The sequence below is a fragment of the Porphyromonas uenonis 60-3 genome (genome assembly GCF_000174775.1).
GTDB lineage: Bacteria > Bacteroidota > Bacteroidia > Bacteroidales > Porphyromonadaceae > Porphyromonas > Porphyromonas uenonis_A.
The window spans coordinates 1-57,671 of sequence record NZ_ACLR01000124.1; the positions used below are offsets into that span (position 1 = coordinate 1).

At 53.9% G+C, this 57,671-nt stretch carries 40 protein-coding genes and 2 tRNA genes; 19 read left to right on the forward strand and 23 right to left on the reverse strand.

All coding sequences use genetic code 11. The annotated features are described in order from the left end of the window. The 13 genes from PORUE0001_RS04665 to PORUE0001_RS04725 form a co-directional block, all read right to left on the reverse strand. Nucleotides 1–1,153: tetratricopeptide repeat protein (locus PORUE0001_RS04665; RefSeq protein ID WP_007365345.1), on the reverse strand; the 1,153-nt coding region annotated here is incomplete at its 3' end. 776 nt (nucleotides 1,154–1,929) lie between these two features. Then, on the reverse strand, nucleotides 1,930–3,618 hold the full coding sequence (locus tag PORUE0001_RS04670) for a tetratricopeptide repeat protein (RefSeq protein ID WP_007365349.1): 1,689 nt from the start codon (nucleotides 3,616–3,618) through the stop codon (nucleotides 1,930–1,932). Between the two features lie 24 nt (nucleotides 3,619–3,642). Then, nucleotides 3,643–6,135, reverse strand: coding sequence for a YfhO family protein (locus PORUE0001_RS04675; RefSeq protein ID WP_007365326.1), 2,493 nt, complete (start codon nucleotides 6,133–6,135; stop codon nucleotides 3,643–3,645). Nucleotides 6,136–6,163: 28 nt separating this feature from the next. Continuing rightward, entirely contained in the window at nucleotides 6,164–7,129 is a 966-nt protein-coding gene (locus PORUE0001_RS04680) for a glycosyltransferase (RefSeq protein ID WP_007365318.1), read from the reverse strand. Between the two features lie 26 nt (nucleotides 7,130–7,155). Further along, nucleotides 7,156–8,634 (reverse strand): cysteine--tRNA ligase, encoded by a 1,479-nt coding sequence (cysS, locus tag PORUE0001_RS04685; protein ID WP_007365342.1) that lies wholly within the window; start codon nucleotides 8,632–8,634, stop codon nucleotides 7,156–7,158. A 22-nt stretch (nucleotides 8,635–8,656) separates the two neighbouring features. Next, nucleotides 8,657–9,382, reverse strand: a complete 726-nt coding sequence (locus tag PORUE0001_RS04690; protein ID WP_007365351.1) for a 4'-phosphopantetheinyl transferase family protein — start codon at nucleotides 9,380–9,382, stop codon at nucleotides 8,657–8,659. After that, the gene (locus tag PORUE0001_RS04695; RefSeq protein ID WP_007365333.1) at nucleotides 9,379–10,737 is read right to left on the reverse strand and encodes a hemolysin family protein; all 1,359 of its coding nucleotides are present in this window, start codon (nucleotides 10,735–10,737) and stop codon (nucleotides 9,379–9,381) included. The genes PORUE0001_RS04690 and PORUE0001_RS04695 overlap by 4 nt, the downstream gene beginning before the upstream one ends. Then, nucleotides 10,730–11,194, reverse strand: coding sequence for a single-stranded DNA-binding protein (locus PORUE0001_RS04700; RefSeq protein WP_007365331.1), 465 nt, complete (start codon nucleotides 11,192–11,194; stop codon nucleotides 10,730–10,732). Before PORUE0001_RS04700 ends, PORUE0001_RS04695 begins: the two co-directional genes overlap by 8 nt. Nucleotides 11,195–11,340: 146 nt before the next feature. After that, on the reverse strand, nucleotides 11,341–11,520 hold the full coding sequence (locus tag PORUE0001_RS04705) for a hypothetical protein (protein ID WP_007365336.1): 180 nt from the start codon (nucleotides 11,518–11,520) through the stop codon (nucleotides 11,341–11,343). Nucleotides 11,521–11,898: 378 nt separating this feature from the next. After that, nucleotides 11,899–14,238 carry a BamA/TamA family outer membrane protein gene (locus PORUE0001_RS04710; protein ID WP_007365337.1) on the reverse strand — a complete coding sequence of 780 codons (2,340 nt, stop codon included), beginning with the start codon at nucleotides 14,236–14,238 and terminating at the stop codon, nucleotides 11,899–11,901. Next, a complete protein-coding gene (locus tag PORUE0001_RS04715) occupies nucleotides 14,235–19,100 on the reverse strand; it encodes a translocation/assembly module TamB domain-containing protein (RefSeq protein ID WP_007365335.1) in 4,866 nt (1,621 codons plus the stop codon). Before PORUE0001_RS04715 ends, PORUE0001_RS04710 begins: the two co-directional genes overlap by 4 nt. Nucleotides 19,101–19,240: 140 nt before the next feature. Beyond that, nucleotides 19,241–20,767 carry a hypothetical protein gene (locus tag PORUE0001_RS04720; RefSeq protein ID WP_007365344.1) on the reverse strand — a complete coding sequence of 509 codons (1,527 nt, stop codon included), beginning with the start codon at nucleotides 20,765–20,767 and terminating at the stop codon, nucleotides 19,241–19,243. 204 nt (nucleotides 20,768–20,971) lie between these two features. After that, nucleotides 20,972–21,048: transfer RNA gene (locus PORUE0001_RS04725), tRNA-Ile, on the reverse strand. A gap of 228 nt (nucleotides 21,049–21,276) precedes the next feature. Here PORUE0001_RS04725 and PORUE0001_RS04730 point away from each other — a divergent pair. Next, a complete protein-coding gene (locus PORUE0001_RS04730) occupies nucleotides 21,277–22,719 on the forward strand; it encodes a C69 family dipeptidase (RefSeq protein ID WP_007365341.1) in 1,443 nt (480 codons plus the stop codon). Between the two features lie 342 nt (nucleotides 22,720–23,061). On the opposite strand, the gene PORUE0001_RS04735 is transcribed toward PORUE0001_RS04730, so the two are convergent. Next, the gene (locus PORUE0001_RS04735; RefSeq protein WP_039865621.1) at nucleotides 23,062–24,117 is read right to left on the reverse strand and encodes a YeiH family protein; all 1,056 of its coding nucleotides are present in this window, start codon (nucleotides 24,115–24,117) and stop codon (nucleotides 23,062–23,064) included. A 33-nt stretch (nucleotides 24,118–24,150) separates the two neighbouring features. Further along, on the reverse strand, nucleotides 24,151–24,804 hold the full coding sequence (locus PORUE0001_RS04740; RefSeq protein ID WP_007365353.1) for a LysE family translocator: 654 nt from the start codon (nucleotides 24,802–24,804) through the stop codon (nucleotides 24,151–24,153). Between the two features lie 276 nt (nucleotides 24,805–25,080). On the opposite strand from PORUE0001_RS04740, the gene PORUE0001_RS04745 reads away from it, so the two are divergent. The 14 genes from PORUE0001_RS04745 to hutH all read left to right on the forward strand — a co-directional run bounded on the left by PORUE0001_RS04745 (nucleotide 25,081) and on the right by hutH (nucleotide 44,205). After that, nucleotides 25,081–28,353 (forward strand): protein O-mannosyl-transferase family, encoded by a 3,273-nt coding sequence (locus PORUE0001_RS04745; protein WP_007365343.1) that lies wholly within the window; start codon nucleotides 25,081–25,083, stop codon nucleotides 28,351–28,353. Between the two features lie 29 nt (nucleotides 28,354–28,382). Continuing rightward, nucleotides 28,383–29,129, forward strand: a complete 747-nt coding sequence (gene gpmA, locus PORUE0001_RS04750; RefSeq protein WP_007365329.1) for a 2,3-diphosphoglycerate-dependent phosphoglycerate mutase — start codon at nucleotides 28,383–28,385, stop codon at nucleotides 29,127–29,129. Nucleotides 29,130–29,168: 39 nt separating this feature from the next. Then, the gene (gene lpdA, locus PORUE0001_RS04755) at nucleotides 29,169–30,539 is read left to right on the forward strand and encodes a dihydrolipoyl dehydrogenase (RefSeq protein WP_007365347.1); all 1,371 of its coding nucleotides are present in this window, start codon (nucleotides 29,169–29,171) and stop codon (nucleotides 30,537–30,539) included. Nucleotides 30,540–30,545: 6 nt separating this feature from the next. Then, nucleotides 30,546–31,508, forward strand: coding sequence for a ketopantoate reductase family protein (locus PORUE0001_RS04760; RefSeq protein ID WP_007365323.1), 963 nt, complete (start codon nucleotides 30,546–30,548; stop codon nucleotides 31,506–31,508). A gap of 97 nt (nucleotides 31,509–31,605) precedes the next feature. Further along, nucleotides 31,606–32,943, forward strand: a complete 1,338-nt coding sequence (locus PORUE0001_RS04765; protein WP_007365327.1) for a hypothetical protein — start codon at nucleotides 31,606–31,608, stop codon at nucleotides 32,941–32,943. A 66-nt stretch (nucleotides 32,944–33,009) separates the two neighbouring features. Continuing rightward, nucleotides 33,010–33,450: a hypothetical protein gene (locus tag PORUE0001_RS04770; protein ID WP_007365340.1), complete on the forward strand. Its 441-nt coding sequence runs from the start codon at nucleotides 33,010–33,012 to the stop codon at nucleotides 33,448–33,450. Between the two features lie 655 nt (nucleotides 33,451–34,105). Further along, complete coding sequence (locus PORUE0001_RS04780; protein WP_007365325.1) at nucleotides 34,106–35,017, forward strand: hypothetical protein; 912 nt, start codon at nucleotides 34,106–34,108, stop codon at nucleotides 35,015–35,017. Between the two features lie 13 nt (nucleotides 35,018–35,030). Beyond that, nucleotides 35,031–35,936 carry a hypothetical protein gene (locus PORUE0001_RS04785; RefSeq protein ID WP_007365319.1) on the forward strand — a complete coding sequence of 302 codons (906 nt, stop codon included), beginning with the start codon at nucleotides 35,031–35,033 and terminating at the stop codon, nucleotides 35,934–35,936. A gap of 122 nt (nucleotides 35,937–36,058) precedes the next feature. After that, nucleotides 36,059–37,057 carry a GSCFA domain-containing protein gene (locus PORUE0001_RS04790; RefSeq protein ID WP_007365350.1) on the forward strand — a complete coding sequence of 333 codons (999 nt, stop codon included), beginning with the start codon at nucleotides 36,059–36,061 and terminating at the stop codon, nucleotides 37,055–37,057. Continuing rightward, entirely contained in the window at nucleotides 37,054–39,588 is a 2,535-nt protein-coding gene (locus PORUE0001_RS04795; RefSeq protein ID WP_232501417.1) for a bifunctional UDP-N-acetylmuramoyl-tripeptide:D-alanyl-D-alanine ligase/alanine racemase, read from the forward strand. The genes PORUE0001_RS04790 and PORUE0001_RS04795 overlap by 4 nt, the downstream gene beginning before the upstream one ends. Before the next feature lie 128 nt (nucleotides 39,589–39,716). Next, on the forward strand, nucleotides 39,717–40,622 hold the full coding sequence (gene ftcD, locus PORUE0001_RS04800) for a glutamate formimidoyltransferase (RefSeq protein ID WP_007365334.1): 906 nt from the start codon (nucleotides 39,717–39,719) through the stop codon (nucleotides 40,620–40,622). Between the two features lie 114 nt (nucleotides 40,623–40,736). Further along, a complete protein-coding gene (gene hutI, locus PORUE0001_RS04805) occupies nucleotides 40,737–42,011 on the forward strand; it encodes an imidazolonepropionase (protein WP_007365332.1) in 1,275 nt (424 codons plus the stop codon). 52 nt (nucleotides 42,012–42,063) lie between these two features. Further along, on the forward strand, nucleotides 42,064–42,699 hold the full coding sequence (locus PORUE0001_RS04810) for a cyclodeaminase/cyclohydrolase family protein (protein WP_007365317.1): 636 nt from the start codon (nucleotides 42,064–42,066) through the stop codon (nucleotides 42,697–42,699). A gap of 6 nt (nucleotides 42,700–42,705) precedes the next feature. Beyond that, nucleotides 42,706–44,205 carry a histidine ammonia-lyase gene (gene hutH, locus PORUE0001_RS04815; protein ID WP_007365348.1) on the forward strand — a complete coding sequence of 500 codons (1,500 nt, stop codon included), beginning with the start codon at nucleotides 42,706–42,708 and terminating at the stop codon, nucleotides 44,203–44,205. 467 nt (nucleotides 44,206–44,672) lie between these two features. On the opposite strand, the gene polA is transcribed toward hutH, so the two are convergent. From polA to PORUE0001_RS04855, 8 genes are all read right to left on the reverse strand, one after another. Further along, complete coding sequence (gene polA, locus PORUE0001_RS04820) at nucleotides 44,673–47,519, reverse strand: DNA polymerase I (protein ID WP_007365322.1); 2,847 nt, start codon at nucleotides 47,517–47,519, stop codon at nucleotides 44,673–44,675. A 26-nt stretch (nucleotides 47,520–47,545) separates the two neighbouring features. Further along, complete coding sequence (locus tag PORUE0001_RS04825) at nucleotides 47,546–48,151, reverse strand: sugar O-acetyltransferase (RefSeq protein WP_007365316.1); 606 nt, start codon at nucleotides 48,149–48,151, stop codon at nucleotides 47,546–47,548. Between the two features lie 276 nt (nucleotides 48,152–48,427). Then, nucleotides 48,428–51,607: a translation initiation factor IF-2 gene (gene infB / locus PORUE0001_RS04830; protein ID WP_007365328.1), complete on the reverse strand. Its 3,180-nt coding sequence runs from the start codon at nucleotides 51,605–51,607 to the stop codon at nucleotides 48,428–48,430. Between the two features lie 113 nt (nucleotides 51,608–51,720). After that, nucleotides 51,721–53,100 (reverse strand): transcription termination factor NusA, encoded by a 1,380-nt coding sequence (gene nusA, locus PORUE0001_RS04835; RefSeq protein ID WP_007365321.1) that lies wholly within the window; start codon nucleotides 53,098–53,100, stop codon nucleotides 51,721–51,723. Nucleotides 53,101–53,163: 63 nt separating this feature from the next. After that, nucleotides 53,164–53,661, reverse strand: a complete 498-nt coding sequence (locus PORUE0001_RS04840) for a ribosome assembly cofactor RimP (RefSeq protein ID WP_007365324.1) — start codon at nucleotides 53,659–53,661, stop codon at nucleotides 53,164–53,166. Between the two features lie 315 nt (nucleotides 53,662–53,976). Further along, nucleotides 53,977–54,234: a 50S ribosomal protein L27 gene (gene rpmA / locus PORUE0001_RS04845; RefSeq protein ID WP_007365330.1), complete on the reverse strand. Its 258-nt coding sequence runs from the start codon at nucleotides 54,232–54,234 to the stop codon at nucleotides 53,977–53,979. Between the two features lie 19 nt (nucleotides 54,235–54,253). After that, nucleotides 54,254–54,571: a 50S ribosomal protein L21 gene (gene rplU, locus PORUE0001_RS04850; RefSeq protein ID WP_007365346.1), complete on the reverse strand. Its 318-nt coding sequence runs from the start codon at nucleotides 54,569–54,571 to the stop codon at nucleotides 54,254–54,256. A 129-nt stretch (nucleotides 54,572–54,700) separates the two neighbouring features. Continuing rightward, nucleotides 54,701–54,772, reverse strand: a tRNA-Arg gene (locus PORUE0001_RS04855). Between the two features lie 276 nt (nucleotides 54,773–55,048). On the opposite strand from PORUE0001_RS04855, the gene PORUE0001_RS04860 reads away from it, so the two are divergent. The 4 genes from PORUE0001_RS04860 (at nucleotide 55,049) to PORUE0001_RS04875 (ending at nucleotide 57,220) form a co-directional block, all read left to right on the forward strand. Beyond that, nucleotides 55,049–55,816: an ADP-ribosylglycohydrolase family protein gene (locus PORUE0001_RS04860; RefSeq protein ID WP_007365352.1), complete on the forward strand. Its 768-nt coding sequence runs from the start codon at nucleotides 55,049–55,051 to the stop codon at nucleotides 55,814–55,816. Between the two features lie 433 nt (nucleotides 55,817–56,249). Further along, a complete protein-coding gene (locus tag PORUE0001_RS04865) occupies nucleotides 56,250–56,474 on the forward strand; it encodes a hypothetical protein (RefSeq protein WP_039865623.1) in 225 nt (74 codons plus the stop codon). A gap of 162 nt (nucleotides 56,475–56,636) precedes the next feature. Further along, nucleotides 56,637–56,888 carry a hypothetical protein gene (locus PORUE0001_RS04870; RefSeq protein ID WP_007365320.1) on the forward strand — a complete coding sequence of 84 codons (252 nt, stop codon included), beginning with the start codon at nucleotides 56,637–56,639 and terminating at the stop codon, nucleotides 56,886–56,888. 95 nt (nucleotides 56,889–56,983) lie between these two features. Next, nucleotides 56,984–57,220 carry a hypothetical protein gene (locus tag PORUE0001_RS04875; RefSeq protein ID WP_039865624.1) on the forward strand — a complete coding sequence of 79 codons (237 nt, stop codon included), beginning with the start codon at nucleotides 56,984–56,986 and terminating at the stop codon, nucleotides 57,218–57,220. Nucleotides 57,221–57,671 lie beyond the last annotated feature (451 nt).

Below are 57,671 nucleotides of genomic sequence, written 5' to 3' on the forward strand. Positions count from 1 at the left end.
CAGGTACGAGGGAGACATATTTATTCGACTCTGCGAGGGCTCTTCGGAGATTGCCATCCTCTGAGAGCATCTGCGCTTTGGTATAAATGTAGGTGTAGTCTGTAGGGTCTAGCGAGATAGCCTCATCGATATACTTGAGGGCAGAGCTGTAGTCACCTATCCCCTGATAGGCAGTCGCTATGTGGCTGGCTACGACATCGTCTAGCTCTTGTCGCTCTGTGACTTGCTGGTAGTACTCCAGCGCACCCTTGTTGTCTCCGATGTTTTGATGTGCCAAACCGATAAGGAAGAGGTACTCTCCCGTTTTGCTCACTGACTCCAGAGCCTTGAGCTTAGATTCGAGGGTAGGCATCGCCTGAGCTGCGATGACATTGAGTAGGGAATAGGTGTCTTCGTCTGCCAGGCTGTTTGCAATGGTATAGATAATGTCATCCATCGCCTCATCGTAGTGCTCTAGCTTGACGTTGCTACCAGCTCTCAGATAGTAGAGAAAGCCTTCGTTAGGTTCGAGCTTGATAGCGTCGTTTAGGTTCTGTATGGCATCCTCATACTTCTCTTGTAGTATCGCAAGCGTAGCCAATCCAGTATAGCCAGTTGCGTCTTTAGGAGCTAGCGAAATAAACTTACGCAGGTCCACCTCTGCGAGTTCGTACTGCTCCATATTCATATAGAGACCACCACGCTTTAAGTATAGAGCAGACGTGTCGGGAGCATCCTTGATAGCAGAGTGCAGGTCCATAAGTGCCTTGACACCATCCTCGAGGTCTGTATAGATATCAGAGCGGAGGCTGTAGACCATAGCCCTACGTGCAGGCTTCGCCTGTAGGAGGGTGATCGCCTTGGTTGCAGCCTCTAGCGCTTGCTCGGACTTGCCCTGCATACGGTAAATGGTGGCGACGTAAGCCCAAGCGACACCATTGTTAGGTTCGCTCTGGAGTGCCTTCTGGACGTTCTCGAGGAATGCTGTCTGATTCTCAGGGTTAGGCATGATAGTCTCTAGGGCATCCTGGAGGTCGGGTGAGAATGTGTCAAACGTTCGCTCCAGGGTGGGTAGGTCTTGTGCAGAGAGGTCTGTCGTGTCCTGCACCTGAGCGGACAGCGTAGTGGCTAAGCAGAGGAGGCTTAGCAGTAGAGCCATGATTCGCTTCATCATATTGAGTAAGTTGCTGGTTTGTTGCTACAAATGTAGCTAATTCTCCCGAAAGGGGATCAGTCCTGGAAGCTAGGATAGCTCTACCGTACATTTCACCCACTATTCCAATCCATTGCTGGTCAGTAAAAGGCTTTTGAGGGGGGATTGAGTAGATTGTCCTGAAGAAGTGAACTAACTATCAGTACCACTTGGGTGAAACTAAAGTTTCATACCCCATGGCACAAAAGTTTCATACGGGAGAAACTAAAGTTTCATACGGGAGAAACTAGAGTTTCATACGAAGGAAACTGTAGATTGGTCGAAATCGAGTAGTCGGGAAGTGTTGCTTTCCGATAAAAGGTTTCAACGGGAGAAGAGTCTCTTGCTCAAAAGGAGGTGGGAGGGCTTGGCAATCAAAAATAGAAAGCTCAACCGCTTCAATTCTACGGTTGAGCCCCCTTGATGTGCCCTCTCAGACTTTTATCGGACAGCAATAATTCCAATCTCTCCCGATGGCATTGAGGTCGTCGCAGATAACGAGAGACTGTTGCAACAGTCAACAGTCTCACAATCTTGCAAGCAAGATTGTCCTGACTTTGCAGAAAGGATGAAGCGCAAGGCGCTGAGAGTGAGGTCTGAAGGGAGCATACCTCCGTATGTGACCGAAGCCGAATCCCGAAAGCAACACAGCGATTCGCCTTTATGCAACAGTATCAACGAGAGAGGAGCCATCTGCCTAGGCGGATAGCTCCTCTCGTGTGTTGGGGGTGACGCTCTGCTACGTCACTGCCGTTGTGTTACTTGACCAGAGCGACGAACTCGGGTGTCTGGCTGAAAGCTGCGAACTCGAGGTCACGCTGTGCACGCTGTGCGTAGCTGCGATCCAGTGCGATAGCTGCGCGAAGGTTGCTGACGAGCGCCTGTAGATCGTTGGTACGAGCTGCGACGACTGCCTTGAGGTAAGCGGTCTCGCCATTGGGCTGTGCGATAGCAGCGAGGGTGCGTGTGGCATCTGCGTACTGCCCCTGCATGATCTGAGCGATGGCTAGCGTATTCGATGGCGTATTGCCAAAGGATCGGATAGCGTCTGCATACTTGCCCTCGTGCATCTGTAGGAGACCGATGCCCTGACCAGCCTCGGGTACCTCTACGGCACTACCCATGAGGCGCTGAGCCTCTGCTAGGTTGCCACGGTCGAGAGCGAGGAGCGCTTCGTTCATATTAGAAGCCGCGTTGGGCTGGATCTTCTGAGCCTTTGCGAAGTAGCTTGCAGCCTGCTCGTAGTTGCCCTGAGCGAGGTAGAGCGTACCGATGTTGTTGTAAGCACGGTAGTCCTTTGGATAGAGCTGTACAGCCTGCTGGTAAGCATTCATCTGATCCTTAGCGTTGTCATAAAGTGTAGCGGTGTAGAGGATCTCCTCGATGGTGAGGCGACCTGGGCGCTGTGCCATAAACATCTTGAGCTCGTCATCGCTCTTGCCGATGATGCGTACATTGGCATTGAGGCGTGAGCGACGTAGCTCGGGGAGGATCTCGTCGGCTAGCTGTGTGAAGACGTGCGAGAGGTTGCGTATCTCACGCTCACGATCCTCGGGATCGGGATACATAGAGAGGACGCGCAGGACTAGCTCCTTGTCTTGTATCTTGCTTGCCTCTAGAAGCTTCTGGAATCCATCCCAGTCCTCAGCTGTGTAGTGGGCATTGACCTCGATCTTCTTCTTGCCTAGCTGGCGCGCTACGACACGAGAGGTGTTGCGCTCACGCTGTGCCGAGAGACGCTCGTTGAAGTCCTGAGCGCCATCGGGAGAGGCGTAGGCCTGGATCTCAATGTCTACCTCCTGGTTAGGCACCTGGTAAGCGTTGTCAACGACATCTTGCCAGTCCTTGACCTCACGCTTGTTGAGCTCAGCTGCACGTACCTCAGCACGGTTGATGAGGAACTTGAGGTCGGCTGTGTACTGCTCCTTGATAACTCTCTGGAATGCGTCACGAGCAAGAGCTGGCGTGATATCGCTAATGCTGGCTAGGTCAGCAGTCATGATGGTACCACGAGCTACCTTGACAGCGGGGAGGTTGACTTTCTTGCCCTTGATTGTAGCAGCAAAGGTAAGGTAGAGGTCACTCTGCTCCATACCAGGCTTGTAGTCAAAGGTAAAGGGTATGATGACGCTACCACCACGCTCGTAAGAGATGGTCTGGTAGTTGTCACGTACGTTCTCACCCTGTATGGTGACGGTCTGTCCCGTCACGCTGGTGCCGTTGTAGCGTAGCTCGGGAGTTACATTGACGATAGCACGCTTGTGGCACCACTTAGCTGGGATCGTCAGACGAACTTGTCCAGGTATTTGCGTACCCACGAGTGTCAGGGGCGTGGGATCTACCTGAGCAGCAGAGCCATCGAGAGGCTTGAGTCTGCAAGCACACGAAGAGACCAAGACCGCTAGCAGTAGGGCGGTGGTGATCTTTAGTAAGTTTCGATAAGTCATAGTTTGATCTATATATAAAGGTAATTATTTCGTTTGTGAGTCTGTGGGGGCTTTCTTGCCTTTTCCCAAAGACCTGATGCGCCACACGATGGAGCCGATGAGCGCTAGAAGGATTAGGGCCAAAGCTGTGAAGGCTATGCTCTCGGTCACGGTTATGGAGCGTGGCGCAAAGGTGAGCGTGAGCTGGTACTTGCCTGCGGGCAGTGAGACGGCTCGCAACACGTAGTTAGCCCGTGCGATAGGTATCTCCTTGCCATCTATGGTGGCGTGCCAGCCGTGCGGGTAGTAGATGTCTGATAGGATGGCGATGCCAGGAGCCTCGGCCGATACGTTGTAGACTACCTGTCGTGGGGTGTACTTGGTGACGGTGATGCTACGCTGAGCGGTGCTGTTGGGTAGCATGAGTGGCTGTGGTAGCTCTTCGCCAAAGCGGAGATCGACGACTCCGACGTGTCGTAGATCTGCCGTGGTGAGTGCCTCCATCTCCTCATTAGCATTAGCGACCCAGCGAAGGCTATCGACAAACCACGCTGCTCCGAAGGCATCTGGATTGGTCATCGCCATAGGTGCTTTGGTCTCAGGGTTGGGGACGATGAAGTACTTCGTATTGAGCATATCGTAGACCTGCTTATTGCCTGTAGAGAGCTGGTAAGTGATCAGGTCTTGATAGCGCTGTAGCTTGGCGGCGTGATAACCGCCCACGCTGTGGTGCCAGCGAGAGGTGGTGGCATCGTTGAAGCTATTGACCGTACGATTGAAGACACGATAACCGAGGCTTTTGTCCTGAAGGATCGCTCGGTCAGCCTCCGTCATAGGAGCTGCCTGCTGCTGTACCAGTTGTGGAGCGATGAAGTCGTCATCGGCTAGGTAACGCTTGTCTACCTGCCACAGGTCTATGAGTGTCAGTCCGACGAGGATGCAGCAGAGCCACTGAGTCTTGAGATAGCCCTTGGCAAAGAGCCATAGGGGCACTGCACTCAGCACGATAAAGAGCAAGCTGCGCCATATGTCTGCTCGGAAGATGTCCATACGTATCGTCTTGAGCTGATCTTGTAGCGTCAGGTAGCGAGGGTCTTGTGTGGCTAGCTCGGCAAACATGCTCTTCTCTTGCTGGGATAGGAAGCCGAAGAAGAGATCTGGCAGAAGAGCGAAGAGAAGTAAGAGCAGAACTGGCACTCCGCCTGCTATCCAGACGCTTTTGCTACGTAGGAGCTGAGGCTCCTTGATGAGCTGCACGAGAGCCAGTACGGCTAGCGTTGGGATCGTTAGCTCTGCGATGACTAGAATCGAGGAGACCGCTCGGAACTTGTCGTACATTGGCATCCAATCGATGAAGAGATTGGTCAACGGCATGAAGTTTTTACCCCATGCGAGCAGTATCGAGAGGATCGTAGCGATGAGTAGTCCCCACTTGATCGGACCCTTGACGACGACACAGCCGATGATGAAGAGGATACAGACGAAAGCACCCACATAGACGGGACCCGAGGTGAAGGGTTGGTCACCCCAGTAAGCGTTCATCTGTCCCAGCATCTGCTGGTACTCGTAGGGAGCCTTGGCGAGTTGCTTGGCGTGCCCCTTGGCTATAGGCTCGGTTGCACCGCCCTTCGTATTGGGTACGAGGAGCGTCCAGGTCTCCCCGATGCCGTAGCTCCACTGGGTGATGTACTCTTTGGAGAGTCCCTTGCTATTGACCTCAGCTTCCGCTTGTTCGGGAGCATGTGGCGGAGCGATCGTTAGCTCACTGCCACCACGCATCGTCTCCTGAGCGTACTGGTAAGTGTGGTAGAGGTTGGTCCCATTGACTGCGATGGCGAGGAGCCCTGCGAGGATAAGTACACCTGTAGACTTGAGGAAGCCCACAACCTGTCGCTCTCTAATCGCCTGCACCAAGAAGGCGATGACTAGGATGCCCATGAGGAGTGCGAAGTAGTAAGTCATCTGCACATGGTTTGCCAAGAGCTGTAGCGCCATAAAGAAGGCAAAGAGCGCACCTCCCCAGAGGCGTTCGCCACGGTAGCACCAGACGAGTCCAGCGATCGTGGGGGGCACGAAGCAGAGTGCGGTCAACTTCCAAATGTGCCCCGCATGAATGAGGATGATGAAGTAGCTTGACAAGGCCCACATCACCGCTCCCAGTACGGAGGGCAGAGGATCGACCTTGAGCGAGCGCATGAAGATGTAGAAGCCCACAAGTAGCGCAAAGATTAGCCACGGATAGGTGCCAAGAATGCTCAGTGGCTTACGAAGCGTCAGCACATCTTGCAAGTATTGCAGAGGCTTGGTCGAGGGATAGGAGGGACTGATCTGATACATTGGCATCCCGCCAAAGAGCGAGTTGGTCCAGTAGGAAGTCTCGTCGCTAGCCTGCACGTCAGAGCCATTGCCTGAGACGCCCGCCACGTCCGCCTGAAAGAGCGTCCTCCCCTCAAAGTGTGCTGGCGCAAAGTAACCAAGCGCTACAATCAAGAAGAAGCCGAAGATGAGCAAGATGCGTTGCCAAGGAATCTGTTTCATAAGATAACTCAGAGATAGAGTTTGAGGATTAAGCTTTGCACCGTTTGAACCGCTGGCTGAGGTAGCCGATGCCATAGCCCGAAAGCTGGACAAAAGAGGCTACGACAGCTCGCCAAGCGACCGCCACTGAGTGCGTGCGACAGGATGCGTCTGCAAAGATAGTCACAATAAAGAGTACATGGTAGAGCCAAAACCATGGGCACCACACCGCAAGTAGCGTGAATAGTAGCGTTGTCACGACAAAGAGCGTGGGGAGTAAGTAGGTCAAGCGCATTGATCCTGGGTGTCTTCGTGAGAGCTCCACACGAGCTGTGCCGGAGTGCCACACTTGTCGGTAAAACTTACGCAAGTCCACGCGACGCTTGTGATAGAGCACCGCCTCGGGAAGGAGAGCGACCCGACTGTTCGCCTCGTAGAGACGCATGCTAAAGTCAATATCCTCGCCATAGCGCATCGTTTCGTCAAAGCCTCCCAACGATTCAAAGAGATCCTTCCGACAACCCAAATTGAAGGTGCGTGGGTAGAACCGCTTTGTCAGTCGCTTGCTCCCGCCTCGTATGCCGCCCGTCGTGAGGGGCGAGGTCATCGCATAGTTGATCGCCCGCTGCCACATGCCGAAGGAGCCGTCTTGCAGAGAAGGAGCCGCATCGGGCCCGCCCCACGCATCGCACTCGTCCGCAACGATCGCCTGAGATACATTATATAGGTAGTCAGGCGGTAGCACCACGTCCGAATCAAGGATGATCACCCAGTCGCCCGTAGCGTGGCGCACACCTATGTTGCGCGCCTTGGATGGTCCCCCGTTGGGAACCACCTCATAGTGTATGCTCATCTGGTCACGATAGCGATCCACAACCGTAGCGCAAGGCACCGAGCTCCCATCCTCCACGATAACGACTTCGTAGGACGGGGGCGTCTGTTGCTGAGCGAGCGAGTGTAGTAGCTCCTCAATCTCGTCAGGGCGGTTGTAGACAGGGATAATGAGCGAAAGCATTAGGACCTAGTTTGGGTCAAAGCGTCTTACAGTACCTTCCACTCGGCGCCGCTCTTGGTATCTTGGATTTCAAAGCCCAAAGCGGTCAGTTTGTCTCGTATCAGGTCACTGGTCTCCCAGTCCTTGCTTGCCTTAGCCTTGGAGCGAATGTCTAGAAGTAGATCAACGGCTCCAGCGAAAGCCTCTTGTTGGCTGCCGCTCAGATCGGAAGCCTCTGTAGCCGACTGCATACCGAGTATGTCGTGCAGGTAGAGATCGTAGGTCTTGCGTAGCTCCTCTAGTTGCTCGCTCGTGATCTGCTCGTGTCCGTCGTGGATCGAGTTAATGAGACGAGCCGCATCAAAGAGCGCAGCAATCACCATCGGCGTGTTGATATCGTCATCCATCGCCTCCTTGCAACGCTCCGCCAAATCAATCTTCTCGATCGTTGAGGTAGCCGATGGCTTGAGCGACTGAAGCTTAGCGTCAGCGTCCATGAGGCGTTGGTACCCCTTCTCGGCAGCTTGCAGAGCACTATTGCTAAAGTCCACCGTGCCACGGTAGTGTGCACTCAGGACGAAGAAGCGAATGGTCATCGGTGCATAAGCTTGCTCGAGTGCAGGGTGGTTGCCCGTGAAGAACTCCTCCAGGGTGATAAAGTTGCCCGCACTCTTTGCCATCTTCTTGCCATCCACCGTGATCATATTGTTGTGCATCCAGTACTTGACCATCGGTTCTCCTTGCGAAGCGACCGCCTGTGCTATCTCGCACTCGTGATGCGGGAAAGTCAAGTCCAGTCCACCGCCATGGATGTCGAAGTGAGCGCCCAAGTACTTACGTCCCATGGCGGTACACTCGCAGTGCCACCCAGGGAAGCCCTCACTCCAAGGCGAAGGCCAGCGCATAATGTGGCTAGGCTGCGCCTTCTTCCAGAGAGCGAAGTCCAGCGGGTTGTGCTTCTCGTCCTGCCCGTCCAGCTCGCGCGTGTTGGAGATCATGTCCTCCACATTGCGTCCGCTCAAGATGCCGTAAGGGTGGTCAGCGTGGTACTTGAGCACGTCAAAGTAGACGCTCCCCTCGCTCACATAGGCGTAGCCCGCATCAAGAATCTGCTGTACTAGCTGAATCTGCTCGATGATATGTCCCGAGGCAAGTGGCTCGATCGAAGGTGGTAGCACATTGAGCAGGCGCAGACTATCGTGGTAGCGGTTGAGGTAGTAGTAAGCCACCTCCATCGGCTCGAGCTGCTCGAGCTTAGCCTTCTTAGCTATTTTGTCCTCTCCATCATCTGCATCATGCTCCAGGTGCCCCACGTCGGTCACATTGCGTACGTAGCGCACCTTGTAACCGAGGTGCTTGAGGTAGCGGAAGAGAATGTCAAACGTAATCGCCGAGCGAGCATGCCCTAGATGCGGATCCCCATAAACGGTCGGTCCGCAAACGTAGAGCCCCACATGTGGCGGGGCAATTGGCTCAAAGGGCACTTTAGCCCTCTCCAGCGTGTTGTAGATGTATAGTTGGCTCATAGGTCTTTTTATAGTCCAAAGGTCATAGCACCGTGCAGATACACCAATGCTTTCGCAAAGATAAGGATTTTAGAGATACCGTGTCTCGGGTGTGGGGCTTAACTTTCAAAAGCTCCCGCCATAGCTTGAACGTAGGTGAGGTGGTAGGGCGCAGTCGTGATGCTACGAAGGAGGTAGCCCGTGAGAAGGGTAGGGTGGTCGTCCCCCTGTCGGCATAGACGGTGTAGCGGGCGAAGGAGTTGCTCTCCACGTCACAAGAGAGAGAAGCTTCGGGCGGAGAGACGGTATAGTTGGTCGCTAGGTGGCGCTTGACCTGTAGCGGGTAAGCTTTGTAGGCTGCTTCCTTGAGGCACCACACGGTGTAGAGCCATTCGTTCGCTTCGCTTGTCGTAAGATCTCGATAGTAAGCCAGTTCTGTCGGAGACATGAATCTCGGAGCGACTTGTGGCAACTTATCACTAGCCACCTGAATATCAATGCCGACACCGTGCGCTCCCTCACTAAGGACGAGAGCCACGTAGCTCCCGCTGTGGGATATGGAGATATGGTAGTCGTGGTCAGGCGAGACAAGGCGGGGTGCGCCAGAGGGGAGATGCGTCAGTTGCCAGACCGACTCCCTAGGAGCGATCTCGTCAAGTAGTTGCTGCGTTAATGAGCGGTAAGTAGGTAGGCTGGGCGCGATACTGGCTGGTAGCTCTGCGATGTAGAGTATGTCCCCTAGTGGGAGGGGTAGCTGAGAGTAGTTCACGCCTGAGACTCCGTCTGACTATCTGTCTGCGTGTCAGTCTGCTCCTTAGGATGCAGGCGCATCTTGAGCTGCATGATACGGTGGCGCTCCATGCGCGTCACGATGAAGTCAATGTCCGAGATGGTTATCTGCTGACCCACCTGAGGGATCTCCTGTAGCACCTCTAGGAATAAGCCTCCGACCGTATCAACCTCCTCGTAGTGTGGGGCAAAGTACTCTGGCTCTACATCCAGTAGCTTGCAGAGATCGATGAGCGACATACCTCCATCGATCAGATAGACCCCCTCGGCCAGCCGTACGTAGGGTGGATCCTCATCATCGTACTCGTCGACGATCTCTCCGACGATCTCCTCGAGGATGTCCTCCAGTGTGATTAGTCCCGAGGTTCCACCGAACTCATCAATCACGATCGCCATATGGATACGTTCCTGCTGTAGCTCCTCCAATAGGGTGTCAATCTTCTTATTCTCAGGTACGAAGTAAGCTTGTCGGATGATCTTTTGCCACGGGAAGGTGTCCTCCTCGTGCATATGAGGGAGGAGATCCTTCACATAGAGTACTCCTCGGATACTGTCCTGCGACCCATCGTAGACGGGCAGTCGTGAGTAGCCAGTATCCACAGCGAAGCTAAGCGTCTGATGATAAGCCCAGTGGTAGTTGACACCGATCATATCAACGCGTGGTACCATGATCTCATCAGCCGTCTTGTGGTAAAACTTGACAATCTCATGGATCATCTCCGTCTCCTTGTTGTCCCCATTTGTCGTCAGTGCAACAGCCTCCGAGAGATCGTCTACAGAGAGTTCAGGGCCTCGTCTAGCCTTAGAACCTAGGAGCTTAGAGGTCTTGATCAAGCCCTTGGAGCACCAAGCGATACCCTTGTAAAGTCCAGACACGGCTGGAGCCGTCAGTCGAATGAAGGAGAGTGGGTGGCGCTGAGCGTAGATCTTAGGGATGATCTCGCCAAAGAGTAGGAGCAGGAAGGTGATGAGGACCGTCTGGATGATAAAGCCTGCAACGAGATTTGCCGAGAAGTCCCAATGCTCGCCCACAAACCACGCACAGAGGATTGTGATCCCCACGTTGACCGCATTATTGCCGATCAGGATGGTCGCCAGTAGTTGCTCCGAGTGCGATAAGAGTTGGAGTAGTCGTGTGTCGTTGGGGTGCTCCTGATCTTTGATCTGCTGTACCTCTTTCGGAGTGAGAGAGAAGAAGGCCACCTCATTGCTCGACATGAAGGCGGAGCAAAGCAGTAGGAAGAGGATGATCAGAAGCGGTATAGCATCCATCCAAACGATAGGATTGCTGTACACGATTCCTCCGAAAAGGCTTAATAAGAAGGCATCACCCATTGCTCCTACTCTTGTAACTTATACCGTTGTCACCCACGCTCGTTGCGTCACTAGGGTCAGACGGTGATACTGATTGCTCGGCAGCAGGACGAGGCGATGCACTCTCCTGTCCACTGCTCTGCTTAGGACGATCCACAAAGGTGACCTTGTCCGCCCATATCTCTGTACGTGCATGGACCTGCCCCTGTCGATCTGTATAGCTGTTGTAGCGTATCTCGCCCTCCACGAGGAGGTGCGACCCCTTGCGCACCCAGCGCTCGACAAACTGTGCCAGCGTCCCGAAGATCACCACCGTGTGCCACTCCGTACGATCTGGGATCTGCGTACCATCACGCTTCGTATAGCCTGGCACAGAGGTCGCTAAGCGTAGCGACGCCTGACAGGTGCCCCGACGCGAATAGTGTACGCTGGGGTCTGCACCTACGAAGCCTATCAGGATCGCCTTGTTGTAGTACATAGAGCTGGTGAGTAAGTTGCTAGGGGTGACCTTATATACGAACGAAAGGGACTTGTCTTACGCATGGGCAAGGCAAGCCCTCGACGGATAGCCAAGGGGCTAGATACAAGGTCAGAGCCAGTGCTCCAGAGGGCACTTGGTCTAGGCTACTCCTTGATAGTTGTGATGCGCTTATTGAGGAAGATGTGTAGGAGGAATCCAGCAATCATCACGATACAACCGATCAGATTGAACATATTCCCACCCTTGTCCATCAGAGCGGGGACGATGAGGATGAGCGCCCCGACGAGGACTACCAGACTACCTATAGGGTTGAAACCTTTCATATACTTGTGATTACTATCTAAGGTGATACTTGTCAAAGGAGGGTGGTGCTGTATCCCCTCATAGGGACAACGCACCCTCGTGCCACAAAGGTAATACAAAATCGAGAGATAGCGCATGCCGAGATTTTCGCCATCATCACATCACGGGTTCCCCGAAAAACCAATTCCTCCGAAGAAATCTACAAATTGCTCGGTGGCAAATCGTTATTTCTTCCGAAGTTTGAAATAAAAGTTCGGAAGAATGAAATGAAAGTTCGGAAGAAAAATTTCGAAGTTCGGAAGAATTTGGCGTTTCCCCCGTGGAGAATTAGAATTCCCTCCGTAGAAAGTCGGATAAAAGGGGACTTAGCCCATAAATGTATCCGAACGAAAAAAAACTTAGAAGGGATAGCCTACGGCAAAGTGGTATCCGAGCGAATTGGCAAACCTGGGCAGGTTGTAGTAGCCACGCCGTGTCGTCTCAAAGGGTAGGTGCAGACCCACACCGACATCAAAGCGGATGACTAGGAAGTTGAGGTCGTAGCGTAGTCCTACGCCAGAGCCGAGGGCGAGCTGCTGGAAGAAGTCCTTAGCCCCAGTGATCTCTTGGAGTGATGCTCCAGGGCGGTTTTCGTCAGGACGAAGCAACCATATATTGCCTGAGTCGAGGAAGAGTGCACCGTGCAGATCGCCCGCAAGACGGAAGCGGTACTCAGCGTTCATCTCAAGCTTGAACTCTCCCGTCTGATCCATAAAGGCGTAGCGACTATTGCGTGGCACAAAGCGCCCTGGTCCGATACTGCGCACGGTGAAGGCGCGGATGCTGTTGGCACCACCGACGTAAAACTGCTCACTATACGGTGCCACGGTCATATTGCCGTAGCTGTAGATAGCTCCGACACCAGCTCTCAGGGCTAAGCTCTGGTTACGATCGATGCCGTAGGTATAGCGTAGCTCGGCGGTACCCTTGACAAACTGTGCGAAGGGGACGCCGAGGAGCTTTTTCGTCTCGTGGTAGTTGCACCCAGCTAGCGAGTAGATGCCGTTGAGGATATTGCCCGCCTGAGAGATGCCTAGGTCAATGTGCAGGTGGTGGCTGCCTAGTCCCGTGAAGATGTTGTCAAAGGTATACTGGTAGCTCATCTGCGGGATTAGTTGGCTCCGCAAGCTCAGCCCTAGGATGGGGTTGTCAGCGATGACCTTTTGAAATATCTCGGACTGGCGTGATAGGCGGTTGTAGTGTATCCGCAGAGGTGTGATCATGTGCTGATGCTGCGTATTGCGTACGCTATAGCTGGCGGTGAGTCCTAGAGAGGTGATCTGGAAGTAGCGAGCACGATTGAGCATGGAAGCGGATAGGGTGTAGGTGGTCTGCACGTCGTGTGTGAGGCGCAGATCGTAGAGCCACGGTAGTAGGATGCGTGGAGCCTGTAGGTTGAGGTTGGACCCGACCTCGTAGCTGTTGATGTCGGATATGGATACATTCTGATTGCTCCGTGTACGATTGGTCTGCCACTCATAGGAGCCGTAGAGATCGAGTGAGAGGCGCTCTCCACCTCCGAATACGTTGCGACGTCCGAGTGATAAGGTGAGTCCCGGACCGATGAAGTTGTTGGACTTGGTCGTGAAGACGGCAGAGAGCGAGGAGTCCCACGGTTTGTCTAGCTCGGCGGTGATGTAGAGATCGAGGAGGTTGTGTAGCGTATCACTAGCGACAAACTGCATGTCGACATAGGAGAAGGCTCCTAGTCCTAGTAGCGCCTGACGTGTAGCCTGCTCGCGAGACTGCGAGTAGAGCTCGCCAGTGCGTAGCTGTATCCTATTGGCAAAGACTGCGGGACGTACTCTTGGGTGCTCTCGGTAGTGTAGGGTTATACCCTTGAACTGCATGGAGTCTGTCAGCGAGAGCCGATCGTCCTCGGTGAGTAGGACGTGGACGGAGCCTATGCGCCATGGCTCGAAGGTATAGCTCGGGTAGCCACTCTGCTCTCGTACCTGCATATAGACTTTGCCTGGAGTGAGGAGCGTGTCTACCTGATAGACGAGCAGGTCTGGAGCGTAGAAGTAGTAACCACGGTCTCTCAGGTTCGTGACCAGCATGTCGCGGTCTTGGAGGATCTGTGAGAAGTTAAACTGATCCCCCTTGTGTATCTTCGACAGCTCGGCATGGTTGAGTATTTCGCCACTACCTAGGAGCCACGGCTCCATATAGCTGATGCTGTCGTAGAGGTAAGGCGCTCCGAGATCGGCCTTGTAGTAGACACGAGCCTGTAGCGAGTCACTGGTGGAGCGTGCTATACTATCGGTCACGACAGCTTTGAAGTAGCCGTGCTCGTGGAGGATCAATTTGGACTGCTTGGCGCGTACGTCGGGGCGTACGTCGCTGATGAGCTTGGGCTCCTCGGCAAAGAGCTTGTAAAGGCGCTTGCCGACCCACGTGCTGTCGTTGACAAAGCCGTTGTAAAACCAAAGTCCGATGGGTATGCGAAAACGAGAGCGTGCACTGCCGAAGAAGGCGTTATTGGGTGGTACGTTGAGCACCTTCTCCATATGAGAGATGGCTCGATCAGCAGCGTCACTGCCGTCGTCGCCCTGGATGCGTGTCTTGCCGATACCTATATATAGTAGCTCACCCTCGGGTATGTGTCGCGTCACCGAGCAACTACTCAGAGCTAGCAAGGTGCTGAGTAGTAGGAGTAGCGCATGAGCTATGGTTGGTCTGTAGCGATAACGGGTCATAGCTGTGGAGTCTGTGAGATTGAGGTTACGGTGTCAGGTGAGATAGGCGTAGTGTGTGACAGACTATCAAGGGGCTTCTTGGTGTCAGCCGGCTTTTCGGACTTCTTCTTTTGCCACCACATATAGTTGCGCGGATCAAAGAGATCGACGAAGTGACGTGCCTTGAGCTTGACCAGGTAGCCGATTCCTGTCTCGGTCACTACGCCCTCGAGCATGTTGTCGTTGTTGCGCCTGTGGAAGAGGGTCACATACTGCTGGCCAGCCTCGTCAAGACGATATTCGAAGGTGACGTTGTCGATGAAGGTCTGCTCGTAGTTGGTCGGCAGATTGCCCGAAGCGACGCGCCCACCGATGACGAAGCGTATGCGATCGTTGAGGAAGCGACGACTGAAGCTGTAGGTATAGTTCGTCTGCTGTAGCTGCGACTGGTTGTATCCACCCAGCTCCATGCCGAGGGAGAGGTTCGTCCCCTGGAGGAGCTTGCCCGTAAGGTTGTTGAGCTCGCTCATGGCGACGTTGCTGAGTACTTTCTCCATCGACATCTGTCCCATATCGGAGGCGAGGTAGGTGCCCGACACGAGCATGGCGACGGCCTGCTTGCCACGCTCCTCTTCGCTCATAGCGGAGAGCTGCGTCTGTGTCTCTAGGTCTTCGGGGGCTGCTAGGTCGAAGGCGAGTGCCATGTCCTTTAAGTTTTCATCGGCCTTGATGGATACCTTAAAGTCTACCTTATTGGTTGTCTCCCCTCTAGTCACGTCGGCGCGAAGCTTTTGCGAAGCAATGAAGTGTAGGTAAGGATCTAGTGGATCGCCACTCCAGACGAGGTAGCTCTCGGGCTCTATGTCGAAGTGACGTCGCCCTACGACGGGAAACTCATACTGTACCTCGCCACCGCTAAAGTCATACCGACCGACGAGGCTCATCGTGCCAAGTGGTGGATACTTCAGCCGGAGGTCGCCACCGCCCTGTATGCGTACGTAGTCTTGTCCTCGTGAGGAGAGGTCTATGCCGATCTGTACTGCGGGCTCGATGTGAAGCGCCACGGCTAGATCCATACGACCGAGGGACTGAGAGCGCTCTTTCTGAGGCTCCTCGACGATCGTTGTGTCTGAGAGATTGACAAACTCGACGACGCCTGACATGTTGTCCTGTGCCTTGATGGCTGCTTGCGACATGACGTAGGTCGCATTGGTTCCTCCATGTAGTGTGACTGATCCGAGTAGCTGGGGTGCTGTCAGGTAACCCTGCAGGCGTAGATCGGCAGAGAGGATGGCTCGTCCGTAGATCGACTGCTTGTTGTGGTACTTGCTGTCGATCACCTGTGCATGGTCGGCGTAGAGGCGGAGGTTGCTCTTGAGCGCCTCAGGCCCGAAGAGCTTTAGCCAGCCATCAAGGTAGAGCGAGGTCTCCTTGCCTTGTAGCGTTAGCTTGTAGTCCTGAAGGGTTAGTCGGCTCTGCTCGATAGTCAGCGGACGACTGTCGAGGGTGTACTTATTGCCTGTCAGAGATAGTGCGACCAATCCATCGGTAATGTGTGGCGCTCCATTGAGTATAGGACTCTTTGGCGTGCCCGTCACCGCAATTGAGCCATTGAGTGCACCTTCCAGACTGAGCAGATTGCCACCTAAGAAGGGGTTAGCCAGACGTAGTGGTAAGGATTCGAATGAAGCCTTCATATCCAGTGCTTCTTCGCCCTTACGGCTATGGTAGATACCGTCTACCGTGAGCGCTAGGTTACCATTGCTACTCACCTGTGCGGTGACATATTGCGAAGCATTGTCACGAGGCTCGTAGAAGAACGCGACACTCACGTTGCCTAGATCCCCATCCATGTAAGTCATGTCGTTGACCGAGAGATCGCCTGTGGCTCGGTAGACGTTGTCCACGCGCTCGATGCGCAGATCCATGAAAGTGCGTCCACTCATATCGGGGAGGCGTAGGATGCGTGCTAGGTCGCTCAGCTCTAGTCGCTGTACGTTGCAGAGCAAGCTCTGTACATTGCTAGGTTCGTCTAGATCGCTGTGGATAGAGAGCTTGGCGCCATGCGGATTCGTTAGCTCGAGATTGGCAAAGATTTGGTTGTCCTTATGAAAGTAGAAGAGCGCATTGTCCTCATTCGCACGAAGTCGCTCGCCAGCAAGGTAGATATCCTTGTCGGATAAGCTTACGCCAAAGCCCTGCGCATTGTAATACCCGCTAGCGCCCAAGCTGTAGTACAGCTCGTGGTCGCGTAGCCAGTCGAAGTCTAGGCTCATAGCTACAAGGTCTGTCTGAGCCGATCCGATGATCTTGTACGGTGGACGCTTGTCTTGTCGCTCGCCTTCGAGGCTGAGGTCTATCTGTAGCAATGGGTGTACGTATCGCTGAGCAAGGTTGTCGGAGTTAAACTGATCGGAGAGGTCTGACAGGAGTAGCGGTCGCATAGCCTCGGAGGGCAATTGCTGGCTCACGTGGGTCAGATGGTCTAGGAGTATGGGTCGACTTGGGGTGAGTGTCGTCAGCTGAAGGAGTGCGTTGTCACACTGTATCGTGTCGTACTGTAGCTGGTGCAGCTCGATGCGTCCATTGATCCCTAGATTAGGACTGGTTAGCAGATCTGCGTCGAGAGACTCTACGGATACATTGTACTTCTCCAGTAGTGAGTGGAGCGGGTGGTGCGATCCCATGTGCAGTGCTATGTGAGCATTGGGCAGGACGCTGATGAGGTCGCTGTAGGCGGTCAGGCGTGGCTTGTCAAACTGGTATTCTCCCGCCCACTTGGAGACTCCCGAGATAGAGGTCAAGAGATGGTTCAGTCCCTCCTGCGTCGTGACGCTCAAGTCTATGTCGTTGGCTCCTAGCTGTGCTATCACTTGCGACGTATCACTAGCCAGGCGCAGGTCGATCTGCTCGTTATCGATTCGCTGTGAGCCGACAGCTAGGTGCAGACCAGACAATTGTCCATCCACCATGTGGGTCTCGGCAAAGTCGCTATAGAGATCTGCCGTAAGCCTCAAGCTCCCCTCCATAATGCTGTCGCTTAGTCCTAGAGCTTGGAGGTCAAGGTGAGAGACATCTAGGTCTATCTTGCCTCCGAAGGAAGGCCGCTTGCCAGCTGTGATGAGCGTTCCCGCAATGTCCCCAGATAACTGTGCCGAGGGGTCGTACGACTGCAGAGAGACAGACACGGAGTCCCCACGCAGGAAGCCGTCGAGTGAGAGGTTGCGGAGCCTATGGTGCTTATAGTTGACTTCGTCTAGGGCTACTGCGACAAGTCCATTCTTGTTTCTAGACTTTAGAGAAAAGCCTGCGCCATCAGCCTTGATTGATCCCGAAATTACTCCGATGGAGTCGCGAGGCATAAACTGAGCGACATCAAAACGGTCGAGATGACCGTCAATCTTGTAGCGTTGCTGACGCAGGGCGTACGTTCCGTTGAGCGAGAGCGAGCCTCTCGGTGTGCCAAGATGCAGATCCGCTGTTATCTGGTCGCCGTGGAGTGTGCCGTCTAGGTCAAGGTCCATCTTCGCTGGTAGTGTCACAGATCCAGACGCTTTGTCTATCCCTGCTAGGGCTAGGAGTAGCTTAGCGGCAGGGCCTGTCTGTATGCTACTTCGCAGGGAGGCTGTGCGCCTGTGTTCATCAAGGATGTGCGTGGCTGTGCCACTGGCCGTGAGTGCGATGAAGCCCTCTTGTCGCAACTCTAGATTGTATATCTCCAGGGCACTCAGCGAACCTCGCGAACGCAGGTCTACGGACAGCGGTACATCGGCCAGCTGCTTGTGACCGCCAGGGCTATAGAGCATACTGTCCAGACTAATGCGTGTGTAGTAGTATAGGTCTTGCGGAGCTAAGGTGCCCTTGAGCTCGGCCGTGACGACAGCCTCTTCATCGTCCGAGAAGAGACTTAGGGGAAGAATCAGATCCCCCGTCAGCTGGCTCTTAGGTGTAGTGAGCATGAAGTTGCGCATGTTGACCACTTTGTCCTCAAGCTTGAAGTACCCCTGGAAGTGCTCCAGCTGAGCTCCACACTGTTCACGTAGACTCAACTGGTTAATGTCCATCTGCACCAGTCCCTTACTATTGATGGAGAGTCCATCTATATCGGCATGCGCATCGTGGTAAGACATATGACTGTAGTCCACGTAGGGAAGCTGTACCTTGGCTGTATCTGTTGCATAGCTAGCCCTAGTCAGGTCTACATTGATATGCTCTACAAGTAGGTTGAAGTCTGGTATCTCCACCATCACCTTGTCAACAGCGCCACGATCTATCACCGCATCTGTGTGTACGCCCGAAGGATAGAGGTGTATGTAACTAGCAAAGCGTGTAAGATCCACCCGATTGATATTGATGCTCATAGCTGGTCCAGGCTCGCTCGTCTCGGTCGTGTCAGTCTGGGTGTAAGCAAAGAACCCGTCCGCTAGGGAGACCGCAGCAATATCAATATCCATCGAGCTCAAGTCCACCTGCACATGTCCCGCCTCCATATTGCCCAAGCGGGCATCGATGCGACTACGGTTGAGACTATCTAGAGGCATCGCCACGACCGCATCTTGTAGATTCAGACGGGGAGCCTCTATGCGCTTGTTAAAGAGAGGCATCAGGGGCAGACTAGTGCGCAGTTCATTGACCCAAATAACCGTGTCTCCCTGCTCCGTGGCGAGTAGCTTGTCGACCCGCACCCGTAGCGGAAAGCTAATGCGCATCTCCTCGACCGTAATCTTCCAGCCCGTCTGCTCCTCGAGGGTACTGATGAGACGTCCTACAGCCCAGCGTTGTACACTAGGTAGGTAGATCGATCCTATCAGTAGCAGTAGTACTGTCAGTGGGGTGAGGAGTAGGATCCAAAAGAGTTTACGACGTCTTCGTACGGGGTTCATGGACTAAGTTTGGAGCCATCTGAGTAAGCCGAAGGGTGCACTCGGAGTGAGCTCTGAGCGAAGCATCCTAAGGCAAAACGGCTAGGTGCGTACAAAGATACGAATTTAGCGCCAAGATCTTATACTTCTTGTCGATGGAGTTACGGTTTCTTCTCCTTTGGCGGTGCGACAGCTTCGTAGGCACCTATGGTATAGCCACCCAGCTTATTCTTGCGTCGTGGTAGCCCCGTACGATCAAGGGCGCAGGCTGTGGGAGCTAAAGGCGAAAGCTCTTGCAGACCAGCCGTCTCTACGGGGTGAAAGTCAAAGTGAAAGTGATACTTAGCCTGTCTATTGTTACGATCCTTGTAGTCTTTGCCCAGCATCCAGTAACTATCCACAAAGGGGACAGTGGCTCGATGACAGGTAGGAAAAAGCTCCTCAACGAGTCGCTTAGCAGCGATAGAGTCCTGCCCCAGTCGCAGGTAGCAATGCTGCAGATCCAGCTGCGCCTGAGCCGAGGGGTGCCACGCTAGTTCGCCTGAGCGACGCAGCGTGTCGCTCTGTAGCGCAATCGTCTGTCTACCATCCACGATGCTGTTGATCATCTGTAGCTTGCCCTCCTTACCTACATAGAGTACAGGGCTGCGCCTGTGGTCAAATAGGTAGTCGCACACCACCGTCATCTGCTCTGCCTGTACGGTAGCTTTTCGCATGGATAGGCAGGAGCCACCCACATTGCTTAGTTCGCTGTTTCGTAACGTGTAGCTACCCCCTGCGAGGGTCAGGCCATCTCCGCCCATATTGGTGATGGTGCTTGACTCTAGGAGTAGCCGCTTCGCTAGAGGATCATTTCCCAGGGCAAAAGTCACCCCCTCCCGTCCATTACGAATGGTCGTATAGCGTATCTCATTGCCCTGGCTCTCAGCCGTAAACTGTATGTAGTCCCACTGATTTGGTAGCAAGCGATAGGAGACATCTGTCGTGAGATTGTCTCGTCGTACACCCTCTATGAGGATAGGACTAGCCGCTGAGCCTGCTAGTGTCAAGGCTCCTCGCACGATAATCCGCCCTCCTTGAGGCAGTAATAGGTGCCCCCCTTCGGCGATCGTTAGCCGTGCGCCTGGCTCTATCGTGATGCTGTCGGTTATTAGATAAGGGCGCTCACTACGCCAGAGGGTGTCCTTCGCTATGTGCCAGTTGGCGGGTAGGGTAGAGACATTTTGCCGATAACCCTCGATGCGCGTATAGTGTGTGACCCCATTGCAGCGCCACAGGAGCGAATCGGTCACCAGTGTCGGGAGGTCTGAGTCTCCAGCCGTAAAGGTAGCCTCCACAAAGACAAAGATACTATCACGCGGTGGTAGCGTCACATCTCGTATCTCCGAGCCACTACGTCCGTCCACGTTGATGCGGTACCCCTTATTGCCACCGCTCAGGAGTGATACCTCGTCGAGGAGTAGCGGATGGTCGTGCGGGTTGTAGATCATCGCCACGTGAGTCGCCGAGGAGAGGGCGCTGTAGAGTGTGTCCAGTCTTATCGTGTCCACGGAGAGGTGGGGCTGGCTACCCTCCGAGCGGTCATACTGCCAGGGCGATCGCACGCATGCCACCAGCAAGAGCGCTGCGCAGAGTGCTATGCTAGTCAGTCGTGCTAGAGCTCTGATAGATCTTTTTATTTCGTTCATCGAGTGTTCATCAGGTATGGAAAGTGTGGAGCCAAGCGACCTCTAGGTCACCAAACCCGTTGCGGGTCATGCTCCTCTTAGCAAAAGTACTGAAAATAGCGATTGGCGCAACCGCTCACACGCTACACCCCTGATAAAAACAAACGAGCGCAATCCAAATATACTGGACTGCACTCGCTAAGTGTGGGGATGCAAAGCGCATCGTGGTGGTCCCACTTGGGCTTGAACCAAGGACTCCCTGATTATGAGTCAGGTGCTCTAACCAACTGAGCTATAGGACCCGAGGAGCGGCCGTGTGGCTTACCTCTAAATGTCTGTTTCGAAGGGCTGGACGCATGCCGAGGAAGCACCGTTTGCTCTGTCATGGTGCAAAGGTAATGCTTTTTTCTGATATAATGCCTCCCACCCCGACAAAAAACTCGCAGATAGTAGGTATGCGTACCACGTTGCTTAGATGAAGTAAATGAGGTACCTTTGTCCTTAGAGTAATATATCAAGACACAAGTACTATGAATAAGAAAAAATCTAATCTACCCTCTGAGTGTACGACTATCATCGTCGGCAGTCAGATGAGTGCTGATGGATCACGTATCGTAGCGCGCTCAGAGGACTGGGACGCTATGTTTGCCAAGAACCTCACCATCCACCGTCCCGGCGAGCCAGGCTCGGTCGATCCTATGCGCTTTGACGCATTTGATAGCCCCTTCGCTTGCGATCTGCCTGGCAATGCGCAGAGCTACTCGGCACTACCACCATATCATCTGCCAGGACACTGGGGGAGCGCAGGCTTCAACGAGTCTGGTGTCGGCATGAGCGCCACGGAGTCTATCTTTAGTAGCGATGCAGCACTAGCTGTCGATCCTCTTGTAGAGAATGGTGTGGCTGAGAACTCTGTCTTCAACATCGTCCTCCCCTACATCCACACAGCTCGCGAAGGCGTAGAGCGTCTCGGCAAGCTTATTGAGGAGTATGGTGTCAGCGAGGGCTTCGGTATCGGCTTCGTTGATAGTGATGAAATATGGTATCTGGAGACCGCTTCGGGACATCGCTGGCTAGCTTGTCGTATCCCTGAGGAGCAATACTTCGTCACGGGCAATCAGAGCCGCTTCCGTCAGTATGATCCTAAGGACAAGGAGCACTTTATGGCATCCAGTGACCTGATTGAGTTTGCCCAGGAGCACGGACTGTACGATCCTAAGGAGGGTGCCTTTGACTTCCACAAAGCTTACATACGTGACGTGGAGCTAGACACTACGTACAACTATCCACGTGTCTGGGGGCTCCAGCAAATGTTTACCCCCGCGATGAAGCAGGATGTAGCTGTCAATAACTTCCCCGTCTATGCTAAGGCTGAGAAGCCGATCACGATGGAGGCTATGCGCCATGCTTTCCGCTTCCACTACGACGGCACGGAGCATGATCCTTATCTCCACAGCAATCCGCACGAGGTGTACCGCCCAGTCTCCATCTTCCGTACCACGCAGACGCATATCCTACAGGTGCAGCCTAAGCTTCCCGTAGCTGTCGGGCGTATCAACCACGTTTGCTTGGGTATGGCAGACCTAGGTCTCTTCGTACCGCTCTTCCAGGGTGTGACCTCTTATCCCGAGCCTTACACCAAGGGTGGGGGAGAGTCCTCACAGGAGTCGGCCTACTGGACCTTCCGCAAGGTACAGGTGCTCGGTATGACCAACTATAATAAGTATGCTCCGCTTATCAAGGCTCGCTACCACGCCTTCGAGCTGGAGTGCGACGAGCGCATCGAGGAGATACAGCGTCGCTACTGCCATAAGCTGGACAAGGGGATGCCTCACGCTGCCCAAGATATGCTACAGGAGGCATCGGATGCTATCTTGTGGCGTGCCCTTGAGGTAGCTGATGCGCTGATCGAGGAGCTCTTTACGCAGATGACACGCGACATACAGGCTGAGTATCTCTTCCACGGCGCTTAGTCGATCAACGTCCTGCAACAAAATAAAAAGGAGACCGCTCACCACTTGGAGGGCGGTCTCCTTTTTATCTTCTTAACGACCACCTCCAATTTCAGTTTCTACCGAGGAATTTGGGAAACTCTAGGGAGCAAACGAAAATTCTTCACGGAATCGGGAAATAAAAGTTCGGAAGAATGAAATGAAACTTCGGAAGAAAGATTTCGAAGTTCCGAAGAATTTTTCCGTTCCTCGCTGGAGAATAGAAAATAGCCACGGAGGAAATCACAATTTCCTCCGTGGCTCGTTACGATAGCTCTTAATTTATTAGACTAAACTCTAGGCTTCTTGCTGTAATTCAATTGTTTAGCCGATTAGACGAATCAGACAGTAGCCTCCGATGGTGAGCCAGAGGTAGAGCGCTCCTGCGAGGAGGAAGGGTTTGCCACCAGCACGCTTGAAGCGAGCAAACGAAGCATCGCTACCGAGCGCTGCCATAGCCATACAGAGTCCGAAGTCGTCAGCCCAGCGGATTCCACCACAGACTTGATTGTAGAGGTCGTTGATGCCCTGCTGCTCAGCGAGGTAAGCGATCAGTGTATTGACGCAGATCATAATGAGGAACCATATGGCAAACCAAGGTATAGACACCTTGCGCTGTGCCGTGGCGCCTCCTCGCCCGCCACGATGTAGGACGGAGGTGAGGATGAGTAGGAAAGGCGCCAAGAGGATCACACGGATCATCTTCGTAATGGTTGCTGTGGAGGCGATTGCTTCGCCCATAGCACCTCCAGCACCTGCCACATGCGCCACCTCGTGGAGCGTACCTCCAGTGTAGATAGCCATCTGATGGTCGGTCAGACCGAGCCATCCGGTCGCATGAACGAGTGGGTAGAGAAACATGCTGAGTGTACCAAAGAGCACCACCGTAGCGACGGCTATGACCGTCTTCTCGGAGCTAGCTCCCAGTACAGGCTCGGTGCCTAGCACGGCAGCAGCACCGCAGATAGCGCTACCCGAAGCGGTGAGGATGGCGGTGTCACGATCCATCTTGAGCCAGCGACCGATGAGCACTCCGAGGAGGATGACCGAAGAGACGATGATGAGGTCGTAGATGAAGGCCGTAGCGCCAGCCTCGTAGATGTCAGCCAGCGTAAGACGAAAGGCGTAGAAGACAATCGCTAGGCGCAGGATACGCTTCGATGAGAAGGCTAGCCCTGGCACCCACGTGGGGTTGAGCTTATGTCGCAGCGTATTGGCATAGATCATGCCTATCAAGACGCTAATGATGAGTGGAGATATGCGGAGCGTCTCCTTAAAGAGAGGTAGCTGTGCCAAAGCAACAGCTACGCCTGCGAAGGCTGCCATCAGGATCAGCCCACACCAGAAACCCCCTGAGGGGCGTGAAATTGCTTTTGTCATATATGTAATAAGGTATAGGTCTAGTCTAAGCTTTTACAGAGCCACAAACGTGTAGAACAGCGAGATGATAGCTATCATGGCAAAGATGAGCGCAAAGATGCGGTTGAAGATCCGTAGATTGCGCAGACTCACCAAGTCTCTCAGGCGGGTGGCAACGTAAGTGATAAAGAGCCACCAACCCAAAGCGCCTAGCGCGATGGAGATGAGTCCGAGAGCAAACATCCCGTAGGGAGGTGCACCGAGTGGATAGACGAAGTTGAACTGGCTGAAGAGGACTACATAGACGGGTACGATGAAGAGATTGGGAATGGTCAGTAGGAAGCCACTCCCCAGGTGTGAGAGATTGCGTTGATTGATCTGCCCGACGACACGCTGCGAGACGCCTAGCCGTGGCGTGCTGAAGTATAGGTAGCAGGCAAAGGCTAGGAAGAGCATACTTGCCACGATGCGCAGGACTATCTTGTTGTGATCTATATAGTCCAGCATGATGCCCGTAAAGAGGTAGGTGACAATCGCATAGAAGAGGTCGCCCAGTGTGGCTCCTATACCAGTGACAACCCCTGCACGTCGTCCCTGCTCAAGGGCTCTCCGCAAGCAGAGGATCCCCGCAGGACCCATTGGGGCAGAGATGCAGATGCCTATGATGATCCCTCCGAATAACTGTAGTATGTACTCTGTAATAAACATCGTATATAAGAGATAGAAGAGGAGACTTGAACCGTCTACCTCTAGTGACTCCGATGCAAAGGTACAAAAAGGAGAGATTAGAGGTTAGAGATTAGAGGTTAGAGATTAGAAGATAGAGATTAGAAGTTAGAGGGGGCTAGTGTTTCTAGGGACACTAGTGCTCCTAGTGGGGCTGGAGCCTCTAGTACCTAACCTCTAACCTCTAACCTCTAACTTCTAATCTCTAACCTCTATTTTCGTATCTTTGTCCCCGTATATGATACCTTAACTATAGATATGCAACAGAACTGGCGACTGTACAATCTGCTGAACAATGTGGTGGGCTGGGTGACTTTTGTCATCGCAGCGGTGGTCTACCTGATGACCATCGGTCCCTCGGCGAGCCTGTGGGACTGCCCCGAGTTTATCTTATCGGCCTTTAAGCTGGAGGTGGGGCACCCACCTGGGGCCCCCATCTACATGCTTGTGTACAATGTCGCTGCACACTTAGCCCCGACGCCTGCACTAGCGGGACTATACACCAATGCGCTGAGTGGACTGCTCAGTGCGGGGACGATCCTCCTGCTCTTCTGGAGTATCACCCATCTGGTGCGTCGTGTGGTACTACCAGGCGCTTCGCCTTGTGCCAAGCAATTGATCCCCGAGGGGGTGACTCCAGTGCCTACCTTAGCGCAGACGATACTGATCATGGGCTCTGGACTGGTGGGAGCGTTGCTCTACACCTTTACAGATACCTTCTGGTATAGTGCTGTGGAGAGCGAGGTCTATGCCTTTAGCTCCTTCCTGACGGCGCTGGTCTTCTGGCTGATGCTTAAGTGGAGCGACCGTGCGGACAATGCTCGCTCTGACCGCTGGATAGTCCTCATCGCCTATGTGATGGGTCTCAGTATCGGTGTGCACCTGCTCAACTTGCTCTGCATCCCTGCGATGGCGCTTATATACTACTTCCGCAAGCATGACACACTCTCCTTCAAGGGGATTGCTACGACACTGATCGTATCCTTCGTCTTGATAGCAGTCATCATGTTTGGTATCATGCAGGGTGTCGTGGCCTTCGGAGGTACGATAGACCGCTGGGTGGTCAATGGACTCCAGATGCCGTACAACAGTGGCTTCTACAGCTATCTCGTCATCCTTATGGTGGTGCTGGTCGGTTCGCTCACGTTGTATCAGCGAGGCGAGCGTGGTCGTAATCTGATCATCAGCTCGTTTATCCTCTCCTGGTGCTTGATCGGTATCCCATACTTCGGAGGAGCGGTCTGGCTAGGCGTGATTGTGACGATAGTATTGGCGATATACCTTTTCCAAAATAGAAAGGTCTCTCTACAGCTCCTACACACGGCTCAGATGTGTATGCTAGTTATCATGATCGGCTTTAGCTCCTACGGGGTGATCCTCGTGCGCTCGCTCGCTGGCACACCGATGAATCAGAATGAACCGAACACGGCGCTTGCCATCAAGAGCTACATCAACCGTGAGCAGTATGGCGCTATACCTCATCTATACAGCGCTACCTACGTGGCACGTCCTATAGCTATGGAGGAGGGAAGCCCTGTCTATGCGCCCAAGGTAAAGAGCAATCCGAAGGAACCTGACGAGTATGTCAAGATCTACAGCCAGCCAGAGGTGAAGTATGCCGAGGGGAGCAAGATGCTCTTCCCCCGTATGTTCTCGCCACAGCCAGAGCATATCAGAGCGTACAACAGTTGGATAGACCGCAACCCTGATGATATGTCTAAGCCCTCGATGGCAGATAACTTGAAGTACCTCCTGCGCTATCAGATTAACTATATGTACTGGCGCTACTTTGGCTGGAACTTCATCGGTCGTCAGAACGACCTGCAGGGCGATGGCGGTATGCTCAAGGGGGGCGTCCTGACGGGCTACTCGTTTATTGATCAGATCGCACTGGGTAAGACCAAAGATCTGCCAGATCAATTCCTTAGTAACAAGGGACGCAACGCTTACTACCTCTTACCGCTTCTCCTAGGCTTCCTAGGTATTGCCTATCAAGTGATGAGGCGCAAGAAGGGTATGCAAGCTTTTTGGATTACGCTGGCGCTCTTCTTCATGACGGGCTTGGCGATTATCCTGTACATCAACCAGACACCAGGGCAGCCTCGTGAGCGAGATTACGCCTATGCGGGCTCTTTCTATGCCTTTGCGATATGGATCGGCTTCGGTGTGGCAGGACTTTACGAACTGCTGAGCCGTGCTAAGCTCAAGCCTGTACTGAATGCCTCGATCGTCTCGGTACTCGGATTGATCGTGCCGATACAGATGGCTTCGGAAAACTGGGACGACCACGATCGCTCAGGACGTGTCCTAGCGAGCGACTTCGGATACAACTACTTGATCAGTTGTGATCCCAACGCGGTGCTACTTTGCTTCGGGGATAACGATACCTTCCCCTTGTGGTACTCCCAAGAGGTGGAGGGCGTGCGCACCGATGTCAAGGTGAGCAACCTGAGCTACCTGCAGTCGGAGTGGTACGGCAAGCACATGCTACGTCACAGCTACGAGGCACAGCCGATACCGAATAAATATATGAGTCCAGCCTTCTTCGTTACGAACTCCTATGCGCTAATACGTCCGACGAGTGCGGTGCCGATGCCTTTTGACCAAGCGATGAAGGCAGCGACGAAGGTCGTTCCTCAGGGTCAGGCGCTGATGCCTGCGGACAAGGTGTTAGTATCGGTTGATTCGGCGGTTGTTGCAAAGCATTTCCCGCAGCTTCAGGGTTTACCTATGCCCGAGAGTATGATGCTTTCGCTGGAGGGCAAGTCGGCTGTGACGAGAGATCAGCTCTTTGTCCTAGATATGCTGGGCGCAGCGAAGTGGCAGCGACCGATCATGTGGGTCTCTTCGGCTCCTCAGAATGTCTTTGCTAATCAGAGACAGTATATGTCGCAGGTGGGTATGGCGCAACGCTTTAACCCGACGACCGTGGCGGGCACACCTTACGAGGTGGATGTGGAGCGGATGTATGACTTAGTGATGAACAAGTATCGCTACTTCAATGCCAATGACCCGAACATCTACTTTGACGAGAATATCCGACGCAACATCTCTTACTACTATCGAGCACATATCTTTGCTGCGCTAGCCCAGGCGCTCCTACGTCAAGACGACACTGAGCGAGCTAAGAAGGTGCTGACGAAGTGTGCCGAGGTGATCTCGCCTAAGGCGGTGCCCTACGATATGACTGACATAAGTCTAGCGGATGCTTACTACCGTGCCGATATGAAGAAGCAGGGCGACGAGATCGTTCGTGCACTCTACCGCGACACGGCACAGCTCCTCTACTGGGTCAGCCAGCAGAGCCCACGTCATCAGATGGCGCTCATCAACGATGCGACGGTACGCTACTCGCTTACCGCACTCATAGAGTTGATCCGCATAGATATGCTGTGGGGTCGCAACCTCTCGGCAGAGTATGAGACGATGCTACAGCAAGCGTTGCCCATCTTTGGCGGATCCCTAGAGGCTGTCAAGGAGATGACCGCTCAGCAGCTCGCTCAGAGGCTCCCTGACCCAACAAATCAGTAATCATTTAGAAACTCCTTTATCTCACCCTTATGAAAAGACTTGTATTAGTACGCCACGGACAGAGTGCGTGGAATAAGAGTAACCAATTCACAGGCTGGACAGACGTCGACCTCACCGAGCAAGGTGTCGAGGAAGCGCACGAGGCTGGCCGACAGCTACGCAAGGCGGGCTTTCGCTTTGGCAAGGCTTATACATCATATCTCAAGCGCGCCATCAAGACGCTGAACATTATCCTCGACGAGATGGATCTCGACTGGATCCCCGTGGAGAAGTCGTGGCGTCTCAACGAAAAGCACTACGGTATGCTCCAAGGGTTGGACAAGTCCGAGACAGCGGCCAAGTATGGCGAGGAGCAAGTGCACATCTGGCGACGCAGTTACGACGTACCGCCCGCACCGCTAGACCCGACCGATGAGCGTGCGCCTCAGCACGATCCACGCTATGCTTCGGTCAATCCTGACGAGCTCCCACTCACGGAGTCGCTCAAGGAGACGGTCCAGCGCATCCTTCCTTACTGGGAGAGCAACATTCGTCCCGACCTAGAGAAGTATGGCGAGATCATCGTCACGGCTCACGGCAATAGCTTGAGAGGTATCGTCAAACACCTCAAAGGTATCTCAGACGAAGAGATACCTTCGCTCAATCTCCCGACGGGTATCCCGTACGTCTTCGAGTTTGACGACAAGATGCAGTTGCAGCATGACTACTTCCTCGGCGACCCCGAGCAGATAGCCAAGCTTCAGGCCGCCGTTGCCAATCAAGGCAAGAGCAAGTAGCCACGATCCCGTTCATTTCACTAGACACTTCCAACTATTATGACATACGATCTCATCATCATCGGTGGAGGGCCTGCGGGTTACACAGCTGCTGAGCGTGCTGCTCGTGGTGGACTGGATACGCTACTTATCGAGGAGCGTGCGCTCGGTGGCGTCTGTCTTAACGAAGGGTGCATCCCTACGAAGACGCTCCTTTACTCGGCTAAGGTTTGGCAGACAGTGCAGAGCGCCGCTAAGTATGGCGTCACCTGTACGCCAGAGCAGATAGACCCAGCCAAGGTTATCTCTAGAAAGAATAAAGTCGTTCGTAAGCTCGTCGCTGGTATCCGTGCACGGATGAAGGAAGCTGGCGTGACCGTGCTCACAGAGCATGCGACTGTCACGGCGCACAATAGCGACGACACCTATACCGTCACGGCAGCTGCTGAGACTTATACGGCTAAGCATCTACTCCTCTGTACAGGTTCAGAGACAGTCATCCCGCCTATCCCTGGAGTTGAGGAGGGGCACTATATTACTCACCGCGAAGCTTTGGATAGTAAGGAGCTTCCCGCCTCGATCGTCATCATCGGTGGTGGCGTCATCGGCATGGAGTTCGCCGCTTACTACAACGAGATGGGCGTGACCGTCTCCGTAGTTGAGATGCTCCCCGAGATTATCAATGGCATGGACAGCGAGCTAGCAGCGCTCCTTCGTGAGGAGTATGCGAAGCGTGGCATCAAGTTCTACCTCCAGCACAAGGTGACGCATCTCTATGCCGATGGCGTAGAGGTTGAGTACGAGGGTAAGACCTTTAAGGTGGAGGGCGAGCAAGTGATGCTCTCCGTGGGTCGTCGTCCCGTGACCAGCTCCTTCGAGGCACTGCTCAGCCAAGGGCTTGAGCTCGAGCGTCGAGGTGTCAAGACCGACGAATACCTCCGCACCTCGCTCCCCAATCTCTATGCTGCGGGCGATGTCAACGGACACTCGCTCCTAGCCCACACTGCGGTTCGTGAGGCAGAGGTAGCGGTCGACCACATCCTCGGTCGTAAGATCAATCCGATGAGCTATCGAGCTATTCCTGGGGTTGTCTACACGCATCCCGAGATAGCGGGCGTAGGCTTCACCGAAGATGCGCTACGAAGTGGAGACAAAGTCTATATGAAGCTGATGCTCCCGATGAGCTACTCAGGACGTTTTGTTGCGGAAAACGAGATGGCTTCAGGATTTTGCAAAGTTCTTGTCAACCCCGAGGGCAAGATCCTCGGAGTGCACATGCTAGGCAATCCTTGTAGCGAACTGATTGTCACCGCAGTGCTAGCCATCGAGCGTGGAATGACAGCGCACGAGCTGAGCGAAATCATCTTCCCGCACCCCTCTGTGGCTGAGATTCTCAAGGAAACGTTGGAAACCTTCCCCCGTACGAACTAGTTAGCCATGAGACCTCCTCATATCGTTATCCTAGGCTTAGGAGGCGTCGGTGGATACTTCGGCGGGCTCTGGACACGCTACGCCATGGCGCATCCCGACCAGCTACGCGTCTCCTACCTGATGCGTCCTGGAGCGCACTACGATTGTGTACGCAGTGAGGGCTTGCGCATCTCCTCGCCTCGTCTGGCCGAGACCGTTGTGCGACCCAGTTGCGTCACTTGTGATCCGCAGGAGCTGGAGCCGATAGACTATCTGGTCGTTGTGACCAAGAGCTATGACCTAGCCGATAGTATTCGTCCACTGCAGCCTTTCCTGACCAAAGAGAGTGCCGTCCTGCCGTTGCTCAATGGACTAGATATCCACGAGCAGCTCCGCACGATGCTTCCCGCAGAGGTCGAGCGCTGGGCGGGTATCGCATATGTCACCGCACGGCGCACAGAGCCTGGTGTCGTGGAGAGCCACTCCGACAACGAGCGACTCTACGCAGGCTCTCTGGCACGACCCATCGGGAGTGAGCGAACGGCTAGCGAAGAGCGACTTCTTAGGATCTCCCAAGTTGCGGGCATCGATCTCGTCATCCCTGACGATCCGATGGAAGAAGTGCGCAAGAAGTTCCTCATGCTCTCCAATTCAGCTGCTGCAACAGGCTACTACGACTGCGGTGTCGAGGGCTTGCTCGGTGCGCATCGTGCCTTTGTCATCGGACTCACCGAAGAGCTCTGCCAGCTGTACCGTGCTAAGGGGTGGGGCATCAGCGATGCCGATCCAGTCGCCTCAGCGCTCCGTCGCATAGACCGTATGCCACCCGCCACGACTACCTCGATGAATAGCGACTTACGCAACCATCATCAGAGCGAGGTCGAGAGTCTCGTCGGTTACGTGGTTCGTGAGAGCCAGCGCTTAGGTCTCTCAGCGCCACATTACGAAGAGGCTTACGCTGGCATCCTGCAGCGCATCGCTCAGCAGTAATCTACTCATCAGCGTCTCGGAGCTGTCGGCCCCCGTCCGATCACTCCGAGACGCTTCCTCTAATATCTAATCTCTAACTTCTAACCTCTAATCCCCCATGAAGCGTCTACTCGTCATCTTGCTTTGCCTCCTCACTTTGCCAGTCTTTATGGCCCAAGGGCAAAAGCTAGACTCGCTCACGCAAGCCTTTCATGCGAAGCCCACTGTAGCCACCGCTACGCAGCTCGTGGAGCGAGCTACAGCGCGAGGATGCAGTGACCTAGCCGTCTCAGCTTATGAGTACCTTGCTCATCAAAATGGTAAGTACCTGCCCGCTCTCTGGGAGTGCTACCTCAGAGAGTTGCGACTAGACGCACTGTCCGCTTCACTAGAGAAGCAGAGCAAAGCACGCAAGTCTCAGTACGCCATCGACCTCTATGCTGAGAGACTGTATACGCTGCGACGTCTTATGGGAAACGTCCTTTGGTTAGAAGTGGCTGACACCGTCACCATCGCACGAGAGCAATTGGCCAGCTACCTCAATGGACAGGGCGTCAAAGTCTTCTCCTGTGACACTTTAGGTCTCGGCTTCCTCACTGAGCGAAGCGATCGTTACATCAGACCTCTCCGCAAGCGTCCTGGTGCACCTGTGCGTCTCGTCTATGGCGATCTTCTAGCCAATCAGCCGATACCGACGACGCTTCAGTCAGATGCTAGCATCATCACCGCTATCCCAGACAGTCTCGAGGCTCCCTCTTATCCTACGCTAGCTCCCGACGGTATCACGCTCTACTTCTCAGCTATTAGCAAGCAGGGGCTTGGAGGGCGAGACCTTTATATGACCCGCCAGACCGCATCGGGTGGCTACCTACAGCCCGTCCCGCTAGGTCTGCCATACAATAGTTCGGGCAATGACCTGCTTCTCGCTTTCAATGCTGAGCGCCATCTCGGCTACCTCGTCTCCGACCGCTATGCCCCTCGTGGCATGGTCACCGTCTACCGCTTTGTTTACAATGATGGCGAGGTGACAGAGGTCCCGTCCAACGATCCCGCTCTCTTGCGCCAGTACGCTATGCTACGACCCTACCATGTCACGCAGCGCTCGGACGTAGACTACGCTACTTTGCTGGGTAAGCATACCTCTGCACAGCCTGCCCACAGCAGCGCTTCTCAGGGTAACTTTGTCGTGGCACCAAATGTGATCTACACCAGCCGCGATCAGTTTCACTCCGCCGAGGCTGCGACCCTCTACGATCAGTATCTGAGTCAGCAGAAGCAGCTCACCGAGCAGGAGCAGACACTGGCTCGTCTCCGCACTGCCTATCACCAGCATAGTGGTAGCGATGCTGACCTGACCGAGATGATCCTACAGCTCGAGCGTGAGCTCCCCGCAGCCCGCAAAGCGTTGCGCACGCTCGCCCAGAAGATACGACAGCTCGAGCGCCCGCATCTCTAAGGGCGCCCTATATTTTGGGAAAGTAGTACCTTAGCGGGCGTTAAACCAATAAACGCCCTAATAACAATGAGAAAAGAACAATTGATCTGCCTCTGCCTAGCCATGCTACTAGTCAGCACCACTCTGATGCTCAGCTCCTGTAAGAAGGATCCAAAAGACAAGGACCCCAAGGAGGCACTCGTCAATACCCGCTGGAAGATGGCTACAGACCTCACAGGGCTTGACATTGACAAAGAGATCGGTGAAGTATCTGGCGGCGAGCTTCGCTTCACTTCTCAGACGGAAGGCGAGCTGACAGCAGCTATCAAAGGGACGAAGCTCACACTCTCGGTGACTTACAGCTACGATGCTACGCAAAAGGCTTATCCCGCCACGGTAAAAATAGGAGATGATATCAACCAGTTTATCTTGAAGGTCAATTGGGACACTAACATCTTGATAGCCTACGAGCTGGAAGCTGGAGTCGTCATCCCGAAGCCTATTATGTTCTTTACGCTTGTCAAGTAGTCAAGCTATAAGGCGCGATATGTTTGTAGAGGCATAGTCCTACGACACAGTACAGGGGTAGAGACCTAAGCGGTTTCTGCCCCTTATTTTATCTCTCTGGGAGTCGGAGTGGGGTAGCAATTAGGGTGAGACGTGCAGCCCGTGTAGTGACGCACGAGACGAGTAACGGTTGTAGGGACGCTCGGTCGAGCGTCCGTTGTGTCAAAGGTTATGGTGTCAAGGCTTTAACGGGGACGGACGCACGACCGTGCGTCCCTATAGCCGTTACACGTTGGATGGTTCGGGGACGGATGCATGACCGAGCGTTCCCCCCAGCCGTTACACGTCTACCGAGAAAATCGGGAATCTCCAGCGAGAAAACGAAAATTCTTCACGGAACCGGGAAATAAAAGTTCGGAAGAATGAAATGAAACTTCGGAAGAAAGATTTCGAAGTTCCGAAGAATTTTTTTATTCCTCCCTGGATAATTCAGAATTTCCATGGAGGACTTGATCGATTTCCTCCGACGTCCGATTTTCTTCATAGAAATATTGATAGATTTATACTGTATCATGCTTCAGTCTATCCCCAGGGGATTCGTTATTGATTAGAGATATTTTTCTAACTTTGTCGGTGCAACGAACATTGTTTTAACCGACTCATATCAAAACAACCTATGCAGTACTATTTACACGTTTCGCTACGAGGGAGCCTGCTGGCAGGCTTACTTCTCCTGCTCTCTACGAGCTGGCTAGAGGCTACTCCGCTGGAGTCTCTTGCTCCCGACACAATCATTGAGCGGAATGACTATAAGCTTATTATAGAGCCTAGTAAAGGTCAGACCGACGTAATCCTGGTCGACTACAACGAGCGGCACCGTGTGCGTCGCATGGAGACGACCGCTCACTCGATAGATCGAGAGCTTCGTAAGGCTCTTTCAAGTGTAGGTGGTGTACTCGGCATCTACGATGATAATAGCTTTCGCTGGGGTACGATACGCCTCTTTCCGAAGCTATACTTCGGCTCGACGATGATGCTGGGCGATGCTTTTGCCCATGCAGCTACCCCCTGCTTCAACCACTACATGGTGGCTCCGATAGGGTATAGGTACTACATCAAGGGGCGCTACTTCGTCGGCTTTGACTTTGCCTTTGAGGGACGTACTTACAGTCTGCGTGATGGTTATTACTTTACGACCAATAAAGAGTTTAGTGCACTGTCTCAAAGTCACTATGATGATGGGATGGGACTACGCCAGAGCAAGTTGGTGACACGCTACATATCTTTCCCAATCACACTGGGGATGCGCCCGATGATGAATAGTCGTATGCGTCTCGGTGTCGAGGTAATCCCACAGATCAAGTACAAGGAGTATGTGATGCACAAGCAGTATGGCGATCGGCACAAGGAGCGCACCACGACGGAGGCGACACCGCCACTGTCGATGACCTATGGGGCTTTTATAGATTTTAGGCCTATCGGCATCTATGTACACTATACACCTCAGCCACTACTCCTCGTCAGAGATGCTAGGAGTAAGTACAATAATGAGGGCCTCCTCACGGCTGGACTAAGTATCACCTTCTAATCGCATCGCCACTATGTACTCAAGAGTTTATACATTACCCTTATTTGCGTTAGTCACCCTACTCCTTACTACACTAAGCGCCACGGGGCAGACGGTGACCTCGTGTGATACGATCCAGCTTGCTGACCGCACGGTCTATGTGATGCGAGGTGAGAAAGATACTCAGATAGAGGTGGAGCATCGGCTCCCCAAAGGTCAGAAGCAAGAGGTGCCACTCTATATAGATAGGGTATGGACGAGAGGTGGTCGTCAGACAGCTTGGAATCGCTCCCGCATTAGCACCGTTCACAAGCAGGATGGCCAGCCTATCATCTATAAGACCCTGATGGGAGATGTCTCCTATCACTTTGTCTGCTCCTTCGGTTGGAACCTCTTTACAGCTCCAGCATGGAGTGGCAAGCAGCGCTTCTGGGGCTCTACTCGTGGAGAACTTGGAGTCTATGGAATCCTCCAGATCGGGCGTAGTCCGTGGGCTTTCAACGTGGGGACTTCGCTTGTGGGTAGTAGCTTTGCCTTTGACAAGAAGTACGCTATGCAGCGTGACGATGAGGGGCAGACGATCCTAAAGCAGGAGCCTAAGGAGGTAGGCTATGCGCAGACGCAGCTAGACCTCCTCTCCATAGAAATGCCGATAGGTCTGTCGCTCTCATGGGGCGAGACGAATGCATGGAGCTCGCTATCGATCGTTCCGAAGTTCGTATGCCTGCAAAAGTCCCGCACACGCTCGCTCGATGAGCGGGTCAATACGCTTGTGGACGATGATCTCAATGTACGTCCCTTCGGACTGGATCTGCGTGGCGAGATAGGGTATGGCTTCTTCGGACTCTTCGGACGGGTTAGTCTGCTCAGCACCATACCGTCAGCGCAGGCTGAGGTGAGCACGAGAGACTACTCGATAGGTATCGTGGGTCGCTTCTAGAGGAGAGCTCGCTAATCCACTATCAGATACGATATTCCCTTTGAATTGTGGGTAGTGCTCAGACGAGTGCTACCCGCTTTTTTGTACCTTTGTGGTGGCTCTGCGCCTTGACACTTCACTAGATGCTCACCTCTCGATCCATACAGTGGTTCACACCGATTCAGATAGCTCCTCTGCCCACCTCTATAGCGGGGCGCTATGGGGATCGTATCCTGACGCTTGGCTCTTGCTTTAGTGAGCATATGGGCGAGCATATGCGGCACCTCGGATATGACGTACTGGTCAATCCTTACGGTACGCTCTACAATCCGATCAGCATCTGCGATACGCTGGAGGATCTACTCCTCGATGAGCAAAACCAGCCCGACTACACTCCTTATATTATAGAGCGCGACGGACTCTACTATAGTCTGCGTCACCACAGCGCTATCTATGGCGAGAGCCAAGAGGCACTACGCGAGGCGACCGCTCAGCTATGGCATACGGCTCATAGCCGACTAGCGGAGGCGGACTGGCTCTGGATCACACTCGGCACGACGCAGGTCTACTACCTTGCGGAGGAAGGGCATGCCGTGGCAAACTGTCAGCAACTACCCGCACGTCTCTTCGACAGACGGGACCTTCCCCTGGATCTTCTGCAGGAGCGTATGCTAGCAACGCTTTCACAGCTCCTTAAGCATCATCCGTTGCAGATAGTTCTGACGGTTAGTCCTGTGCGCTATCTGCAGGACGGCTTGGCGGAGAGCAACTTGTCAAAGAGCAAGCTACGTATCCTCTGCGACACGCTTTGCCGTGAGTTGCCTGCCTGTCATTACTTTCCCGCTTATGAGATCCTACATGATGAGTTGCGGGACTACCGCTTTTACGCTAGAGACTTGACCCACCCCTCTGATGAAGCGGTCGCCTACATAGCCGATCACTTCGTCGCATACTGGGCAAGCCAAGAGGCGCGTGATGTGGAGATGCGTCAGGCGGCCCAGCGTCTGCGCAAGCTGGCTCAGCATCGGCCTAAGACACCGCACGGAGCCGAACGACTACAGACTCAGATCGCTGAGCGCATAGCACACTGCCGTGAGCGCTATGGAGAGAAGCTCTGCATAGCCTCCGTAGTAGAACCATGATGACCCCTATTTACAACACGATAATGTCTACACTGCAAAACATCCTTGAGTATCTTCGTCCTATCCAAACGCATCTCGTCGACGAGCGTCCGATACGACATATCCTGACCGATAGTCGTAAGCTCACTTCGCCGAGCGATAGCCTCTTCTTCGCAATGCGTACCGCTTCGGGCGATGGGCATAAATATATTCCCCAGCTTTACGAGCATGGGGTGCGGGCTTTCTTCATCTGCGAGCCGATCGAGCCCTACGTGGAGCGCTATCCTGATGCCAACATTGTACAGGTGCAGGAGACGCTCCGTGCGCTCCAGCAGATAGCTAGCCACTGGCGTATGCGCTACAACTACCCAGTCATCGGCATCACGGGAAGCAACGGCAAGACGGTCGTCAAGGAGTTTCTCTATCACCTCCTCTCTGGTTGCTATCGCATCGTGCGCTCGCCAAAGAGTTACAACTCACAGCTCGGCGTGCCGCTCTCGATACTGAATATGGAGGAGGAGCATACGCTCGCTATCTTTGAGGCGGGGATCTCGATGCCGATGGAGATGCTACGTCTCCAGCGCATCATACGGCCGACGCTCGGTATCTTGACCAATATTGGGGCGGCGCATCAAGAGAACTTCGTTTCGCTCAATCAGAAGATCGAGGAGAAGCTGCAACTCTTTGTCGATGCCGACCACTTTGTCTATGATGCCGACAGTGATGAGATACAGCGAGGTATTGACAACTTGGGGCTTTCGGACAAGGCGATCGGCTGGAGCCTCACGCCTGGCAAAGCTTACTACCATGTCTCCTATAGCCACTCAGGGGACGGCACCACAATCATCACAGTTCAGCATGCGGATGAGAGCAGTACGGTGACCATTCCCTTTGCGGATCAAGCTTCTATACAAAACGCTACCCACTGTCTCTGTCTCATTGGTCTCCTGCCACTCACCACGGCTCAGCGCCAGGCGGTGCTAGCACGCTTTGCGACGCTCGAGGCGATCGAGATGAGACTGGAGGTCAAGGAAGGGCAGGCGGGCAATCGTCTTATCAACGACGCTTACAACAACGATATCAATTCGCTTCGCATTGCGCTTGACTTTCAGAAGCAGCGCACGGCTACTTCGCATCAGCAGGCGGTGATTATTCTCTCCGACATCCTACAGAGTGCCCAGCTACCACGAGACCTCTACAAGCAGGTGGGGGAGATGATTGCGCAGTATCCCCACACGCTCTTCATCGGTGTGGGACGGGAGCTGTGCAACTATCAGGACTACTTCCAGAGGAGTGGGGAGGGGAAGACCGCCTTCTATGAGACGACCGACCAACTTCTTGCCGATGACCTCCTGGGCACCATCACTCATGCGGAGATTTTGGTCAAAGGGGCTAGACAGTTCCAGTTCGAGCGTATCGTACAGCACCTAGCTAAGCAGGTGCATGAGACGACTCTAGAGATAGATCTCGAAGCTCTGGTGAACAATCTGAAAAGCTACAAGGCGCTCCTCTCGCCCGAGACACGTATCATCGTCATGGCCAAGGCACAGGGTTACGGTATCGGAGCTTACGAACTGGCCAAGGCGCTGGAGCAGCAAGACCTTGCAGCGCTAGCGGTGGCACTGGCGGACGAAGGCAAGGAGCTTCGCAGCAAAGGGATCCTCCTGCCGATCATCGTGATGAATCCCGAGGTCGAGGCTTTTGAGGTGATGACGCAGAGTCGCCTAGAGCCGGAGATCTACAACGAGCGCATACTTCGTGAGTTTGCCCGTCATGTGGAGCGTCAGGGATTGAGCCACTATCCTGTTCACATCGAGCTAGACACGGGTATGCACCGTACGGGCTTCACGCCAGACAGAGCGACTTTAGAGCATCTCGCTCAGACGCTTCACGAGGTGGAGCCGCTGATACGGGTGCAGAGTATCTTTACGCACTTGGCTGCTGCCGATGAACCGATGATGAGCGACTTCACGGAGCAGCAATTTGCTCTCTATGACGAGGGCGCCGACTACCTTACCAGTCAGCTCTCCTATCGTCCTCTGCGCCATGTCCAAAACACGGCCGGCATGGAGCGGTACAACCATCATCACTACGACATGGCTCGCCTAGGAGTAGGGCTCTATGGAATCAGTGCTACGGGTAGTCTCACCCTCGAGCCTGTTGCTAAGCTACGCACTACGCTCCTACAGATCAAAACGATCCCTGACGGGGAGACTATCGGCTACGGAAGACGTGGGCAGGTCGCTCCTGGCGGACAGATTGGTATCATCCCGATTGGCTATGCCGACGGCTATGATAGGCGCTTCAGCTGTGGCGTGGGGAGCGTTATGATCCACGACACGCTCTGTCCGATCGTGGGCAACGTTTGTATGGACACTTGCATGGTTGACCTCACGGCACTCCAGGGAAAGGTTGCCGAGGGCGACGAGGTAATCATCTTCGGCGTGCCAGGCTTGCAGGTGAGTGACCTCGCAGAGCGCATCGGAACCATACCATATGAGGTGATTTCCAAGCTTTCGCCTCGCATCAAGCGCACTTACTACAAGAGCTAACGAACACTTTCTTCTTGAAAGGGCTTGACAGGACTTTAAATAATCAGTAACTTAGCGGAATGTTTCAGGAAACCTATCGAGAAGGCTTACCAAGATATCAAAACACAACACTATAAATAAATAATACTATGGCTATTCAGACAAAGATCGTAGAGTGTGTCCCCAACTTTAGCGAGGGACGTGACAAAGCAAAGATTGAGCAGATTGTACAACCCTTTAGAGAGACCAAGGGCGTCAAGCTACTAGACTACAGCAATGACGAGGATCACAACCGCTGCGTGGTGACCGTCATGGGCGAGCCTGAGGCTGTCCGCAAGTCTGTCATCGCTGCTGTCGAGGTCGCTGTCAAGGTGATCGACATGACCAAGCATGAGGGCCAGCACCCACGCATGGGCGCTGTCGACGTTATCCCCTTTATCCCCATTCGCAACATGGAGATGGAGGAGGCTATCGAGCTCTCTAAGGAGGTCGGCAAGGAGATCGGTGAGCGCATCGGTGTGCCTGTCTTCCTCTATGAGAAGAGCGCTACGGCTCCTCATCGTGAGAACCTCGCTAAGATCCGCAAGGGTCAGTTCGAGGGCATGGCCGAGAAGATCCACGAGGACGAGTGGCACCCAGACTTCGGTCCAGCTGACATTCACCCCACAGCAGGCGTTGTAGCTGTTGGTGCACGTATGCCACTCGTTGCTTACAATGTCAACCTTAACACGGCTGACCTTTCTATCGCTGACGCCATCGCTAAGAAGGTACGTCACATCGGCGGCGGTCTGCGCTTCTGCAAGGCTATGGGCGTAGAGCTGACTGACCGACACATCGTACAGGTCTCTATGAACCTCACCGACTACACCAAGACAGCCGTCTATCGTGCTCACGAGATGGTACGTATGGAGGCTCGTCGCTACGGTGTCGAGATCGTTGGCGCTGAGGTCATCGGCCTCGTACCTATGAAGGCGCTCATCGACTGCGCTGAGTACTACCTCGGCATCGAGAACTTCTGCGAGACCCAGATCCTAGAGCTCCGCATGATGGAGTAGTGCGAACATAGCGTTTCACCAACTAGAGAGTAGAGTCTCTAGGACAGCTAGCACGACTAGTATTCCTAAAAAGCCTAGAAACTCTACTCTCTAACCTCTAACTTCTAAAATCTAATGTCCAATCTCTACCTATACAATATTGGTCAGATCGTGACTCGTCCAGGATCCACCGCACAGCATGGTGCTGAGGCGATGCGTCAGATCGGAGTCATCGAGGGACCAGCCGCTATCATCGTACGACAAGGCAAGATAGCCTTCGTCGGGACCATGCAAGAAGCCGAGCAAGTAGACCACACCGACTGCGTCGCTTATGACGCTCAGGGCGGGTGCGTCCTGCCAGGCTTTGTCGATAGTCACACCCACCTCATCTTCGGCGGGTATCGTGAGGACGAGTTCCAGTGGCGACTAGCGGGCGATAGCTATATGAGCATCATGGAGCGTGGCGGGGGGATAGCCAACACGATGAAGGCGACCCGTAGCGCAACGGCTGAGGAACTCACCCAGCGCGCCTCTGCACATCTAGACGCCATGCTATCCATGGGCGTCACTACCGTCGAGGCTAAGAGTGGCTACGGCATGGAGCTCGATACGGAGATCAAGCAGCTAGAGGTCATTCGGACGCTACAGAAGCAGCACCCGATAGACCTTTACCCCACCTTCATGGGAGCGCACGACACACCGCCCGAGTACAAAGGTCGTTCCACAGACTTCATCCACTACCTCTGTGACACAGTCATGCCAGTAGTCGTAGAGCGAGGCTTAGCAGAGTGTTGCGACATCTTCACGGAGCAAGGAGTCTTCGACCATGAGCAGACACGCATCCTCTTGACCCGTGCTAAGGAGCTAGGGCTCAAGGTCAAGATGCACGCCGACGAGATCGTCTCCTTCGGTGGCGCCGAGCTAGCAGCCGAGCTAGGATGTCTCTCTGCAGACCACTTACTACAGATATCTGACAAAGGTATCCAAGCCTTGGCTCAGAGCGACACCGTGGCTACCTGCCTTCCCTGTACAGCCTTCAGCCTTGGCGAAAAGTATGCGCCAGCACGTCGCATGATCGATGCTGGTTGCGCTGTAGCCGTTGCTTCCGACCTCAATCCTGGCAGCTGCTTCAGCTCCTCCATCCCGCTCATGTTCGCTCTAGCGACCATCTATATGGGCATGACCGTCGAGGAGGCCGTCACAGCACTCACGCTCAATGGCGCAGCCGCCATCGGCCGTGCAGACCAGATAGGAAGCATCGAGGTAGGCAAGGCGGGAGACCTAGCGCTCCTACGCTTCCCCTCGTACAAGTTCCTCTCCTATCACTTTGGGGTCAACCTCGTACGAGCCACCATCAAGGCGGGTACCGTCTACGAAAACAAACTCGTGACCCCCACACCCAGCGTCTAGCCAGGCTAGTCGCTACCCATCTAATTAACTAACAAACAATCTCAATCATCCTATGAATAATAGTCTAACAGATTTGACTGTCAAGGGGCTTCTTGACGTCACCGCAGGCAAGGACCCGGTACCTGGAGGTGGTAGCATCTCAGCACTCAGTGGTTCCATCGCTGCAGCTCTCACCGAGATGGTCGCTGGCCTCACCATTGGCAAGAAGAAGTATGCCGAGGTCGAGGAGCAGATGAAGGAACTCGTCGAGCGTGTCCAAAAGATCCGTCAGCAGTTGATCCTCGATGTAGATCGTGACAGCGAAGCTTACAACGTTGTCTTTGCCGCATTCCAAATGCCCAAAGAGACTGACGAAGAGAAGGCTGCACGCTCTGCGCAAATCCAAGAGGCTACCAAGATCGCGGCCAACGTACCCATGGAGGTCGCTCGTCGTGTATACAGTCTGCTGAGCGACATCGAGGAGGTTGTCTCCAATGGTAACCAAAACGCTGTCACCGATGGCTGCGTCGCTATGATGTCCGCACGCAATGCGATCATCGGCGCACTCTTTAACGTCCGCATCAACCTGACCTCCATCAAGGACGAGCAGTTCGTCGCAGACATGACCGCCGAGGCTGACCGTCTTGAGCGTGAGGTGATCGAGCGTGAGGCTAAGGTCATAGAGTATACTAAGGAAGCTTGCAAATAAAGAAACATGTCAGCACGTAAATCATTCGCCATCGGTAGCGAGCAGCTCACCATCGAGCTATGCCGAGAGTATCTAGAGAACCACTTCGAGCTAACCCTCTCACCAGAGGCCGTCAAGCGTATCGAGCACTGCCGCAACTACCTAGACCGCAAGGTCGAGGAGGTTGACAAGCCCATCTACGGTGTCACCACAGGCTTCGGTTCACTCTGCAACCGCACCATCTCACCTGATCAGCTCACCAAGCTTCAGGAAAACATCGTCAAGAGCCACGCTTGTAGCTGTGGTGACGAGGTCGCAGCCCCCATCATTCGCCTCATGCTCCTGCTGAAGGCTCATGCCCTCCAGATCGGCAATAGTGGTGTACAGGTAGAGACCGTACAGCGCATCGTTGACATGCTCAATGCCGATGTCCTACCCGTCGTCTATGACCGCGGTTCGCTAGGTGCTTCAGGGGATTTAGCTCCTCTAGCCAACCTCTTCCTCCCGCTCATCGGTTACGGCGAGGTACGCTACAAGGGCGAGAAGCTCCCCTCCTGCGAGGTCCTCGGCAAGTTTGGCTGGAAGCCCATCAAGCTCAAGAGCAAAGAGGGTCTAGCCCTCCTCAACGGTACCCAGTTCATGAGCTCGCACGGTGTCTATGCCCTCATACAGGCAGAGCGCCTCAAGCTAGCCGCCGACTGGTGCGCAGCACTCTCACTAGAGGCCTTCGCTGGACTAGATGCTCCCTACGATGATCGTCTGCATCAGATACGTCCACATCAGGGGCAGATACAAGTCGCAGCCCACATGCGTGAGCTACTCAAGGGCAGCGAGATGATTGCAAAGCCCAAGCCACAGGTACAGGACCCATACAGCTTCCGCTGTGTGCCTCAGGTACATGGAGCTTCCCGTGACGCCATCGCTTACGTGCGCAGTGTCGTCGAGACTGAGATCAACTCCGTCACAGACAATCCCACTGTCTTCCCCGATGACGACATGGTCGTCTCAGGTGGTAACTTCCACGGCCAGCCACTAGCCATCGTCTACGACTTCCTCGCTATAGCACTCGCTGAGCTAGGCAATATCTCAGAGCGTCGTGTCGCTCAGCTCATCCTCGGGCTACGCGACCTGCCTGAGTTCCTCGTTGCCAACCCTGGACTCAACAGTGGCTTCATGATCCCACAGTATGCCGCAGCCGCTATGGTCAGCCAAAACAAGATGTACTGTCACTCAGCAGCTAGCGATAGCATCGTCTCCAGCAATGGTCAGGAGGATCACGTCTCCATGGGAGCCAACGCAGCGACCAAGCTTATGCCACTCATCGCCAACCTCTATCGTCTCTTCGGCATCGAGCTACTCAATGCCGCTCAGGCCATCGAGTTCCGTCGTCCTATGAAGACCTCGGAGCGCCTTGAGGGCTTCCTCGCAAGCTTCCGCAAGGTCTGTCCTCGCGTCGAGGATGACGTCGTCATGTACGAGCAGATGAACAAGGCTGAGGAGCTCATCAAGACCTTCCCCTTTGAGTAATCACTCGTTATAAGGTAGTGTAGGGGCATCGCCCCTCATACTACACCCCAAGCGTGAGCGTGTTGACTAAGTACAGTCAGCACGCTCATTTTGTTTACCATAGCCTGAAGGCACCTATGCCCTCCCCGCAAACCAACTCCTCACAGCTCGAGGAAAATCCGAATCGCCCACGGATGCAAACGACACTCTCCACGGAGGCATCAAAAAATTCTTCGGAAGTTTGATTTGCTTCTTCCGAAGTTTCATTTCATTCTTCCGAACTTTTATTTCGGCCCTCCGTGGGGAAAGTTCGTTTGCTCCCTAGAGATCGGTGATTTCCTCGGGAGAGATTGCAATCGGCGGTGATGTAGGAGTGGCGATAGCGTGAGGTTATAGCGCTGTGTAGCGTGGTTTAACTTGTGTATCCCCTCGTTGTCGTCATGCGTAGCCCCTAGGATGCGGGGTTGTCGTGCGTCAAGGCTGGCGAATTAGTGCGCCTCGAGCCAATCTTTGCCAGTGCCGATCTCCACGACAAGCGGTACGGAGCACTCGGGCCAGGCGCATTCCATCGCTTCGCGAACGAGGGCTGTGACACGCTCCAGTTCGTCGAGATAGACGTTGAGGACCAGTTCGTCGTGCACCTGCAGGACGAGGTAGCTGCGTAGCTGTTGCTTCGTCAGCTCCTCCTCGACACGTATCATAGCGATCTTGATGATGTCGGCAGCGGTGCCTTGGATCGGTGCGTTGATAGCGTTGCGCTCAGCATTGCCACGCTGGGCTCCACGCGCCGTGCGGAGGTTGCGTAGCTGCCGACGACGACCGAAAGCGGTCTCCGTATAGCCTCGCTCGGTGGCCAGCGCTATAGCCTCATTCATAAAGGCTTGTATGTGGGTAAAGGTGGCGAAGTACTCCTTGATCAGCTCGGCAGCCTCGCCAACGGGGATGTTGAGTCGCTGGCTCAGACCGTAGGGTGTGATGCCGTAGTTGATACCAAAGTTAGCTGTCTTCGCCTTGCTGCGCATTAGCGGGGTCACCTCTTCGGGAGCAACTTTAAAGACCTTAGCGGCTGTCGCCGTGTGGATATCGTCACCCGATAGGAAGGAGTGTATCATCGCTGGGTCTTGGCTCAGATGCGCCATGACGCGCAGCTCCACCTGCGAGTAGTCCGCACTGAGCAGGACAGCGCCGATCGGCTTCTCATGGGTATGATCCACAGGAGCGCAAGCGGAAAGGCGCGGGGTGTAGTACGGATCAGCGACAAAGGCACGACGCAAGGGACGACCGAGGTCGCTACGGATGGGGATGTTTTGCAGATTCGGATTGCTCGAAGAGAGCCTGCCCGTGGCGGTGACCGCCTGATTGTACGAAGTGTGGAGCTTGCCATCGGGGTAGCACATCTTGGGCAGCGGATCTATATAGGTGTTGAGTAGCTTGCGTGCCTCTCGGTAGTCTAAGATGAGCGCCACGACGGGGTGGAGCGAGCGAAGCGGGAGGAGCGTCTCCTCGTTGGTCACGTAGCTACCAGTCTTGGTTTTGCGCGGCTTCTCCATAATCTGGAGTTCGTCAAAGAGCAATTCGCCGATCTGCTTTGGGCTATTAACCTTGAGGTTAAGCCCTCGTGAGGAGTAGCTCTGTATCTCCTTCTCTAGGCGAAGGACGCTCTCGAGCAGCTCCTGACGGGAGCGCTGCAAAGCCTCAATGTCGAGGACGATACCACGTTGCTCCATGTGCATCAGCACGTAGAGGAGCGGTATCTCCACCTCGGTGAGGAGTCGCTGCTCGGTAGGGGAGAGCTGCTTGTGCAGGGCTTGGTAAAGGCGTAGCGTCACGTAGGCATCTTCGCTGGCGTAGTCGCAGAGGAGCTTGGGGTCTACGTCGGTGCGTAGCGCAAAGATTTCCAGAGGCGAGAGATCTTTGTAGCGTATCGTGTCGTAGCGGAGCAAGCCCCCCGCCAGTTCGTCGAGGCTGTGCCCCTGGTCGGCATCGATCAGATAGTGCGCCAGCATGGTGTCGTAGAGCGGGCGCGCCTCGGGGAGTCCGTAGCGTGTCAGCACCTCTAGGTCAAACTTCGCATTGTGCGCCACCTTCAGCACACGCTCGTCCTGCATCAGTTCTTTAAGCGGAGAAAGTATGTGCGTAGCCTCCTCAGCCGACTCGGGCAGCGGGATAAAGTAAGCTTGCTTCTCGTCGGCACAGAGCGACATACCGACGATACCCGCACAGAGCGCATCAAGGCCGTCGGTCTCGGTGTCAAAGGCTACAACGGAGCTACCCGCCAACTGCTTAGCGAGCTGGCTCACTGCTTCGTAACCTTGCACTTCGGTAAAGGTAACGCCAACCGTCTTGTAGTTTTCTAGAGGAGTAGTGGCGCTAACGGGACCCGCAACCTCGATCGTGGCTGGCAAACTTGGCGCTGCTGAACTACCGCCAAGGTCAAAGAGACCTACCTGAGCAGCGGTCGCTGCGGGCTTGCCGATACGCTTCAGTAGAGAGGTGAAGGCAAACTCCTTGAAGATGCGCTCCACAGCGGCGTGGTCGGGGCCTCGCCACTTCATCTGATCGGGATCAAAGGTGACTCCTGGCACATCGGTCACGATGGTCACGAGATGTCTCGAGAGCATCGTCTGCTCCTTGGCTGCGAGAAGCTTTTTCGCATAGGTCGGCTTCACCTGATCAATGCGTGCGTAGATATCTTCGATCGTGTCAAACTCCTCGAGGAGTCTCTGCGCAGCGACTTTACCAATGCCTGGGCAACCAGGTACATTGTCCGAGCTGTCGCCCACAAGTCCCAAGTAATCAATCATCTGCAGCGGATAGCGGATGCCGTACTTAGCAGTTATCTCCTCAGCGCCTAGTAGCTCGAAGCCTGACCCCGTGCGCTGTGGCGCAAACATCTGTGCATGCGGTCCGACGAGTTGCCCGTAATCCTTATCTGGCGTGACCATGCGGACCTCATAGCCCGCCTCGACAGCTTGACGGCTCAAGGTCCCGATCAGGTCGTCCGCCTCATACCCTTCGACCCCCAGCAGAGGTATCTGGTAAGCCTGCACCAATTCTTTGATATAAGGCATGGAGAAGCGTATTGTCTCGGGAGTTTCGGGGCGATTGGCCTTGTACTCTGGGTACTCCTTGTGGCGAAAGGTTCCTCCCGGCATATCCATCGCCACGGCAATGTAGTCGGGGCGCTCCTTGTCAATGATGTCTTGTAGCGTGGAGGCGAAGCCGTAGAGCGCACTCGTGTCGCGACCCTGCGCATCCACGAGGGGACGATTGATGAAAGCGTAGTAAGCTCGGTAAATCAGTGCATAAGCATCAAGCAGATAGAGCGTAGGCATAGTTCAGATAGGGTAAAAGTAACGGGTTAATCTAGGGATTTGGTAGGCTGGCTGAGCGAGCGAATGACACGGCAGGGATTGCCCACGGCTAGGTTCATCGGGGGGATGCTCTTCGTGACGACACTCCCCGCGCCGATCACGGAGCCTTGGCCAATGGTTACACCAGGGAGGATCGTGCAGCCTCCACCGATCCAGACGTGGTCCTCAATGATGATCGGGATGCCAAACTCCCAGCCGGCAGCGCGCTCCTCGAGGTCGAGCGGATGCCCCACACTGTAGAGGGACACGGAGGGACCGATGAGCACATGGTCGCCGATGGTTACATGTCCGCCATCGAGGATGGTGCAGCCACTATTGATGAAGGTATGACTACCCACCTCAATCTCGCTCCCGTAGTCGCAGAAGAATGGTGTCACCAGCCAACTCTCCTCGCCGAGTCCTCCGAGTAGCTCCTGTAGCGCACGATGATACTGCGCCCGCTCCTCGACGGGTATGCGGTGCAGGGCTTGCAGTCGCTCTTTGCACCGACTGGCCAAGAGCTGACGGTCAGTGTCGCTCTGTATATTATAGTAGCGATAACCCTCGGGCTGTGGAGAGGGTACAAACGATAATGGGTGCGTAGTGTGAGACATACGGTGAAGTGATAAATGCAGAGAGGGCTTGCTAAGCGATCCTCTACGACAAAGGTACAATAAATCCCCTCGCCTTTCTCTTTCCTCCTGCGGGCACTCTAGTTTCTTCCGTAGGAAACTCCAGTTTCTCCTATATGAAACTCTAGTTTCTCCTGTATGAAACTCCAGTTTCACCCGTATGAACCTGGCTGAAATGGGGCAGAGGCAAAAGAAAAGTGGCGACAGCTCCTCTGTAAGAAGCTGTCGCCACCTCGGCAAATGTATTGGGGTAGGGGACTAGAGCTTGCGCCGAACCTCGATCTCCTCAAAGGACTCGATGATGTCGCCCACCTCTATGTTATTGTAGTTCTTGATATTGATACCGCACTCGAGACCAGAGACCACTTCCTTGGCTTCGTCCTTGAAGCGCTTGAGAGACTCCAGCTGACCCGTATGGATGACCACACCGTCGCGGATGACGCGCACCTTGTCGGTACGCTTGATCTTGCCATCGGTGACCATACAGCCTGCGATGGTGCCGATCTTGCTCACCTTGAAGGTCTGCAGTACCTCCAGATTGGCCGTGACCTGCTCGCGAATGTCTGGCGAGAGCATGCCCTCGAGAGCGTCGCGGACATCTTCGATAGCATCGTAGATGATCGAGTAGGTGCGGATCTCAACGCCCTCCTGCTCGGCGAGCTTACGAGCCTGAGCACTGGGACGAACCTGGAAGCCGATGATTACAGCGTCGGATGCCGTCGCCAGCTGAATGTCTGACTCGGTAATCTGACCGACACCCTGATGGATGACGCTCACCTGGATCTCCTTCGTCGAGAGCTCGATGAGTGAGTTGGCCAGGGCCTGTACGGAGCCGTCCACGTCACCCTTGATGATGAGGTTAAACTGCTGGAAGTTGCCCACAGCGATGCGACGACCGATGTCGTCGAGGGTAAGCATCTTCTGCGTACGCAAGCCCTGCTCACGCTGTAGCTGCTCACGCTTGACAGCTAGCTCACGAGCTTCCTGCTCGGTCTCCATGACGTTGAAGTCGTCACCAGCGGTCGGTGCCCCGTTGAAGCCGAGGATAGAGACGGCTGTGGATAGCCCAGCGGTGTCAACACGCTTGTTGTACTCGTTGTACATAGCCTTGACACGTCCGTAGTAGCTACCAGCTAGGATGTAGTCTCCGATGTGGAGGGTGCCTCGCTGGATCAAGACGGAGGCGAGGTAACCCTTGCCTTTGTCTAGTGAAGACTCAATGACGGAGCCAGAGGCACGACGATGAGGATTGGCCTTGAGCTCGAGGAGTTCGGCCTCGAGGAAGATTTTGTCTAGTAGGTCGGGGATGCCGATGTTCTTCTTGGCAGAAATCTCCTGTACCTGATACTTACCGCCCCAATCCTCGACGAGGTAGTTCATACCTGCGAGTTGCTCACGGATCTTGTCTGGATTGGCTCCGCTGACATCGATCTTGTTGATCGCAAAGATGATCGGCACACCAGCAGCGCTAGCGTGGTTGAGCGCCTCAATGGTCTGAGGCATCACGGCATCGTTTGCCGCAATGACGATGACCACAATATCTGTGATCTGCGCACCACGAGCACGCATAGCGGTAAAGGCCTCGTGACCTGGTGTGTCCAAGACGGTCAAGCGACGACCATCGGAGAGGGTTACGTTGTACGCACCAATGTGCTGCGTGATACCTCCTGCCTCGCCTGCCGTAACGTCCGAACGACGGATGCAGTCGAGTAGTGAAGTCTTACCGTGGTCTACGTGACCCATGATGGTGATGACGGGTGGACGAGGCTCTAGATCCTCAGGCTTGTCGGGTTCCTCGTCGGCAGTGATCGCCTCAACGACGTTGGCCGATACGAACTCCGTCTCGTAGCCAAACTCCTCGGCAACGATGTTGATCGTCTCGGCATCAAGACGTTGATTGATCGACACCATCATGTCGATGCTCATACAGGTGGAGATGACGTCGGTGACGGGGACATTCATCATGTTGGCAAGGTCGCTCACGGTGACGAACTCGGTCAGCTTGAGTACCTTCTCGTCTTGCGTGGAGAGCTCCTGCTCACGCTCAAACTCGGCACGGCGTGCCTCGCGCTTCTCACGTCTAGACTTAGCAGCACGTCCGAAGGCTGTCTGTTTGTTGTTGAGTCGTGCTAGGGTCTCCTTGACCTGCTTAGCTCTTAGCTCGTCCTGCTCCTCTGGAGTCAAGACTGGCTCCTGACGCTTGCTCTTACGTCCCGTGCGACGCTCATTGTGTGCTGGGCGCTCGCCTCGCTGTGGAGCTGCTGCGCGAGTTCCCTTCTTGCCTGAGCGATCGTCCTGTATCTTGGCGCCTTCGCTCTTGACATCGACAGCGCCTGAGGAGATGCGCTTGCGCTTGCGACGGTTGTTGTCCTTATCTTTGTCCTTGTTAGACTTGCGAGAGCGAGAGCTACTGAAGCTACTGAGGTCGATCTTGCCGACCACCTTGAACTGTGGCTCGTCCTCCTTCTTTGCAATGCGAAATATCTCTGTCTCAGCCTCGCCTTTGGTCTCTGCAGTTGCCTCAGCGGGTGTCTCTGCCTGGGGCTTTGCTGCGGGAGCTTCCTTGGCTACTGGCTCCGATGCGACAGGGGCTGGTTGCTCGGGAGCTTTCTGCTTTGGCTCTTCCTTTGCAGGCTCAGCCTTAGCAGTAGCGGGCTTGGGTTCGCTAGGTATCGGCTCCTTAGTGGCAGCAACTGGCGCAGGCTCCTTAGCCTTTGCTGTCTCCACTTCTTTTGGTGCGACAGGCGCTGGCTCTTTAGTGGTAGCCTTAGCGGAGGACTTAGGACTCTCGGCTGGCGTAGCCTCCTCCTTTGTCTCTTTAGTCTCAGTCGCCTTTTGGGCCTCCTTGGCAGGCGTAGCAACTTTTGGTTGCTCAGCCGTCGTGCTAGCCTTTGCCTTAGCTGGTTCCTCTTGCATTGTCTCCTTCTGCTTAGCCGTCGTCGCGCTCTTGGTTGTGCTCTTGGTCGCACTCTTGGTCGCGCTTTGGGTCTTGCCCGTCTTAGTGGCTGTCGCCTTGGTCGTAGAACCCGAGACGGGGTTGTTGTGCTTGTCCAGCTCTATCTTGCCTACAACGTTGAGCTGCGAAGCGCTTGCCGCCGTAGGGATGTCTGGTTCCGCCTCTTCCGTTGTAGTGGCTGGAGCTTTGCTCTCCGTGGGCTGCTCCTTGGGACTACTAGCCTCACTCTTCGATGCAGGCGCCTGAGCCTCTGGTTTAGCCTTAGACGAGCTCTTGCTACGGAGGAACTTCTTCTTGGCTCTTCCTACAGTCTCCTCATCAAAGGTCGGCGTGAAGTCACGCAGGATCAGATTAAACTCATCATCCGTGATGCGTGTGTTGGGGTTGTTGTCGACTTCTTTTCCCTTGTCGTGAAGGAAGGCGACAAGCGAATTGACTCCGATGTTGAGTTCTTTGGCTAGGCTAAACAGTTTTATGGACATATATTTCTCTTGATTGCTCGTCTACGGGTGGGGTTCGGTTTGTTCTTATCGTTGTATATAGATCCAGTCACGGTCACCCCCTACACTGTGACTGGCTGATAGGTGTGCTCTGCTTACTCCTCGGTAGCTTCGTCCTCCTTGAGGTCTTCGATGATCGCCTCTGCGATCTCACTTTGCGTAGGTACAGGGCTCTTGATCAGGTCAATGTTTTCCTGTGGTAGCCCCATCTCCTCTAGCTCCTCCAGGTCAAACTCGGACGAGAGAATGCGTAGGACATGGTCAATGGTCTCTATCTCAAGATCGGTCTTCTGGAGCAACTCCGTGCGTGACGTGGTCAGGACGGCACGAGCCGTGTTTAGACCAATGTCTAGAAGCATCTTGATGACCCAGTCCTCGATCTCATCGCTAAACTCGGAGAGGTAGATGTCCTCCTCGGTCGTGTCTGCCGCATCACGGAAGACTTCAATCTCAAAGCCTGTCAGGACGGACGCCAGCTTGATGTTGCTAGCGTTCTTACCGATAGCTAGAGGTACATCCTCAGGCTGTAGGTAAACCTCGGCCTTTGCCGTCTCTGGGTAGAGCTCGATGGAAGAGACCTTGGCAGGACTGAGCGCACGCTGTATGAATAGACTATCGTTTGACGTATAGGTGAGGACGTCAATGTTCTCACCATGTAGCTCCCGCACGATACCACGTATACGGCTACCATTCATACCGACACAAGAGCCGACTGGGTCAATGCGGTCATCGTATGACTCGACGGCAATCTTAGCGCGGACGCCTGGGATACGTGCTACACGCTTGATCGTGATCAAGCCGTCAGCGATCTCAGGTACATTGATCTCGAAGAGACGCTTGAGGAACTCAGGGCTAGTGCGTGAAAGCGTGACACGAGGATTGTTGTTCTCATTGTCCACACGCGCTATGACGGCATGGACGCTATCGCCCTTGCGGAAGTATTCGTCGGGGATCTGCTCGCTCTTGGGCATGATGAGCTCGTTGCCATCCTCATCAACGAGTAGGGTCTCACGCTTCCATACCTGATAGACTTCGGCGGTGATCATCTCTCCTACACGCTCTATAAAGGTCTGGTAGAAGTGCTCCTTCTGCAGATCCAATATCTTGCTTGAGAGGGTCTGGCGTAGATTGACTATAGCGCGCCGACCGAAGGAGAGGAAGTCCACCGAGTCAGTCACATCATCTCCGATCTCAGCCTCGGGGTCTATCTCACGAGCCTCCGAGTAAGCCACCTGTTCATTCTCCCGCTCGACTGCATCGTCTGCAACCACCTCGCGGGTACGCCAGATCTCAAAGTCTCCGCTATCCGCATTGATGATCACGTCAAAGTTGTCGTCTGAGCCAAACATCTTAGCGAGGATGCTCCGGAAGGAGTCCTCTAATACGTGGAGCATCGTCTCCTCGTCTATATTCTTCAGCTCTTTGAATTCAGTGAGTAGAACCTTTAAGCTCGTTGCTTCTTTCTTTCTAGCCATATATCTATGTTGGATCTCTTCTGTGGGACTACTGTCTTAAGTAATGATGGGGTAGGGGCTCTATCAGAGTGCCTTGTCTAGGTCGTACGAGATACGCTTTAGCTGATCACGCTCGATGCGATGAGGCTCGATGATCTGCTGCTTTTTCTTCTTTTTACCATCCTGTATGATCTCCGTGCGCTCGACCTCTAGGACGACATACTCGGGGAGCTGATCCGCGCCCCTAGCACCGACCTCGATGAGCTTGCCGTGCCACTTCATCCCTGACGCGTCGACCGCCTGCACGGGCGCCTCCAGGTGACGGGTGTACTGCTCGTAGACCTGCCACGGATCGGAGAGACTAGGCGACGACACCTCCAGGGCGTAGTCCTCCTCCTCGTCACGATCGTGTAGCTGTGTGATAGCTCTAGAGATCTCGACACAGCGAGAGATGGGCAAGCCTCCCATGGCATCGACCACTACTCGGATCTGATCCCCTGGGCTACTAGTTACCTCCACGACGAACTCATCCTCGTGGAGCATCTGCTCTATGTCTGTACGGAGTACTGCTAAATCTATCATGATACTCGATGGTTATATACAAAAAGGAGGGAACCGCTGTCGCATGGCTTCCTCCTCCATACCTAAGCTGAGTCAACTGCTCGTGAGCCGTACGACCTCAACCGGTTCATTACGATGCAAAGATAGTAATATTTCTTCAGATAGCATACTGTCTACCCGATGCAAGGTAAATAAGCCACCTAGGTAATGATGGAAGAATCAAAAAAAAACGCCAAGCCCCTCTACCTCATAACCCTTACCAAACGAAGGAATAGGAGGCGGAGGGGCTGCTGTATCGTGTAGCGTAGAGCTTAGCGAAGTGTCTCTAAAAGATGACTACTCGTGTGTCGCTACAGAGACGAAGCTACGATCTCCTCTCGTCTGAGAGAAGACGACCGTGCCGTCTGTAAGTGCATAGAGGGTATGATCCTTGCCCATGCCCACGTTCTCACCGGGATGGTGCTGCGTACCTCTCTGACGTACGATGATGTTACCAGCCTTGCAGGCTTCACCTCCAAAGATCTTAACGCCTAGGCGTTTGCTTTCGGATTCGCGTCCGTTCTTGGAGCTTCCTACACCTTTCTTATGTGCCATGATTCCTTAGAGTCTTTAATTATCCTACGATTTGCTTTACTAGTATCTCGGAGAACTGCTGGCGATGCCCTCTGAGCTTGCGATAGCCCTTTCTCCGCTTCTTGTGGAAGATCAGCACCTTCTCACCCTTGACGAGTGGAGATACGACCTCACATACTACCTGTGCGCCCTCAATCGTCGGGGCTCCTACTGCTACTGCTCCGTCCTTGTCGAGGAGCATAACCCGGTCAAAGGTAACCTCTGCACCCTGCTCCACCTCGCGGATATGATGCACGAAGAGCTTGCGACCCTCCTCTACCTTAAACTGCTGACCTTGGATTTCAACAATTGCGTACATTACGTTCGTCTGTTACTATTATTATATAGTCCCGTAAGGTGGCAGCCTACAATCAATCTGCGCTTGACAAACCCTACTTAGGAAGTAAATCGACTGCAAAGGTACAAAAAACTTGACACCCCGCAAGCGTACCCCCGCTGAGAATCGAACTCAGATCTAAAGTTTAGGAAACTTCTATTCTATCCGTTGAACTACAGGGGCATCGGCACGCCTGCACCTAGAGCCTATGAACCCTCTTCGTACAGTCGCCACCGCAAAGGTACGCAATAAAACGGTACCGCCACACCTTCGCCCGCCATCACAGTTACGCAAATATTATGAGTAGACCTATGTAGGGCCGCACGGGAGCGTCTAGCGGGAGGGCGTCTGTCCCCGTTAAAATCAAGATGCTGTAACCTTTGACTCAACGGACGTCCCGATGGCCTGTGTCCCGACTCGCAGGGAAGCTGTACCTTTGTCCAAAACAACGAGCAAGTTATGTTAGGAGCAATAATAGGAGACATCGTTGGCTCACGATTTGAGTTCGCAAATACCCACCGCACAGACTTCGAGCTTTTTGCCAAAGGGTGTGACTATACGGATGACACAATCTGTACCGTAGCCATTGCCGATGCACTGCTGAGAGGAGCAGACTTTGCCGACACCTTGCAGACGTGGTGCAGGCGCTACCCCCATCCTAAAGGTGCCTACGGCGGGCGCTTTCACCAGTGGATCTATACGACACCGCCAGTCCCGTATCGTAGCTTTGGCAACGGCAGCGCCATGCGTGTCTCTCCGTGCGGTTGGCTACCCACTCGTGACGCCGTCTTGTCACAAGCTAAGGCGAGTGCCGAGTGCACCCACAACCACCCCGAGGGGATAAAAGGGGCGGTCGCTATCGCAGAGGCGATCTACCTCCTCAGAGGTGGAGCAAGCAAAACTGACCTCAAGAAGCACCTCGAGGACACTTACCATTATGACCTCACGCAAAGCGTAGACTACATCAGAGAGCACAACAGCTTTGACGAAACTTGCCAAGTGACCGTACCGCAAGCGATAGTCTGTTTCTTAGCGGGGCGCACCTTCGAGGAGGTTATCCGCCTCGCCATCTCCATCGGTGGCGACAGTGATACTATAGGAGCTATCTCTGGGAGCCTTGCCGAGGCGCACTTTGGGATACCCCCCGAGATACAGCAACGCGCCCTCGCTTATCTCCCTGAGGATATGCGTCAGATCGTCGACAGCTTCCGTCAAACGATCCGATGAGACGAGCACATAGAACCATCCATTGACAAAATCCTCTCCAGACTACTATTATATATATACGTCCCCGACCGATCAAAAAGACGGATTCTCGAGAGCGGATTACGCTCCCCACGGAGGAAATTCCTGCTAGCTCACGAGAAAACGAAAATTCTTCACCGAGGGCCGAAATAAAAGTTCGGAAGAATGAAATGAAACTTCGGAAGAAAGAAATCAAAGTTCCGAAGAATTTCTCCGTGCCTCCGTGGAGAATGAAAAGTCTCCACCGAGCAATTCTCGATTTCCTCCGTTCGTGCTCGTACGACCCACCCATCAGACACCTCCGTCGTGCGCTCCCACAGCGCACTTCCGCCTGATATTTCCCGAATCTCCGAGATCTCTCTGCTTTCATTGGTGTGCCTTTAGTTTGTATCTTTGGTGTCAAGATCATTGAGTTATGAAAGATGTCCCGCCAATAGTACTTGAAAAGGCGAAGCCCTTGCTAGATAGAGGCGGCTTCGTCAAATACCTTGGTCGCTCGAAAGATGGCGATATTTACTACGGAGCTATTGAAAGCTGTGACACTGGATTCCCTTCTGTGTTTATCTTCAACGGTCATTTCGTTAGAGAGGTTAATGGCTTTGAGGCGTTGGCTATATCACGACCCTTTCTCGAAGATTGATAAGAACTTCTCTAAGAACTTTTTTGTCCTCCTCCTCTTCGTCCGAGAAGTCCGTTAGGTCAACGTCTCAGTCGTCTAGCTGTGCGGTGACTTTCATTATCTTGGTTGTCACTTGGCCAAGGTGTATTTAGTTCGTATCTGTGGCGTTGAAGACGTGGAGTTATGAAGAACAAAGACTATACTAATCTCAAGGATAAGACCATATTTGACTTCTGCACTGATGAAGAGCTTATCAAAAATGGTTTTGGACACGTAGTGGAAGATAAGGAAGAGTTTATTCGATTTATGAAAGAGAATCCTTCGTCAAATGCTTTGATGTTGCTCCAATTAGCCGTTGAGGTTCTGCACGACGATAAGCTCATAGAAGCAATTGAGAGAGATTTCTCTGATGTGACTATTCCTCGCTACGAATAAATCTATTGTCCGCCTGAGGTGGGGCGTTGCTGTGCTACTGCTTGCTAGCTGCTCGCTAATTCGTATCTTTGGAGTGCAATCAATCCTATTACCTTATGTGTAACTTAGATTACGTTTACGAACAGCTCACGGCTGGTCGTGATGCCTATATCATTGACTACGCCTCTGATCTTGCTGTACATTATTCTCCAAAGTTCGGCGATGAAGTTGAGGGAAAGAGTGCAAGGAGTGCTGGAGGTGTGACGGTGATGTGTCCACAAAGTGATGAGTTGTTGTTTGAATGCACGCTCGCTGGAGATATTGTCTCCAAAGAGACGTATGACTGCTTCTAGTCTTGGAAGTGCGCATAGTACTTGTCAACTTGTGCTACTATATAGTTGGCACAGACTAAGGAGGGGCGTGCTTTGACGGTTGATATACCATCTTCTGTCCTGCTGCTCTCTTTACGTCTTGTCCTATAGTGTGTTAGCCTTCTTGTTTTCGTATGCCGTGTTTGCGAGGAGTGGCTTTCGGCGAAAAAAGTTTGCTGAAAATTTGGTGGTTTCAAAAAGTCGTTGTACCTTTGCACTCGCAACTCAAAAGAACGGGTCTTCGGAGGTGTCTGGGGAGCCTTGAGTGGTGAGCAAGTTTTGATGGATAGAGTAGTGCTTGGGCATTCCTATATATATAATAGGTGTAAGACGCACGGGCGAGGCTCTCAAAAAAAACTTCTCCGAATATTTGGTGGATTCGAAAAGTTGTTGTACCTTTGCATTCGCAACTCAAAAGAGAGGGGTTTCCGAG

Excerpts from the sequence above, each read along its gene's own strand:
- PORUE0001_RS04670 (WP_007365349.1), bottom strand. The coding sequence starts at position 3,618 with ATGACTTATCGAAACTTACTAAAGATCACCACCGCCCTACTGCTAGCG.
- PORUE0001_RS04675 (WP_007365326.1), bottom strand. The coding sequence starts at position 6,135 with ATGAAACAGATTCCTTGGCAACGCATCTTGCTCATCTTCGGCTTCTTC.
- PORUE0001_RS04680 (WP_007365318.1), bottom strand. The coding sequence starts at position 7,129 with ATGCTTTCGCTCATTATCCCTGTCTACAACCGCCCTGACGAGATTGAG.
- cysS (WP_007365342.1), bottom strand. The coding sequence starts at position 8,634 with ATGAGCCAACTATACATCTACAACACGCTGGAGAGGGCTAAAGTGCCC.
- PORUE0001_RS04695 (WP_007365333.1), bottom strand. The coding sequence starts at position 10,737 with ATGGGTGATGCCTTCTTATTAAGCCTTTTCGGAGGAATCGTGTACAGC.
- PORUE0001_RS04700 (WP_007365331.1), bottom strand. The coding sequence starts at position 11,194 with ATGTACTACAACAAGGCGATCCTGATAGGCTTCGTAGGTGCAGACCCC.
- PORUE0001_RS04705 (WP_007365336.1), bottom strand. The coding sequence starts at position 11,520 with ATGAAAGGTTTCAACCCTATAGGTAGTCTGGTAGTCCTCGTCGGGGCG.
- PORUE0001_RS04710 (WP_007365337.1), bottom strand. The coding sequence starts at position 14,238 with ATGACCCGTTATCGCTACAGACCAACCATAGCTCATGCGCTACTCCTA.
- PORUE0001_RS04715 (WP_007365335.1), bottom strand. The coding sequence starts at position 19,100 with ATGAACCCCGTACGAAGACGTCGTAAACTCTTTTGGATCCTACTCCTC.
- PORUE0001_RS04720 (WP_007365344.1), bottom strand. The coding sequence starts at position 20,767 with ATGAACGAAATAAAAAGATCTATCAGAGCTCTAGCACGACTGACTAGC.
- PORUE0001_RS04730 (WP_007365341.1), top strand. The coding sequence starts at position 21,277 with ATGAATAAGAAAAAATCTAATCTACCCTCTGAGTGTACGACTATCATC.
- PORUE0001_RS04735 (WP_039865621.1), bottom strand. The coding sequence starts at position 24,117 with ATGACAAAAGCAATTTCACGCCCCTCAGGGGGTTTCTGGTGTGGGCTG.
- PORUE0001_RS04740 (WP_007365353.1), bottom strand. The coding sequence starts at position 24,804 with ATGTTTATTACAGAGTACATACTACAGTTATTCGGAGGGATCATCATA.
- PORUE0001_RS04745 (WP_007365343.1), top strand. The coding sequence starts at position 25,081 with ATGCAACAGAACTGGCGACTGTACAATCTGCTGAACAATGTGGTGGGC.
- gpmA (WP_007365329.1), top strand. The coding sequence starts at position 28,383 with ATGAAAAGACTTGTATTAGTACGCCACGGACAGAGTGCGTGGAATAAG.
- lpdA (WP_007365347.1), top strand. The coding sequence starts at position 29,169 with ATGACATACGATCTCATCATCATCGGTGGAGGGCCTGCGGGTTACACA.
- PORUE0001_RS04760 (WP_007365323.1), top strand. The coding sequence starts at position 30,546 with ATGAGACCTCCTCATATCGTTATCCTAGGCTTAGGAGGCGTCGGTGGA.
- PORUE0001_RS04765 (WP_007365327.1), top strand. The coding sequence starts at position 31,606 with ATGAAGCGTCTACTCGTCATCTTGCTTTGCCTCCTCACTTTGCCAGTC.
- PORUE0001_RS04770 (WP_007365340.1), top strand. The coding sequence starts at position 33,010 with ATGAGAAAAGAACAATTGATCTGCCTCTGCCTAGCCATGCTACTAGTC.
- PORUE0001_RS04780 (WP_007365325.1), top strand. The coding sequence starts at position 34,106 with ATGCAGTACTATTTACACGTTTCGCTACGAGGGAGCCTGCTGGCAGGC.
- PORUE0001_RS04785 (WP_007365319.1), top strand. The coding sequence starts at position 35,031 with ATGTACTCAAGAGTTTATACATTACCCTTATTTGCGTTAGTCACCCTA.
- PORUE0001_RS04790 (WP_007365350.1), top strand. The coding sequence starts at position 36,059 with ATGCTCACCTCTCGATCCATACAGTGGTTCACACCGATTCAGATAGCT.
- PORUE0001_RS04795 (WP_232501417.1), top strand. The coding sequence starts at position 37,054 with ATGATGACCCCTATTTACAACACGATAATGTCTACACTGCAAAACATC.
- ftcD (WP_007365334.1), top strand. The coding sequence starts at position 39,717 with ATGGCTATTCAGACAAAGATCGTAGAGTGTGTCCCCAACTTTAGCGAG.
- hutI (WP_007365332.1), top strand. The coding sequence starts at position 40,737 with ATGTCCAATCTCTACCTATACAATATTGGTCAGATCGTGACTCGTCCA.
- PORUE0001_RS04810 (WP_007365317.1), top strand. The coding sequence starts at position 42,064 with ATGAATAATAGTCTAACAGATTTGACTGTCAAGGGGCTTCTTGACGTC.
- hutH (WP_007365348.1), top strand. The coding sequence starts at position 42,706 with ATGTCAGCACGTAAATCATTCGCCATCGGTAGCGAGCAGCTCACCATC.
- polA (WP_007365322.1), bottom strand. The coding sequence starts at position 47,519 with ATGCCTACGCTCTATCTGCTTGATGCTTATGCACTGATTTACCGAGCT.
- PORUE0001_RS04825 (WP_007365316.1), bottom strand. The coding sequence starts at position 48,151 with ATGTCTCACACTACGCACCCATTATCGTTTGTACCCTCTCCACAGCCC.
- infB (WP_007365328.1), bottom strand. The coding sequence starts at position 51,607 with ATGTCCATAAAACTGTTTAGCCTAGCCAAAGAACTCAACATCGGAGTC.
- nusA (WP_007365321.1), bottom strand. The coding sequence starts at position 53,100 with ATGGCTAGAAAGAAAGAAGCAACGAGCTTAAAGGTTCTACTCACTGAA.
- PORUE0001_RS04840 (WP_007365324.1), bottom strand. The coding sequence starts at position 53,661 with ATGATAGATTTAGCAGTACTCCGTACAGACATAGAGCAGATGCTCCAC.
- rpmA (WP_007365330.1), bottom strand. The coding sequence starts at position 54,234 with ATGGCACATAAGAAAGGTGTAGGAAGCTCCAAGAACGGACGCGAATCC.
- rplU (WP_007365346.1), bottom strand. The coding sequence starts at position 54,571 with ATGTACGCAATTGTTGAAATCCAAGGTCAGCAGTTTAAGGTAGAGGAG.
- PORUE0001_RS04860 (WP_007365352.1), top strand. The coding sequence starts at position 55,049 with ATGTTAGGAGCAATAATAGGAGACATCGTTGGCTCACGATTTGAGTTC.
- PORUE0001_RS04865 (WP_039865623.1), top strand. The coding sequence starts at position 56,250 with ATGAAAGATGTCCCGCCAATAGTACTTGAAAAGGCGAAGCCCTTGCTA.
- PORUE0001_RS04870 (WP_007365320.1), top strand. The coding sequence starts at position 56,637 with ATGAAGAACAAAGACTATACTAATCTCAAGGATAAGACCATATTTGAC.
- PORUE0001_RS04875 (WP_039865624.1), top strand. The coding sequence starts at position 56,984 with ATGTGTAACTTAGATTACGTTTACGAACAGCTCACGGCTGGTCGTGAT.